The organism is Bacillus salacetis, assembly GCF_003581585.1.
Taxonomy (GTDB): Bacteria; Bacillota; Bacilli; order Bacillales; family Bacillaceae_B; genus Rossellomorea; species Rossellomorea salacetis.
Genome location: NZ_QXIR01000032.1, coordinates 1 through 57,647 on the forward strand (window position 1 = coordinate 1; position 57,647 = coordinate 57,647).

The 57,647-nt window shown below is 42.2% G+C and carries 56 protein-coding genes; 18 read left to right on the forward strand and 38 right to left on the reverse strand.

Annotated features, from left to right (window positions below):
• Positions 1–67 precede the first annotated feature (67 nt).
• The 3 genes from pyc to D3H55_RS18670 all read right to left on the reverse strand — a co-directional run bounded on the left by pyc (position 68) and on the right by D3H55_RS18670 (position 5,304).
• Positions 68–3,508 carry a pyruvate carboxylase gene (pyc, locus tag D3H55_RS18660; RefSeq protein WP_119548814.1) on the reverse strand — a complete coding sequence of 1,147 codons (3,441 nt, stop codon included), beginning with the start codon at positions 3,506–3,508 and terminating at the stop codon, positions 68–70.
• A gap of 153 nt (positions 3,509–3,661) precedes the next feature.
• Positions 3,662–4,879: an FtsW/RodA/SpoVE family cell cycle protein gene (locus D3H55_RS18665; protein ID WP_119548815.1), complete on the reverse strand. Its 1,218-nt coding sequence runs from the start codon at positions 4,877–4,879 to the stop codon at positions 3,662–3,664.
• 143 nt (positions 4,880–5,022) lie between these two features.
• Positions 5,023–5,304, reverse strand: coding sequence for an Fpa/YlaN family protein (locus D3H55_RS18670; RefSeq protein ID WP_119548816.1), 282 nt, complete (start codon positions 5,302–5,304; stop codon positions 5,023–5,025).
• Positions 5,305–5,540: 236 nt separating this feature from the next.
• Here D3H55_RS18670 and D3H55_RS25310 point away from each other — a divergent pair, with 236 nt between their 5' ends.
• The gene (locus D3H55_RS25310) at positions 5,541–5,669 is read left to right on the forward strand and encodes a hypothetical protein (protein WP_276310253.1); all 129 of its coding nucleotides are present in this window, start codon (positions 5,541–5,543) and stop codon (positions 5,667–5,669) included.
• A gap of 117 nt (positions 5,670–5,786) precedes the next feature.
• Here D3H55_RS25310 and glsA read toward each other — a convergent pair whose 3' ends face one another.
• A complete protein-coding gene (gene glsA / locus D3H55_RS18680) occupies positions 5,787–6,713 on the reverse strand; it encodes a glutaminase A (RefSeq protein ID WP_119548818.1) in 927 nt (308 codons plus the stop codon).
• A 141-nt stretch (positions 6,714–6,854) separates the two neighbouring features.
• Here glsA and D3H55_RS18685 point away from each other — a divergent pair, with 141 nt between their 5' ends.
• Positions 6,855–7,361 (forward strand): peptidyl-prolyl cis-trans isomerase, encoded by a 507-nt coding sequence (locus D3H55_RS18685; protein ID WP_119548819.1) that lies wholly within the window; start codon positions 6,855–6,857, stop codon positions 7,359–7,361.
• A gap of 161 nt (positions 7,362–7,522) precedes the next feature.
• Here the strand turns inward: D3H55_RS18685 and D3H55_RS18690 are convergent, their stop codons facing one another.
• On the reverse strand, positions 7,523–8,851 hold the full coding sequence (locus D3H55_RS18690; RefSeq protein ID WP_119548820.1) for a PhoH family protein: 1,329 nt from the start codon (positions 8,849–8,851) through the stop codon (positions 7,523–7,525).
• 178 nt (positions 8,852–9,029) lie between these two features.
• On the opposite strand from D3H55_RS18690, the gene D3H55_RS18695 reads away from it, so the two are divergent.
• Positions 9,030–9,674: a YhcN/YlaJ family sporulation lipoprotein gene (locus D3H55_RS18695; RefSeq protein WP_119548821.1), complete on the forward strand. Its 645-nt coding sequence runs from the start codon at positions 9,030–9,032 to the stop codon at positions 9,672–9,674.
• A 32-nt stretch (positions 9,675–9,706) separates the two neighbouring features.
• On the opposite strand, the gene D3H55_RS18700 is transcribed toward D3H55_RS18695, so the two are convergent.
• Positions 9,707–10,165 carry a pyridoxamine 5'-phosphate oxidase family protein gene (locus D3H55_RS18700; RefSeq protein ID WP_119548822.1) on the reverse strand — a complete coding sequence of 153 codons (459 nt, stop codon included), beginning with the start codon at positions 10,163–10,165 and terminating at the stop codon, positions 9,707–9,709.
• 220 nt (positions 10,166–10,385) lie between these two features.
• Between D3H55_RS18700 and D3H55_RS18705 the strand changes: the two genes are divergently transcribed.
• Both D3H55_RS18705 and D3H55_RS18710 read left to right on the forward strand, forming a co-directional pair.
• A complete protein-coding gene (locus D3H55_RS18705; protein ID WP_119548823.1) occupies positions 10,386–10,586 on the forward strand; it encodes a YlaI family protein in 201 nt (66 codons plus the stop codon).
• Positions 10,576–11,019: a hypothetical protein gene (locus D3H55_RS18710; protein WP_119548824.1), complete on the forward strand. Its 444-nt coding sequence runs from the start codon at positions 10,576–10,578 to the stop codon at positions 11,017–11,019. The genes D3H55_RS18705 and D3H55_RS18710 overlap by 11 nt, the downstream gene beginning before the upstream one ends.
• A 40-nt stretch (positions 11,020–11,059) precedes the next feature.
• On the opposite strand, the gene D3H55_RS18715 is transcribed toward D3H55_RS18710, so the two are convergent.
• Entirely contained in the window at positions 11,060–11,371 is a 312-nt protein-coding gene (locus tag D3H55_RS18715) for a YlaH-like family protein (protein WP_119548825.1), read from the reverse strand.
• Positions 11,372–11,393: 22 nt separating this feature from the next.
• A complete protein-coding gene (gene typA, locus D3H55_RS18720) occupies positions 11,394–13,238 on the reverse strand; it encodes a translational GTPase TypA (protein WP_119548826.1) in 1,845 nt (614 codons plus the stop codon).
• A 359-nt stretch (positions 13,239–13,597) separates the two neighbouring features.
• On the opposite strand from typA, the gene D3H55_RS18725 reads away from it, so the two are divergent.
• Positions 13,598–13,783, forward strand: coding sequence for a YlaF family protein (locus D3H55_RS18725; protein WP_119548827.1), 186 nt, complete (start codon positions 13,598–13,600; stop codon positions 13,781–13,783).
• A gap of 227 nt (positions 13,784–14,010) precedes the next feature.
• Here the strand turns inward: D3H55_RS18725 and D3H55_RS18730 are convergent, their stop codons facing one another.
• Both D3H55_RS18730 and D3H55_RS18735 read right to left on the reverse strand, forming a co-directional pair.
• Positions 14,011–14,817, reverse strand: a complete 807-nt coding sequence (locus D3H55_RS18730) for an inositol monophosphatase family protein (protein ID WP_119548828.1) — start codon at positions 14,815–14,817, stop codon at positions 14,011–14,013.
• A gap of 249 nt (positions 14,818–15,066) precedes the next feature.
• Positions 15,067–15,249, reverse strand: coding sequence for a YkzI domain-containing protein (locus tag D3H55_RS18735; protein ID WP_338067962.1), 183 nt, complete (start codon positions 15,247–15,249; stop codon positions 15,067–15,069).
• Between the two features lie 193 nt (positions 15,250–15,442).
• Between D3H55_RS18735 and D3H55_RS18740 the strand changes: the two genes are divergently transcribed.
• Positions 15,443–16,063, forward strand: coding sequence for a YktB family protein (locus tag D3H55_RS18740; RefSeq protein ID WP_119548830.1), 621 nt, complete (start codon positions 15,443–15,445; stop codon positions 16,061–16,063).
• Positions 16,064–16,113: 50 nt separating this feature from the next.
• On the opposite strand, the gene D3H55_RS18745 is transcribed toward D3H55_RS18740, so the two are convergent.
• On the reverse strand, positions 16,114–16,389 hold the full coding sequence (locus tag D3H55_RS18745) for a UPF0223 family protein (protein WP_119548831.1): 276 nt from the start codon (positions 16,387–16,389) through the stop codon (positions 16,114–16,116).
• 216 nt (positions 16,390–16,605) lie between these two features.
• On the reverse strand, positions 16,606–17,559 hold the full coding sequence (locus tag D3H55_RS18750) for an NAD(P)H-dependent flavin oxidoreductase (protein ID WP_119548832.1): 954 nt from the start codon (positions 17,557–17,559) through the stop codon (positions 16,606–16,608).
• Positions 17,560–17,799: 240 nt separating this feature from the next.
• Here D3H55_RS18750 and D3H55_RS18755 point away from each other — a divergent pair, with 240 nt between their 5' ends.
• Positions 17,800–19,272 (forward strand): aminotransferase class I/II-fold pyridoxal phosphate-dependent enzyme, encoded by a 1,473-nt coding sequence (locus tag D3H55_RS18755; protein ID WP_119548833.1) that lies wholly within the window; start codon positions 17,800–17,802, stop codon positions 19,270–19,272.
• Between the two features lie 118 nt (positions 19,273–19,390).
• Here D3H55_RS18755 and D3H55_RS18760 read toward each other — a convergent pair whose 3' ends face one another.
• Together D3H55_RS18760 and D3H55_RS18765 are read right to left on the reverse strand one after the other, a co-directional pair.
• Positions 19,391–19,510, reverse strand: a complete 120-nt coding sequence (locus tag D3H55_RS18760) for a GapA-binding peptide SR1P (protein WP_119548834.1) — start codon at positions 19,508–19,510, stop codon at positions 19,391–19,393.
• A gap of 286 nt (positions 19,511–19,796) precedes the next feature.
• A complete protein-coding gene (locus D3H55_RS18765; protein WP_119548835.1) occupies positions 19,797–20,684 on the reverse strand; it encodes a polysaccharide deacetylase family protein in 888 nt (295 codons plus the stop codon).
• 543 nt (positions 20,685–21,227) lie between these two features.
• Here D3H55_RS18765 and D3H55_RS18775 point away from each other — a divergent pair.
• Entirely contained in the window at positions 21,228–21,608 is a 381-nt protein-coding gene (locus tag D3H55_RS18775) for a hypothetical protein (protein WP_119548837.1), read from the forward strand.
• A gap of 51 nt (positions 21,609–21,659) precedes the next feature.
• On the opposite strand, the gene lpdA is transcribed toward D3H55_RS18775, so the two are convergent.
• The 5 genes from lpdA to D3H55_RS18800 all read right to left on the reverse strand — a co-directional run bounded on the left by lpdA (position 21,660) and on the right by D3H55_RS18800 (position 27,783).
• Positions 21,660–23,069, reverse strand: a complete 1,410-nt coding sequence (gene lpdA, locus D3H55_RS18780) for a dihydrolipoyl dehydrogenase (protein ID WP_119548838.1) — start codon at positions 23,067–23,069, stop codon at positions 21,660–21,662.
• Positions 23,070–23,073: 4 nt separating this feature from the next.
• Positions 23,074–24,438 carry a dihydrolipoamide acetyltransferase family protein gene (locus tag D3H55_RS18785; protein WP_119548839.1) on the reverse strand — a complete coding sequence of 455 codons (1,365 nt, stop codon included), beginning with the start codon at positions 24,436–24,438 and terminating at the stop codon, positions 23,074–23,076.
• A gap of 97 nt (positions 24,439–24,535) precedes the next feature.
• Positions 24,536–25,513, reverse strand: coding sequence for an alpha-ketoacid dehydrogenase subunit beta (locus D3H55_RS18790; RefSeq protein WP_119548840.1), 978 nt, complete (start codon positions 25,511–25,513; stop codon positions 24,536–24,538).
• 3 nt (positions 25,514–25,516) lie between these two features.
• Positions 25,517–26,632, reverse strand: coding sequence for a pyruvate dehydrogenase (acetyl-transferring) E1 component subunit alpha (pdhA, locus tag D3H55_RS18795; RefSeq protein ID WP_119548841.1), 1,116 nt, complete (start codon positions 26,630–26,632; stop codon positions 25,517–25,519).
• A 491-nt stretch (positions 26,633–27,123) separates the two neighbouring features.
• The gene (locus D3H55_RS18800) at positions 27,124–27,783 is read right to left on the reverse strand and encodes a YkyA family protein (RefSeq protein WP_119548842.1); all 660 of its coding nucleotides are present in this window, start codon (positions 27,781–27,783) and stop codon (positions 27,124–27,126) included.
• A 442-nt stretch (positions 27,784–28,225) separates the two neighbouring features.
• Between D3H55_RS18800 and def the strand changes: the two genes are divergently transcribed.
• Positions 28,226–28,780, forward strand: a complete 555-nt coding sequence (gene def / locus D3H55_RS18805) for a peptide deformylase (RefSeq protein WP_119548843.1) — start codon at positions 28,226–28,228, stop codon at positions 28,778–28,780.
• A 54-nt stretch (positions 28,781–28,834) separates the two neighbouring features.
• Here the strand turns inward: def and D3H55_RS18810 are convergent, their stop codons facing one another.
• A complete protein-coding gene (locus tag D3H55_RS18810; protein WP_119548844.1) occupies positions 28,835–29,605 on the reverse strand; it encodes a Cof-type HAD-IIB family hydrolase in 771 nt (256 codons plus the stop codon).
• A gap of 613 nt (positions 29,606–30,218) precedes the next feature.
• On the opposite strand from D3H55_RS18810, the gene D3H55_RS18815 reads away from it, so the two are divergent.
• Both D3H55_RS18815 and rnjA read left to right on the forward strand, forming a co-directional pair.
• Positions 30,219–30,425, forward strand: coding sequence for a DNA-dependent RNA polymerase subunit epsilon (locus D3H55_RS18815; protein WP_119548845.1), 207 nt, complete (start codon positions 30,219–30,221; stop codon positions 30,423–30,425).
• Between the two features lie 7 nt (positions 30,426–30,432).
• Complete coding sequence (rnjA, locus tag D3H55_RS18820; RefSeq protein WP_119548846.1) at positions 30,433–32,100, forward strand: ribonuclease J1; 1,668 nt, start codon at positions 30,433–30,435, stop codon at positions 32,098–32,100.
• Between the two features lie 324 nt (positions 32,101–32,424).
• Here the strand turns inward: rnjA and D3H55_RS18825 are convergent, their stop codons facing one another.
• The 5 genes from D3H55_RS18825 to D3H55_RS18845 all read right to left on the reverse strand — a co-directional run bounded on the left by D3H55_RS18825 (position 32,425) and on the right by D3H55_RS18845 (position 39,319).
• Entirely contained in the window at positions 32,425–33,084 is a 660-nt protein-coding gene (locus D3H55_RS18825; RefSeq protein WP_119548847.1) for a potassium channel family protein, read from the reverse strand.
• A gap of 65 nt (positions 33,085–33,149) precedes the next feature.
• Positions 33,150–34,163: a cytochrome d ubiquinol oxidase subunit II gene (locus D3H55_RS18830; RefSeq protein WP_119548848.1), complete on the reverse strand. Its 1,014-nt coding sequence runs from the start codon at positions 34,161–34,163 to the stop codon at positions 33,150–33,152.
• 58 nt (positions 34,164–34,221) lie between these two features.
• Complete coding sequence (locus tag D3H55_RS18835) at positions 34,222–35,562, reverse strand: cytochrome ubiquinol oxidase subunit I (protein ID WP_119548849.1); 1,341 nt, start codon at positions 35,560–35,562, stop codon at positions 34,222–34,224.
• A gap of 170 nt (positions 35,563–35,732) precedes the next feature.
• Complete coding sequence (locus D3H55_RS18840) at positions 35,733–37,556, reverse strand: ABC transporter ATP-binding protein (RefSeq protein ID WP_420808774.1); 1,824 nt, start codon at positions 37,554–37,556, stop codon at positions 35,733–35,735.
• A gap of 8 nt (positions 37,557–37,564) precedes the next feature.
• Positions 37,565–39,319, reverse strand: a complete 1,755-nt coding sequence (locus tag D3H55_RS18845; RefSeq protein WP_119548851.1) for an ABC transporter ATP-binding protein — start codon at positions 39,317–39,319, stop codon at positions 37,565–37,567.
• 341 nt (positions 39,320–39,660) lie between these two features.
• Between D3H55_RS18845 and D3H55_RS18850 the strand changes: the two genes are divergently transcribed.
• Positions 39,661–40,509, forward strand: a complete 849-nt coding sequence (locus D3H55_RS18850) for a mechanosensitive ion channel family protein (RefSeq protein WP_119548869.1) — start codon at positions 39,661–39,663, stop codon at positions 40,507–40,509.
• A gap of 87 nt (positions 40,510–40,596) precedes the next feature.
• Here the strand turns inward: D3H55_RS18850 and D3H55_RS18855 are convergent, their stop codons facing one another.
• From D3H55_RS18855 to ccpC, 3 genes are all read right to left on the reverse strand, one after another.
• Positions 40,597–41,718 (reverse strand): N-acetyldiaminopimelate deacetylase, encoded by a 1,122-nt coding sequence (locus tag D3H55_RS18855; RefSeq protein ID WP_119548852.1) that lies wholly within the window; start codon positions 41,716–41,718, stop codon positions 40,597–40,599.
• An 89-nt stretch (positions 41,719–41,807) separates the two neighbouring features.
• Positions 41,808–42,518, reverse strand: coding sequence for a 2,3,4,5-tetrahydropyridine-2,6-dicarboxylate N-acetyltransferase (gene dapD / locus D3H55_RS18860; RefSeq protein WP_119548853.1), 711 nt, complete (start codon positions 42,516–42,518; stop codon positions 41,808–41,810).
• A gap of 84 nt (positions 42,519–42,602) precedes the next feature.
• On the reverse strand, positions 42,603–43,493 hold the full coding sequence (gene ccpC, locus D3H55_RS18865; RefSeq protein WP_119548854.1) for a transcriptional regulator CcpC: 891 nt from the start codon (positions 43,491–43,493) through the stop codon (positions 42,603–42,605).
• 138 nt (positions 43,494–43,631) lie between these two features.
• On the opposite strand from ccpC, the gene D3H55_RS18870 reads away from it, so the two are divergent.
• Entirely contained in the window at positions 43,632–44,363 is a 732-nt protein-coding gene (locus tag D3H55_RS18870) for a sulfite exporter TauE/SafE family protein (RefSeq protein WP_119548855.1), read from the forward strand.
• A gap of 26 nt (positions 44,364–44,389) precedes the next feature.
• On the opposite strand, the gene D3H55_RS18875 is transcribed toward D3H55_RS18870, so the two are convergent.
• The 3 genes from D3H55_RS18875 to D3H55_RS18890 all read right to left on the reverse strand — a co-directional run bounded on the left by D3H55_RS18875 (position 44,390) and on the right by D3H55_RS18890 (position 47,207).
• Complete coding sequence (locus D3H55_RS18875; RefSeq protein ID WP_119548856.1) at positions 44,390–45,886, reverse strand: MDR family MFS transporter; 1,497 nt, start codon at positions 45,884–45,886, stop codon at positions 44,390–44,392.
• A 68-nt stretch (positions 45,887–45,954) separates the two neighbouring features.
• A complete protein-coding gene (gene cbpB / locus D3H55_RS18880; protein WP_119548857.1) occupies positions 45,955–46,395 on the reverse strand; it encodes a cyclic-di-AMP-binding protein CbpB in 441 nt (146 codons plus the stop codon).
• Positions 46,396–46,949: 554 nt separating this feature from the next.
• Positions 46,950–47,207, reverse strand: a complete 258-nt coding sequence (locus D3H55_RS18890; protein ID WP_006836370.1) for a YkuJ family protein — start codon at positions 47,205–47,207, stop codon at positions 46,950–46,952.
• 289 nt (positions 47,208–47,496) lie between these two features.
• Between D3H55_RS18890 and D3H55_RS18895 the strand changes: the two genes are divergently transcribed.
• The gene (locus tag D3H55_RS18895) at positions 47,497–48,444 is read left to right on the forward strand and encodes an MBL fold metallo-hydrolase (protein WP_119548859.1); all 948 of its coding nucleotides are present in this window, start codon (positions 47,497–47,499) and stop codon (positions 48,442–48,444) included.
• Between the two features lie 2 nt (positions 48,445–48,446).
• Complete coding sequence (locus D3H55_RS18900; protein ID WP_119548860.1) at positions 48,447–48,707, forward strand: glutaredoxin family protein; 261 nt, start codon at positions 48,447–48,449, stop codon at positions 48,705–48,707.
• Between the two features lie 10 nt (positions 48,708–48,717).
• Here the strand turns inward: D3H55_RS18900 and D3H55_RS18905 are convergent, their stop codons facing one another.
• Positions 48,718–49,359 carry a DUF3993 domain-containing protein gene (locus D3H55_RS18905; RefSeq protein ID WP_119548861.1) on the reverse strand — a complete coding sequence of 214 codons (642 nt, stop codon included), beginning with the start codon at positions 49,357–49,359 and terminating at the stop codon, positions 48,718–48,720.
• Between the two features lie 205 nt (positions 49,360–49,564).
• Here D3H55_RS18905 and D3H55_RS24500 point away from each other — a divergent pair, with 205 nt between their 5' ends.
• Positions 49,565–49,747: a hypothetical protein gene (locus D3H55_RS24500; protein WP_119548862.1), complete on the forward strand. Its 183-nt coding sequence runs from the start codon at positions 49,565–49,567 to the stop codon at positions 49,745–49,747.
• Positions 49,748–49,776: 29 nt separating this feature from the next.
• Here D3H55_RS24500 and D3H55_RS18915 read toward each other — a convergent pair whose 3' ends face one another.
• The 6 genes from D3H55_RS18915 to D3H55_RS18940 form a co-directional block, all read right to left on the reverse strand.
• Positions 49,777–50,019 carry a hypothetical protein gene (locus D3H55_RS18915; RefSeq protein ID WP_168413173.1) on the reverse strand — a complete coding sequence of 81 codons (243 nt, stop codon included), beginning with the start codon at positions 50,017–50,019 and terminating at the stop codon, positions 49,777–49,779.
• Between the two features lie 61 nt (positions 50,020–50,080).
• On the reverse strand, positions 50,081–51,301 hold the full coding sequence (locus D3H55_RS18920) for an EAL domain-containing protein (RefSeq protein WP_119548863.1): 1,221 nt from the start codon (positions 51,299–51,301) through the stop codon (positions 50,081–50,083).
• A gap of 293 nt (positions 51,302–51,594) precedes the next feature.
• Positions 51,595–52,353: a 2,4-dienoyl-CoA reductase gene (gene fadH, locus D3H55_RS18925; protein ID WP_119548864.1), complete on the reverse strand. Its 759-nt coding sequence runs from the start codon at positions 52,351–52,353 to the stop codon at positions 51,595–51,597.
• A 257-nt stretch (positions 52,354–52,610) separates the two neighbouring features.
• Entirely contained in the window at positions 52,611–52,832 is a 222-nt protein-coding gene (locus D3H55_RS18930; RefSeq protein WP_119548865.1) for a hypothetical protein, read from the reverse strand.
• A gap of 143 nt (positions 52,833–52,975) precedes the next feature.
• Complete coding sequence (locus D3H55_RS18935) at positions 52,976–55,075, reverse strand: RNA degradosome polyphosphate kinase (protein WP_119548866.1); 2,100 nt, start codon at positions 55,073–55,075, stop codon at positions 52,976–52,978.
• A 97-nt stretch (positions 55,076–55,172) separates the two neighbouring features.
• Complete coding sequence (locus tag D3H55_RS18940; protein ID WP_119548867.1) at positions 55,173–56,705, reverse strand: Ppx/GppA phosphatase family protein; 1,533 nt, start codon at positions 56,703–56,705, stop codon at positions 55,173–55,175.
• A 249-nt stretch (positions 56,706–56,954) separates the two neighbouring features.
• Between D3H55_RS18940 and D3H55_RS18945 the strand changes: the two genes are divergently transcribed.
• Complete coding sequence (locus D3H55_RS18945; RefSeq protein ID WP_119548868.1) at positions 56,955–57,419, forward strand: YkyB family protein; 465 nt, start codon at positions 56,955–56,957, stop codon at positions 57,417–57,419.
• Positions 57,420–57,647 lie beyond the last annotated feature (228 nt).

A 57,647-nucleotide genomic window follows, 5' to 3' on the forward strand; every position in this document is an offset into this window, starting at 1 on the left:
GGATGGGAATTATATCCCATCCTTTTTTTTTTAACTTTTACCTTTTAAAAGAAACTGGCTGGCTTATTTAATTCCTGTCTATTTCAATCAGGAGGTCACCTGGTGCAATGGCATCCCCGCTTTTCACAAAAATATCCTTGATTGTTCCGCTGAAGGGTGCCTGTACGGTTGTTTCCATTTTCATGGCTTCATTGATCAGCAGGTGATCACCCTGGTTAACTTTTTCACCTTTTTCCACAATCACTTTTAAAACTGTCCCGGGCATGGTTGCCCCTATATGGGTCTCATTCTTAGGATTCGCTTTCTGCTTTACTGCAACTGCAGCCTTGATGCTCTCATCTTTGACCACGACTTCACGGGCCTGCCCATTCAGTTCAAAGTAAACGATTCTTGTACCATCCGCCTGCGGCTGGCCAAGTGAGATCAATTTCACAATCAATGTCTTGCCTGTCTCGATTTCCACCTCAACTTCTTCGCCGAGCCTCATTCCATATAAGAAGGTCGGTGTATCAAGCACTGAGATATCCCCAAAGGTATCTACCATCTGATTGTATTCCATGAAGACTTTCGGATACAGTGCATATGCTATGGCATCAAAGCTTGTCACCTGCCGGTCAAGATCGTTAAACAGTTTCTCTTTCAGCTTGCCAAAGTCCACATCATCCAGGAGCTCACCGGGCCTCACTGTAATAGGTTCCCTTCCTTTTAAGATGACTTTCTGCAGATTCCCGGGGAAACCGCCATAAGGCTGTCCCAAGTATCCCTCAAATAATTCTATGACTGAATCCGGGAAGTCGATCTTATCCCCTCGCTCCAGCACATCTGTCTCCGTTAAATCGTTTTGAACCATGAATAACGCCATATCACCAACCACTTTTGAAGAAGGGGTGACCTTTACGATATCACCAAACAGGTGGTTGACCCTGGAATACATTTCCTTAACTTCGTCCCAGCGGTCACCAAGTCCCACTGCTTTCGCCTGCTGCTGCAGATTACTGTATTGCCCGCCAGGCATTTCATGCTGGTAAACTTCAGTATGGGAAGACATCATACCGCTTTCGAAGTCTTGATAATATTTCCTGACATCCTCCCAGTAATGTGAAAGTTTTTCTAATGAATTCACTTCCACTTTCGGCTCCTTTTCCATCCCTTTCACTGCATAATAGAGTGAATTGGCACTTGGCTGAGAGGTCAGTCCTGACATGGATCCCAGGGCAGTATCGACGATATCCACTCCAGCTTCGATCGCTTTTGCATACATGAAAATCCCATTTCCGCTTGTATCATGGCTGTGCAGGTGAATAGGCAGGGCAACTGTATCTTTCAGTTCAGAAATCAGGCGGTAGGCTGCCTCGGGTTTCAACAATCCGGCCATATCTTTTATGGCAAGAATATGCGCACCTTGGGCTTCAAGTTCTTTTGCAAGGTCTTTATAGTATTGGACATTATACTTCTGTCTGGAATGATCAAGTATATCGCCAGTGTAGCAAATGGCCGCTTCAGCAATCTTTCCATTCTGCCTTACTGCGTCAATCGCCGTCTCCATCCCCTGAACCCAGTTCAGACTGTCGAATATACGGAATACATCAATCCCGGAAAAGGAAGATTTCTCCACAAACTCACGGATGACGTTATCAGGATAATTTTTATAACCAACAGCATTCGAAGCACGCAAGAGCATTTGGAACAGGACATTCGGAACCTTTTCGCGCAGGGAAATCAACCTGTCCCATGGGTCTTCTTTTAAGAAGCGGTAAGCGACATCAAATGTTGCACCGCCCCACATTTCCAAAGAGAAGAGATCCGGGAGCAAGCGTGCCGTAGGTTCCGCAATCGCTTTTAAATCATTTGTCCTGACTCTTGTGGCAAGCAAGGATTGATGGGCATCCCGGAATGTTGTATCCGTCAGAAGCACGTTATCCTGGTTCTTGACCCAGTTCACCAAACCCTCGGGACCATGCTCATCAAGAATCTGCTTTGTTCCATTTTTCATCACAGGAAGATCATTCAACCTTGGGATTCTTGGTTTTTCAAACACCGGTTTCTTTTTCTTTTCAATCCCCGGAAAGCCATTGACCGTCACATTGCCTATATAAGAGAGCATCTTGGTCCCCCGGTCCTTCCGTTTAGGGAAGATGAATAACTGCGGGGTCGTATCGATGAAAGAGGTGTCATACTGGCCGGTCAAAAATTGCTCATGTTTGATGACATTTTCCAAGAAAGGAATATTCGTCTTGATGCCCCTGATGCGGAATTCCTGGAGGTTCCTGACCATTTTGGATGCAGCCTGGTCGAAGGACAGCGCCCACGTGGACACTTTTACCAGTAAAGAATCGTAAAATGGCGTAATAACTGCACCTTGATAGCCGTTTCCTGCATCCAGCCTTACACCAAAGCCTCCCCCGGAACGATAGGCCATGATCTTGCCTGTATCAGGCATAAAGTTATTAAGCGGATCCTCTGTGGTCACCCTGGATTGGATGGCAAAACCATGAGTCCAGATTTCTTCCTGAGCAGGAATGCCGATTTTGGTACTGTGTAAATCATGTCCTTCGGCAATCATGATCTGTGACTGAACAATGTCTATACCCGTAATCATTTCGGTAATGGTATGTTCAACCTGAACCCGTGGATTGACTTCTATAAAATAAAAACGATTATCTGCTACAAGGAACTCGACAGTCCCTGCATTTACATAATCCACGTTTTTCATCAGCTTAACTGCAGCCTGGCAAATCTCATCCCTCAGCTGTTCATCAAGTGATACGCATGGCGCCACTTCCACAACCTTCTGATGCCTTCTTTGGACAGAGCAGTCCCTTTCATAAAGGTGTACGATATTGCCGTTCTCGTCTCCCAGGATCTGCACTTCGATGTGCTTGGGATTTTGAACGAATTTTTCCACATATACTTCATCGTTCCCAAATGCGGCTTTCGCCTCTGACTTTGCCCTCTCATATGACTCCTTTACCTGGTCGGGGCCGTGGACGATCCTCATCCCCCTTCCGCCGCCTCCAAGCGATGCCTTGATGATAATCGGGTAGCCGTGTGCCTTTCCGAACTGCACCACTTCTTCCAAGCCGGAAACAGGGCCATCGCTTCCAGGAATGACAGGGATATCTGCCAGCTGGGCCTGGTGCCTTGCTTTCACTTTATCCCCGAACATATCCAAATGCCCGGAATGTGGACCAATGAAAGTGATTCCTTCTTCTTCACACCTTCTTGCAAAGTTAATATTTTCAGACAGGAAGCCGTATCCTGGATGGATCGCATCGACATCGGCTCTCTTCGCTATTTCTATGATCCCCTCGATGTCAAGATATGCATCGATCGGTTTCTTTCCTTCCCCCACGAGGTAGGCTTCATCGGCTTTATAACGGTGATAGGAACCCGAATCTTCCTTTGAGTACACCGCTACCGTCCTCAAGTTAAGTTCTGTACAGGCACGGAAAACCCGAATGGCAATCTCTCCGCGGTTAGCTACTAACACTTTATTGAATTTTTTCAATGTCTCTCTCTCCTTTAAGCTGTTATCATGTCTGTTATGTATAGAATTTAAGCAGCGGATAAAAAATCAAATCTTTTAATTTTTCAAACAAATCCACTTAAATAGAAGGGCTGATTTCTAAGAATCGCTCCTAAAGACCAGCCCGTATTCGTTTTACTGATTAATGCTGTATACATTTTTCACTTCGCTGCTGTTCACAGCATTCTTTTCTTTTTGCGTCTTATACTTTTCGTCATACTTCACAAACATCGATACATTGACGAGCACACCCATGGACAGGGACAGCACCAGTAAGGACGAGCCCCCATAACTGACAAAAGGCAGCGGTACTCCTGTGATCGGAATCACCCCGGATACCCCGCCGAGGTTAATGAAGGCCTGAAGTCCAATCATGCTGGATATGCCGACTGCCAGCATGGTGCCGAATGGGTCGCGGCTCTTGACTCCGGTATAGATACCCCTCAGCACGATATAAGCAAGGCCGATAATGACAAAAGCCACTCCCAGAAGGCCAAGTTCTTCAACGATAATCGCCATGATAAAGTCTGTATGTGATTCAGGAAGATACCCGAGCTTCTGTATGCCTTGTCCAAGGCCAAGCCCTTTAATGCCCCCCGCACCTATTGCTAAATAAGAATTGACCAGCTGATACCCCTCACCCTGGGCATACTGAAAGGGATCAAGATATGCATGGATCCGCCCGACTCTTTCCTCTGTAAAGATAAACCTTCGGCCGAGATAGATGAATGGGGAAAGTACTGCCAGTAATGCTGCCCCCACTGCTCCCAGCTTGAAGAACATCTTAAAGCTTATACCCGAGCAGAGGATGACAAAACAGCCGATCACAAAAATGATTCCGGCAGTTCCGTAATCCGGTTCCAGGAAAACCAGGAAACAGATAAAACCAAAAAGCAATAACGGCGGCATGACGCCAACATTCAATTGATCTATGTAATTCTGCTTTTTGGCATAAACGGCAGCAAGATAAATGATCACCGATAACTTGGCAAATTCAGATGGCTGTATCTGCATGAAACCGACGTTCAGCCAGCTCTGTGCCCCGTTAACTTCCACCCCGATGAAGTGCACAGCCAGCAAGAGCCCGATCGTACCGAACAGCAGTATCTTCAACGGAAGCTTAAATTTAGTAAAAGCTTTATACGGGAAGGCAGCTGCAAATAAAAAAGCCCCGAAACCGATCAATATATTAAATAGCTGTTTTTTGTAAAAATGATCGCTGCTGGTTTCGTAGAATTCCACTGCCGTTACCATACTCGCGCTATAAATCATAATCAACCCGAAGAAAACCAGGAACAAATAAACAGCTACCAATGAGTAATCGTACGATTTTAATATTTTTTTTATTAGCATAATCTCTTCCTATCCCTTTTTTATAAATATTCTATTTTAAAGTTGAAATCCCTTCTATCAGTCTATAAATAGAATCCCGTTTCACGGGTGCGTAGTAAAAAACCCAAACAATCATAGGCTTTTGTTTGAGTTTTCATGAATATTTATTTTTTAGTGGAAGCTTCATGCAAAGCAGAAAGCTCTCTCTCTAAAGAATCCATCAGGGTCTTTCCATCTGTTTCATCCACAAGGCCAAGGCGCACTGCGAACTCTATTTCACGGGATAATCCGAACATTTGAGTATCCAACACTTCCTCATATAAAGGACATTGGGGCATCGTTAAATTATCCATCTGTACTTTGATAAGCTTTAAAATTTTCTCTGCGTCAGCCTTCAGCAGCTGATAGGCTTTTTCACGATGGTCGATTTTCATCTCAGACGCCATAATGATCCCCCCATTCCGTACAAATAGCGACTCTCTTATCTTAAAATTTTATCGCTAAACCGAAGAAAATGCAAGGGGAAAACAATAGCAGAATCGGCTATTCAGCGACTTGCGGATCGGGGGACTCACGGAATGAGGGAAAGGAACCACAACGAACGGAGTGAGTTGATGAAGACTTATCCCTATAAGGCGGCGCAATGGGATGATCAGCGGCACAATGACTGGATTAGCTCCGCATGCGAGATAAACGAGTCACAGCCAGCGCATTCCGGCAGATGTTGGCTTACCTCAGGAGGGACCTTGAAGTTCGCTTGCAGCCGGGCGATGGAGCTGGATTGGCCGGGCGAAAGGACAGCGGGTACTGAACAGTACTACACCGGGTCGTTCAGCCGCTAACGACTAGTCGGACTTATTTCTCCCTGACAACTATTACCGTTTATTACACTCATTCTTCATTTTAACCTTATATTTTCTGTCTGCCTTTAAAAGATACTCCATTTATACTCATTCCCCATCAGCTCCAAAAGCCTCAGGCCGGCAATGCTGTTTCCTGTTTCATCCAAAGAGGGACCAAAAATACCTATGCCGCATTTACGGGGCACCGAGCCCATGATGCCGCCTGAAACTCCGCTTTTTGCAGGTATCCCGACTTTTATCGCGAATTCACCGGAGGAGTTATACATCCCGCATGTTACCATGAACGTTTTACAGATCCGTGCCACATCCCTGGTTATCAGCTGCCTGCCTGTCACCGGGTCCATACCGTCATTGGCAAAAACAGCGCCGATCTTTGCAAGGTCCTGACAATTCATCTCTAACGCGCATTGCTTTGTATAGAGGTAAATTAAGTGCTCCACATCACCTTTTATGATTCCATGCTGCTTCATAAAATAGCCAAGTGAGCGGTTCAGAAAGGCTGTATTGAATTCTGAATCTGCTACTTCTTTGTTATAAGTAACTTCCTCTTCCCCGGTCAGTACATTTACAAATGCCAATAATCGCTCCCACTTCTCTTCATTGGTTGCACCTTTGATCATATCTGTTACAGCAAGCGCCCCGGCATTGATCATCGGGTTTAACGGCTTGGAAACCCTGTTGGTTTCAAGCTTGACGATGGAATTGAAAGGATCTCCCGTTGGTTCCATTCCCACCTTCGAAAAGACCTCTTCTTCCCCATTATCCATTAATACCAGAGCCAGTGTTATGACTTTCGAGATACTTTGCAGTGTGAATTTCTCCAGATAGTCACCTGCATAGAAAAATTCCCCATTCAAAAAGCAAACAGATACAGCGAGGTTATCTTTGTTCTCCTTTTTCAGGGCAGGGATATAGTCAACCAGCCTTCCTTCCGAGGAAATGGGACGGGCTTCATCCACCATGTTTGCAAGCAATTGATTATCTATATACATTCCACACCTCCTTACAGGACCATATTCCCTATATCTTTTCCCTACTTTTCAACCCATTACTCCTTTAAGGAATCCCGAAAGATGTGAAAGCGGTATAAAGTTTGATATACTTAGGGTATTACATAAATGGAGGGAATCAAGATGGATGCAACAATTGTACCTTTGACTGGAAAGGTTAAATATAAAATCACCCTGGATCCCGGCGTCTGGATTTTTGATGACCGTAAAGTCGATTTGGATACATATTTCCAGGATGAAGTGAAAGCAGTCAATGAACTTGATGAATATACAAAGAACATGTCCAAAAACTGGACGAGGGAAATTCAGGAAGGAGCAACTTCCCCGCCTACCTTGAAGACCGAAAAAAAATACCAGAAGGAAAAGATCCTCAATGGCACGTTCGGTATCCCGCTCGCGCCTTTCCTGAAAAACGCCGAGCCTCATGCCGATGCCGATACACTTGTCATTACCACCGGCGATCAGAGCGGGGAGATCTCACTTCCGTTATCAAAAGGCGATGATATCCTAATGGGTTTTTCAAAAGCCGGAAAACCCCTTAAGGAAGATGGACCTGTACATATTTACTTCAAAGACGGCTCAAATGCAGATGAACCGATTAAAAACGTCAGGGGGCTCATCATAAAATAAGACTTTCTACTCTAAGGATATTATTTTGGACTCCCTTATAAAGCCGGTTCTTCATAAATAAGGAACGGGGAAAGCACCTGTTTTTTCTTTCTGCTAGGAATCCTTCAACATTGCAAACAAAAAAAACGATTCAGGAGGCAGCTGCTGAATCGTTTTTTTTATTATAAAATATCGGCTGCAAGCTGCGCCAATCCCGACCGTTCCCCTTTCATCAGCTTGATATGGCCAGCCACAGGATGGTCCTTGAACTTCTCCACAACATAAGTTAAACCGTTATTATATTCATCCAGATAAGGATGATCGATTTGTCCCGGGTCTCCCATGAGGACAATTTTACTCTTTTCTCCCACCCTTGTAAGAATTGTTTTGACTTCATGCTTTGTAAGGTTCTGCGCTTCATCGATAATGATGAATTGTTCGGGTATGCTCCTTCCCCTTATATAGGTCAAAGCTTCCACTTCAATAGAGCCCATCCCGGCAAGAATATCATCCAGTTCTCCGGGTTTCTTCGTATTAAACAGATATTCTAGATTATCGAATATCGGCTGCATCCATGGCCTTAGCTTTTCCTGTTTTTCCCCAGGAAGAAATCCAATATCCTTTCCGACGGGAACTATCGGCCTTGCCACCAGGAGTTTCTTAAAAGCCTGAAGATCTTCTGTTTGCAGGAGCCCCGCTGCAAGAGTCAGCAGTGTCTTTCCTGTCCCTGCTTTTCCAATCATCGTAACCAGTGGGATATCATCCCTTAGCAGCAGTTCCATTGCCATGGTCTGCTGGACATTTCTTGGCTTGATTCCCCAAATATGATCTTGGTCATAGATGAATTTCCTTACAAACTTTCCTGTTATATCAACGATTCCCAATGCAGAAGCAGAGCTGCCCATTGAATCTTTCATCAGCAGGAACTGATGTGAGTAGAATGGATGCTGAGTAATATCGGCAAGTGGTATTTCACCTTTTTCGTAAAATTTGTCCAGCAGCTCTTTCTGTATATATATTTCAATGAAGCCGCTGTAAATGTCGCTGACATCGACTACTCTGTCACTAAGGAAATCTTCTGCCTGCAGTCCAAGTGCGTCCGCTTTAACCCGTACAAGTGTATCCTTGCTGACGAGTATGACTTGATGTCCTTCTTCTTTAGTCTCCTCTTCAAGTGACAGGTTCTTGGCAACAGCAAGGATACGATTATCATTAGTCTTCTCTACAAATATTTCCTGAAGTTCATGGAAAGATCGATGATTCAATTCAATGCGGAGCGACCCGCCGTTGTACAGTGGAATACCTTCATGCAGCTTTCCTTGCTGTCTTAAGCTGTCAATCAATTTTGATACATGCCTTGCATTTCTCCCAATTTCGTCCATGTACCGTTTCTTGCCATCAACTTCCTCCAAAACCACTGCCGGGATGACAACTTCATTATCTTGAAAGGAAAAAATCGCTTGCGGATCCTGCAATAAGACGTTGGTATCCAGTACGTAAATTTTTTTCAAATCGATGCCTCCTGCTCCTCTATTCTTATACTATTGTATGTAGACCCTCTTCATCCGGTTATTACATAAGAGTCCACAAAATAGGACGGCCCGTTGCTAAAATATATGAACCAAGGAATAAATATAGAAGAAGATTACACAATAAGAACTACACATTTAAAAATCCGGAGGTTTCATAATGAAAAAAATGATTTTTTTGCTCGTGTTCGCCGCCCTGATATCGGGTTGTAATCAGCAAAATAACCAAACCGCTTTCGATAATGAAAGGAATGGAGACAGCGCCAGGCCCATTAACGTGGAAAACAGCAGTATTCAGCATAAGCAGAATGAATCAAGCCAGGAAGTATCAAGGAATCTGGTAAGGATTGCCGGCTCGGTTCCCAACGTGAAGGATGCAACGGCTGTCGTCTTAGGAAGATACGCTTTTGTCGGTATTGATATTGACGCAGAAGTGGAAAGGTCAGAAGTCGGCACAATCAAGTATTCCGTTGCAGAAGCCCTTAAAGATGATCCCCATGGCGCAAAGGCAATGATCATAGCAGACCCAGATCTATATGCCCGCCTGAAAGAAGTCGGCCATGATATCGAAAATGGAAGGCCTGTCCAGGGAATCCTGAACGAGCTGTCAGATATAGCAGGACGCCTCATGCCTGAAGTCCCTAAGGACACACAGCAGATGAATCCGGATCAAGCACCGGATAAATCCAACAATAGTGCCGGGAATTCAGAGGAAAATGAGCTGGAAAAAGAACAGCAGGATCAATCGAATAATTATAAGAACCGGAACACGACAAACCAGCAAAACCAGGACAAGAATCAATAATATCACTAAGAAAGAAGCCGTGACAAAGCTGGTCAAACAGCGTTTTTCATGGCTTCTTTCACTTGCCGGTCAAGACGATCGGCGGCTTCTTTATCATATGTTTTTTCGTATTGAGGTTCGGCAGAGATTTTTGCGCCATAAAACATGACATCCCTCACTTCATTAACCTTACATGATAATAAGGATAGCTGAAGAGGGACACCTTTCAGTTTTTCAGCTTTTAATTCTGCGCTGGCGCAGATCGAATAGGAGGATTCATTCGCAATGATATTCAATACAACTAGGGGATTTGCCAGGATATTCTTAACGATTTTGGAACGGCTGTCCACTGCAATGAGAATCTTTCCTTCACTTTCTGCAAAGACCCAGGAAATGGCACTAACATTTGGGCCACCTGTTTCATAGTCAACGGTAGAAACAGTTATGAACCTTTCCTTTTGAAGTTCTTCAAATAAGACAGGAACCAATTCGTGCTCAATTCGATTCGCCAATGAAACCCCTCCTTTATTATTCCTATTATATATCAGCCGGCTTCAGAATAGAAAATAATTCATTAAAGAATGACACAGGAAAAAGACTGCATCAAACTCCCCATTTAATGGAGCATATTAAGGAAGTGTTCAAAAACAACTCAAAAAGAAGAAATCCATATTGCTGCATGGTATACTAAAAACAAAATACATACGCATCAAGGACATGGAGGTGTCTAATATGAGAGTCAAATGCACTCTGTGTGATGTGATTGAGTCCATCGATGATGAATCATTAACAGCAAAACGCTTAAGGAACAGGCCTATCCATACATATATGTGTGAAAAATGCCAGGACAGGATCACCAAGCGAACAAAAGAGCGGGCAGACACTGGAAACTTCAGGCTCTACCGTTCAGTGAAATCCAAAAATGACTTCTGAGACGTTTCCTAAAGGAAGCGTATTGGGTACCGTTTCCGGAATCTTTCTCGGTATTCTTCTTAAGGCAGTTGAAAATTTTACGAATCAAAAAGTCTATACACTCCTGCTTAATGTTGATTTCATCCCCTTTATGGGAAATGTTCACTGGCCGGAATTGATTGAGTTCTGCTTTCACTTGATAGTATCAATGATTTTAGGGCTGATTTTTTATCACCTCTCTGAAAAATGGAGTGCCGGGTATAAGCTGCGATGGCTGCTGGCTGCCTCCTTGACACTCCCTGCCCTGTTACTTTATTTCCCGTTATCACTTCTGGCGGTTAAAGAGGTGCCTTCCATAACCAACTGGGAAGCTGTAGCATATTGGGGCGGGGGACATCTTCTCTTTGCGCTGTCGCTTGTTCAGTTGTATCCCATTATCAAATACTGGAAATAAGAAACACAAAAAAGCAGGGGATCCTCCCCCTGCTTTTTTTTCACGAGCTGACTTCTTCTTTTTTATGATTCCGCAGCCTGACTTTATAGATGATTAGAATCAAGGCAGCGACGACAAGGCCTTCTGCTACAGGCAGGAAGATCCCCAAAAAAGTTAATACCGTCGAACCAGCCGCAAGGAAAAAGTAAATCACAGCTGATTTCAATGGCGGCAATTTTTTTGCAAATCCCAATTTATACACCAAGATTGACAACGCAATAATGGTAAAGTATAAAAGCCACATGCCAAGCGTTGGGTTTTCATCCACTCGGTAGAGGGATGCAAAGAAGGATAAACGTTCAGTTACATCCATTCCTGATCACTCCCAATGTTTATTAGTTCGTTTCAGCTACTTTTTTCTTTTTTGTAACTCTTTCACGCTCATTTTTATCAAGAATCTTTTTACGAAGGCGGATGGATTCAGGAGTTACTTCACAGTACTCATCGTCGTTCAAGTATTCTAATGATTCTTCAAGAGTCATGATACGTGCTTTCTTGATTGTTACTGTTTGATCTTTATTTGCAGAGCGGACATTTGTCGCTTGCTTTGTTTTTGTGATATTCACCGTAATATCGTTCTCGCGGGTATGTTCCCCAACAATCATGCCGGCATAGATTTCTGTGCCCGGCTCGACAAAGATCGTTCCTCGATCTTCCACACCCATGATACCATATTGAGAAGATTTCCCTGTTTCCATAGAAACGATTACACCTTGTCTACGGCCGCCGACTTGGCCTTTTTGCATAGGCTGGTAGCTGTCGAACGTATGGTTGATGATTCCGTATCCACGAGTCAATGTCATGAATTCAGTTGAATAGCCGATCAATCCGCGGGCAGGCACCATGAAAATCAACCTTACTTGTCCGCTTCCATTGTTGATCATGTCTAGCATCTCGCCTTTACGGGTTCCCATCGATTCAATGATGCTTCCCGTGTATTCTTCAGGAACATCAATTTGAACACGTTCTACCGGCTCACATTTGACTCCGTCAATTTCACGCACGATTACTTCAGGTTTGGATACTTGAAGTTCAAATCCTTCACGGCGCATATTTTCTATCAGGATAGAAAGGTGCAGCTCCCCACGGCCGGATACTGTCCATGCGTCAGGAGAGTCAGTGTTCTCAACACGCAGACTCACATCTGTTTGCAGCTGTGCAAGCAGCCTTTCTTCAATCTTCCTGGACGTAACATATTTACCTTCGCGGCCTGCAAATGGACTGTTATTTACAAGGAAAGTCATTTGAAGAGTAGGCTCGTCGATCCGCAAAATAGGAAGCTGGTCCTGGTGGTCGATCGGGCATACTGTTTCACCAACGTTGATATCTTCCATACCTGATACCGCGATTAAATCCCCTGCGTTAGCTTCTTGGATTTCAACGCGTTTCAAGCCCATGAAACCGAAGATCTTTGTTACACGGAAGTTTTTGACACTTCCATCTATTTTCATCAGTGCGACTTGCTGGCCGACTTTCATAGTCCCCCTGAAGACACGGCCGATCCCGATACGTCCGACATAGTCATTGTAATCCAGAAGTGCTACCTGGAATTGAAGCGGTTCTTCACGATTGTCGATTGGGGCAGGGATGTGCTCGATAATGGACTCATATAGACACTGCATGTTTTCATCCTGGTTTGCCGGATCCGGGTCTACGCTGGCAGTACCGTTGATCGCTGAAGCATATACAACAGGAAACTCAAGTTGATCTTCATTAGCATCGAGTTCGATGAAAAGTTCAAGGACTTCATCAATTACTTCCTCAGGACGCGCTGAATCCTTGTCGATTTTATTCACAACAACGATCGGTGTTAAGTTTTGCTCAAGAGCTTTCTTCAACACGAAGCGTGTCTGGGGCATACAGCCTTCATAAGCGTCAACAACAAGCAAAACACCGTCAACCATTTTCATGATACGCTCAACTTCACCACCGAAGTCTGCGTGTCCTGGTGTATCCAGAATGTTGATTCTTGTTTCTTTATATTGGATGGCAGTATTTTTGGCGAGGATCGTAATTCCTCTTTCTCTTTCAAGATCGTTGGAATCCATCGCACGTTCTTCTACATGTTCATTCGTACGGAAAATTCCGGATTGTTTTAACAACTCATCGACCAGGGTTGTTTTACCATGGTCAACGTGGGCAATAATAGCTATATTTCTTAAATCATTTCTTTTATTCAATGTACTCACTCCTGATTGTAGTCATCTTTATTTATGATAACAGACATTATGAACTGTCTTCATGCACACCTTCAGAAAACCAAGCCATAAGAGGCCTTTTTCTTGCAACTAAGACATTATATCACAGCATTCGTGAAAGCAGAAACTTATTCTGATAATTATTGCTTCTGGAAACCATATAAAGAAAGTTTTTCTGCCCCAATGCGCATGATTACTGTATTACGTAAAAGCCCAATGATATTTATTACAATAAATTACCATCCGCTGCCCCTATAGGAATAAAGCTTGTTATCCAGTCCTTTCATTGTTAGAATTTTAGATGAAGTTTCTTTAAACCTTCATTAAAGGAGAAATGAATCGTGAAGAATATAAAGTGGATTTTTGTAATGTACGCCGTTCTGGCTGCTGTTTGTATAATGGGAATCGGGATCGCGATCAGTGAGAAAAGTGTTTTGCTCGCGGTGCTGGCAGTCTGTGCCTGGGTGTTTGTTATGGGGTATGGATTCAAGACTAAGAAGAAGTATAGAGAAGAGGGCAAATTGTAAAGCCTGCCATTATGAGTATTTGCAGAAGGCTGTTTTCGAACTAGCGGTGCATTAGGAAACCTCCCCAGATCCGGACATTTCAATGTATTCCAAGGTTTCTGCTTAACGGATTTTTGCCGAGCAATAACAGAAAACCATTGAGAAATTTTATTAAGTGTCAACACAGGTTACGAAAAGAGCCTAACAGAAAGGGCCGGCCGTTTATATGGCCGGCCCTTTCTGTTTTTTCAGGAGTTTAACGAAATACCTTTTAAATAGGAAGCTTGAATATTTTCATGAAGTCCGGGTTTGCAGGAAAAGACCGAGCTCTTTTGAAGGATGTTCAATTCCTTGCCGTCAAGGCTGGTCACCACACCGCCTACTTCTTCGATAAGTATCTTCCCGGCTGCAAAGTCCCAAGGGGCGAGCCTCATCGTCATATAGCCATCAATTCTGCCAGACGCTACATATGCCATTTCCAACGCTGCAGAACCGTAAGATCTTGTTCCCCTTACATCCCTTACCAATGGACCAAGAACTTCTCTGTCAATACGGTTATTTTCTGTTACCCAAAGGGCATTCACTCCTATTATTGAGTCCCTTATATCCACTTCTTCAAGAGGTTTCAGCTGCATATCATCCATAAATGCCCCATGTCCTTTCCGGGCATGATACAGTTCATCATGGACCACATCATAAATGTATCCCAACATCCCCTCACCATCATGGTAAATACCGATGGAGATGGCAAAGTTTCTTTGTTGATGTACAAAATTCATGGTGCCGTCAATGGGATCAATGATCCAGATGGTTCCCTCAGTATCTTTCAGGTCATCTCCGAATCCTTCTTCCCCAAGAATGTAATGATCAGGAAAAGTATTCCTGATTCTTTCAATGAAATATTGTTCCGTTTCCTGATCAACATTGGTAACGAGATCATTACGGTTTGATTTTGTTTGTATATTCAGCTGCGATTTAAATGACTTCCTGATTCTGTCACCGGCTTCTTTTATCCAGTGCTTAACATATGTATCGACTTCCTGCCAGTTCGACATTAAAATCCTCCATTCCTGATTTATATATATATTTATCCATCAAACACAATCCAGCCCGCTTCCGCGAACCCTGAACGTCTAAAGAACACCCTATGTAGTATCTGCAATTAACGTGTATAGATGTACTAACTTTTATATAGCTTAAATTAGATGGACTGTCCATTCAAGTAACAAGCATCGTCACACAAAAATACGAACTCTTCTAAATTTATATCAGAGTCCGCATAAAGCCTATTCTTTTTTATGAAGCTACAATGCTTTCAATTTGATTAATTCTTCCCTGATTTTCATCAGCTTTTCTTTTGATTTTACCTGGATTGCAGTGTTTTTATCTTCCATGGCTTCAAACAGTACGGCTAGTTCATAATCCATTTCCAGTTTCAGCACCGCAGTACGCTGCTGCTGGACGTTTTTCTTTCGTGTTGAGCTCATTACTTGTTTCATGGACAATACACCCCTTCCGGATAATATTATTCTTAATATTCTGATTTTATCTAGTACATTCTATGTGGAGAAGAAGAAACAGGTAACTAAAATGTGCGGAAACCTATTTCCGGGTTTAACATTTTTTTCTTCCCTTATTGCTTATGGTAAAATAATGTCCACAAGCCTAAGGAGGAACAAAATGAAATTTAATGGTTTTACAGAAAAAGATTTTGATGTTTTCACAATCGACGGCCTGGACGACCGCATGGAAGCTTTGATCAAGACTGTCAGGCCAAAGCTGGAAGCGCTGGGCGAACATTTCGCTCCAAGCCTGAGTTCCATGACCGGCGATGAAATGTTTCCCCATGTAGCAAAACATGCAAGGCGGTCTGTCAATCCCCCGGACGATACCTGGGTTGCATATGCCAATAACAAGCGCGGCTATAAGAAACATCCGCATTTTCAGATAGGCCTGTGGGAAACTCATGTTTTTGTGTGGTTTGCCATGATCTATGAGGCTCCAAATAAAGAAGAGTATGGCTGTAAATTAGAGAAGAACATAGATCGTATCCTTGAAATCATTCCGAAAAACTTTGTCTGGTCCGGCGATCATACAAAACCCGGTGTCCACATTTTCTCTGAGATGAAAAAAGAGGATCTGCTGTCATTGTTCGAACGATTGCAAACCGTCAAGAAAGCTGAAATCCTTTGTGGAATCCAAATTCCCAGAGACCAGGCAGTCAAGCTTTCAGGGGATGAAACATTTGAAATAATCAGTGATGCGTTTGTAAAATTAATACCCCTTTACAAACTTCAATAAACATACTAAAGAAGAGGAGGGACCCCACCAGACCTGGTCCCTCCTCTTCTTTATCTGCTTTGCATTTTAACGATTTTGCTGTCCGATTCCTTTAATCGCTTGACAGCCCTGTAAGACGAATACCCGCTTGATTCTTCAAATTCATTGCATATTCGTTTCTCATCAGCCTTGCCGGGAACAATTTCCTTAAAGCGCCTGTACGCAGACATCAGCTTTTCCCGTTCAATTCCTTTTTCATAAGCAGCTTCTATACTTTGAAAAAACGCCACTACATCGATGACTTCATCAGTGGACCAGTCCAAAGAAAAGGAATACTGATATTCCATATGATTCACCCAGCTTTCTATACAGCTCTTTTGTTACAAAATGCTGCCATTGATCCCTAAAAATACCCAGTATAATTCCTGGTTATAAGAAGAAAAAGAACTGCTCTGCCATTACAGTGGAAGAAACTCCAGTTCCACAGTAGGAAAAACGCTTATGGGATTTCTCCAAACAACAAACTGAACAGTTTCAATACTTCAGTAAAAGAGAATGAGTGATTAATTATACCACCTATTACCCGATTCTTCAGCTTGTTTAACGATCCTGTCAATCAGGACCTTCACTGAAGGGATATCATTTATCATTCCCATTACCTGTCCTGCCCATCCGAAACCTGCTTCTCCTTCATAGATGAACTTCTTATTCGCTTCACCGCTTATGAAATCTTTTAAACCCTCATATCCGGCACTTTCTTTCTCCAGTCGGAGTATTTGTTCGGTCCAGCTGTTCGAGATGGCACGTGCAGGGGCTCCGATTGATCTTTTAATGACCACTGTATCACTTTCTGTCCCCGTGATCAATGCTCGTTTGTACTCTTCAGAAGCATGGACACATTCTTCAGTAGCTATGAACCTTGTCCCCATTTCTATACCCTCCGCTCCAAGACATAAGGCTGCCGAGAGTCCTCTCCCATCTCCTATGCCGCCTGATGCAATGACGGGGATGGATACTGCATCAACCACCTGAGGAATCAACACGAATGTCCCTACGTCTGCTTTTCCCAGATGCCCCCCTCCTTCTGCACCTACTACCATCACCGCATCAGCACCGAGCTCCTCAGCCTTTACTGCCTGCCTTTTGGCTGCCACCAGCACAAGTTTCTTAATATCAGTCCCTTCAAGCATTTCAAACATAGGTGAAGGATTTCCACCAGTCATGGATACTACAGGCACTTCCTCTTCAATCGCTGTTTGCAAAAACTCTTTATAGGGACGGCCATGCTGCCCTATGGCAAAATTCACACCGAATGGACGGCTGGTATATTCACGCACTTTATGTATTTCCTCTCTTAACTTTTCCGGGGAATCCAGGGACATTGCAGTAATCTGTCCCAGCCCGCCTGCATTGCTTACTGCTGCTGCCAGTTCTGCATATGCCAGATAGGCAAGCCCTCCTTGTATGATTGGATATTGAATCCCCAACAATTCTGTAACCCTGGTTTTCCAATTCATGAACATCACCCTTTCACACAAGTTATTCGTGATTACTTCAAAAAATCCTGTTTAATTCGACAAAATGTGGTGAGAACGGGCGAATAACACTATGCAAAGAAATATGGAAATGCTATAATTTTTTATCGATATGAACGAGCATGTTTCATAACCATACTCTTCAAAAAATCGTAATGACTAATTCCTTTCATTTAAGGGAAAGGCTTAGATATAACAGACTTTAAAGAGGTGTCGAATGAATTGTCACAATACAAAACTCCATTATTTACAGGCCTAGTAGAACACAGCAAAAAAAATCCCGTACAATTTCATATCCCGGGGCATAAAAAGGGGACAGGGATGGATCCTGAATTCCGAAGTTTCATAGGGGATAACGCCTTTTCGATTGATTTAATCAATATCGGTCCGCTGGATGATCTGCACCAGCCTAAAGGAATGATTAAAGAAGCCCAGGATCTGGCTGCAGAAGCATTTGGTGCAGATTATACCTTCTTCTCTGTCCAGGGAACGAGCGGCGCCATCATGACCATGGTTATGTCTGTGTGCGGACCTGGTGAAAAAATCATTGTCCCGCGGAACGTTCATAAATCTGTTATGAGTGCAATCGTCTTTTCTGGGGCGACTCCTATTTTCATTCACCCTGAAGTTGACGAAGACTTGGGTATCTCACACGGCATCACAAACGATTCGGTTGCAAAGGCACTTGAACAGCATCCCGACGCAAAGGGCGTCCTGGTGATTAATCCCACTTATTTCGGAATATCGGCTGACTTAAAAAAAATTGTTGAAATTGCCCACTCTTATAATGTTCCCGTACTTGTCGATGAAGCTCACGGAGTCCATATCCATTTCCATGAAGGCCTTCCGATATCAGCCATGCAGGCAGGAGCAGACATGGCGGCGACAAGTGTGCACAAACTCGGCGGGTCGATGACCCAAAGCTCAGTGTTGAATATGAAAACCGGCCTAGTCTCCCCTAAGCGGGTTCAAACAATCCTTAGCATGCTTACTACAACATCGACCTCTTATCTGCTGCTTGCATCACTGGATGTTGCCAGGAAAAGGCTGGCGACAGAAGGAAGAGAGCTGATTGATAAAACCATACAGCTGTCAGAAACGATAAGGGAACAAGTCAACCGCATTGAAGGTCTATATTGCGTCGGCAGAGAGATACTCGGTACGAAAGCTACATTCGACTTTGATCCTACCAAGCTGATTATCTCAGTGAAAAAACTCGGAATAAGCGGTTTTGATGCAGAGAAATGGTTAAGGGAAGTTTATAATATCGAGGTTGAAATGTCAGACATGTATAACATCCTATGCATAATCACTCCTGGAGATACGATGGCTGAAGGGGAAAAGCTGATAGAGGCTTTAACAGAGATGTCTTATCAATTCTCACATAAAGAAGGATTGACTGAAACAGTGGAAGTGCTTCTTCCTGATATACCGGTATTGTCCATGACTCCTCGAGATGCCTTTTATGCCGATACGGAAGTGATACCGATCGAGCAATCTGCGGGACGTATTATCGCTGAGTTCATTATGGTATATCCTCCGGGAATTCCAATTTTCATTCCTGGTGAAATCATTACAGACGAAAACATCACTTATATACAGAAAAACATGGAAGCCGGCTTGCCTGTTCAGGGACCTGAAGATTTTGATCTGACCCATCTTCGCGTTATTAAAGAGCATAAAGCAATCAGGTGAATCGAAATGCCAAGAGCGCTCCTCTCTGATACAAGAGGGGCGTTTTCTTATACCCTGGAACTCCGGCAAATAAAAAAAGCCCCAATAACAACAAGGGCTTTCATTCTATACATACGTTTTAGTCATCCAAATCCGTTTCTTTTTCACAGTTACAGCTGCTGGAGAATAAAACCGATACCTTTTCATCTTCAAAGTGTTCAATAGTATTCAGGCATGACTGACAAACAATTGTACCCATCTTAAAACTCCTTTCGAATTTTCATTATTTGTTTTGAAAGCGCTTTAAACTTCTATAAACCTATAATAATATAACATAATTAAAATATCAAGCCTAAATTGTATGACATAATTATTTTTATTGTGTCATTGTGTTATCAAAACCTTATTAATTAAATTTATATAATTAATATGAATGCAGACTGCTATATATCCCTTCTGCATTCCTTTTTGTAGTTTTTGGCATACTAAAAGTCCAGGGAAATAAAAAGCTGCCAACAGTCTTCTGTTGACAGCTCTTGATACCTTTATGGTGTTTTGATTAAACCGGGATCAAGGATTTCATATCCTTTTTCCCTTAAGCCTTTTACAATGTCCCCAAGCGCTTCGTTGGTCCATTCCCTGTCATGCATTAAGAGGTTGGCTCCTGATTTCAATAAGGAATATGGTACATCCACTTCAGGGCCTTCACCAGTAATCATAGCTGTTTTCAGCTTCTCAGCATCCATGTAAGGCTTGAAATAGTCATAACCATAGGTCCAGTTCATTAATGTCATGCCTTCTTCCTTAACCAGGTTCTTAACAAAATCTGTATTGGCTCCATGTGGTGCCCGGAAGAATTTAGGCTTTTCACCTATAATATCTGTAATGAGATCGTTAAGCTTGAGGATTTCTTCCCTTTGCTTTTCCTCGCTCACATCATCAAGCTTCTGATGGTTGTAGGTGTGGTTGCCAATCGCAAAGCCCATATCATGAATTTCCTTCAATTTTTGCCGCTCTTCCTCTGTGTCGAGGAAATGTCCATTCACAAAGAATATCGCATCGGCATCATGGCTCTTCAATGTTTTAGCCATATCAACTGCATGTTTATCAGGTGCATCATCAATCGTCAGCAGTACCACTTTTTCATTGGCATCGGAAATAGGCTGAACAGACCAGTTTTCTTCATTTATAGTATAAAGAGGCTCTTTGATTTCCTCTTCCTGAATGGCTTCCTCATCTTCTTTTTCATTATCGTCAGTAGCTTCTTCATCACTGACGGATTCCTTTTCCTTATTTTCCTTTTCTGCTGCAGAAACTTCATTCACGGCTTCCTCTTCCTGGTCTGCAGTATTTCCAACTGGTTCAGATGACTGGTTATCGGAACATCCAGCCGCCAGAAGGAACAAACAACTGCAGAAAATTAGCTTTTTCATGTTTTTCCCCTTCCTCTATTAAATCTCTTTTCCAATTATAACACTAATTTTTGAATTAAATGGATATAATCACTTGTTCAAAGAAAACTTTTAGCGAAAAAAATGTACTAAGGCTGATAAGCGTAATAACAAAGGTGCGTTTGGGAGATTGCAGAATTTTTTTGGCGATGATAAATCCAAAATAGAAAAAAATAATGAACATGATCCACTTGTACTCTATATGATCTTTATTGGATAACCATTGAGCGATTGAAAAAGCACTCCAGACGATAAGCTGGACTAAGAAAGCAATATAATTTTTCATCATCTCACCCTTAATTAAGGATTTTATATCATTATATTCTCTCTAATATAAGATTTAAAACTACATTTTCTAAGGGATTTTTCATTTATGTAACAATTTGATGAAATTAAACATTATTAACATACCGTATGGTAGAATGATTTCAACTAAGGAATTAGTAATATTTTTACATTTAAATTGATGAATCAGCCATAGAAGCCAGAAGATTTTTTATTACAATATTGAAAAGAGGCCATTAGATGAAATATTCTTTTCTGATTATTCTTTTGCTGGGAAACATCATCTTTCTTTCATCCTGCAGCCTGCAAAGTGATCGGACTGCAGCCGGACTCAATATTGAAAAAGGCATACTATTTTATTCTGACGAAAGCAACTTTCAGGAAGAAGATGCTTATTATGAAGCATTGGTAGAGTTAAAGCACCTTTACCCCGGACAATTCGAAAATTATCAAATCATACCCAAAAACAAGGAGTACGATTCTACTTTTTCCTCTTTGAACAGTACTTATCCTGCTTTATTGGTAATAGAAAACAACAAGATTGTGTGTAAGGTCATTGGTACATCAGGAAAGGAAGAGATAATGAAACCGGTAAGCAATGCACTGGATAAATGGAAATGAGTAAATACAAAGAAAACCTCCCGGGAATCCAGGAGGTTTTCTATTTTTGGCTTATTTAATGATATGAATCGGGCTGCCCATAGCAACTTCAGCTGCTTCCATGGAGATTTCTCCAAGTGTTGGATGCGCGTGAATTGTCATCGCTACATCTTCTGCAGTCATTCCTGATTCGATGGCCAAACCAAGTTCAGCAATCATGTCAGATGCCCCGGCGCCTACGATTTGCGCACCGATGATAAGACCATCCTCTTTGCGAGTGATAAGCTTCAGGAATCCATCAGTCGCATTCAATGCAAGTGCGCGTCCGTTAGCTGCAAACGGGAATTTAGCTGCAGTGATTGCAAGACCCTCTTCTTTTGCTTGTGCTTCAGTATAACCGACAGTAGCCAGCTCAGGATCAGTGAAACATACAGCAGGAATACCCATATAATCTATCTCAGCCGGCTCACCGGAAATAGCTTCTGCTGCAATCTTTCCTTCATAAGAAGCTTTATGAGCAAGGGGCGGTCCGTCAACGATGTCACCAATTGCATAGATATTAGAAATGTTTGTACGGCACTGCTTGTCAATCTTCACAAGTCCACGGTCAGTCATTTCAATGCCCGCTTCTTCAAGACCGATTTCATCAGTGTTAGGACGGCGTCCTACAGTAACAAGTACATATTCTGCATCTACAGTTTTTTCTTCACCGCTTGCTTCATACTTAACTGTTACTCCGCTGTCAGTTTCATCAACGCCTTTTGCCATTGCTTTGGTTACGATGTCTACACCCTTGCTCTTTAGGCCTTTTTTGACGATTTGTGTCATTTGCTTTTCAAAGCCGCTGAGGATGTCATCCGCACCTTCAAGAATCGTTACTTTAGTACCGAGGTTCGCATATGCGGAACCAAGCTCTGTTCCAATGTATCCTCCACCGATTACAACCATGCTCTCGGGGATATCAGAAAGATTTAAAGCTCCAGTGGAATCAAGTACCCGCTTGGAGAACTTGAAGCTTGGGATTTCAATCGGACGGGAACCAGTTGCAAGGATCAGGTTGTTGAACTTGTAAGTTTGTGCTGAATTTTCATCCATTACACGTAGAGTGTTGTTATCTACAAGGTAAGCTTCACCACGAACGATTTCAGCCTTATTGCCTTTTAGAAGACCTTCAACACCGCCAGTAAGCTTCTTGACTACTCCGGACTTCCACTCCTGGACTTTATCAAAGTTCACTTTAACGTTCTCGGCAACAATACCCATATCATCAGAATGCTGCGCATTATGAAAGCGGTGTCCAGCAGTGATCAATGCTTTAGAAGGAATACATCCAACATTCAAGCAAACACCGCCAAGATTTTCTTTTTCAATGATTGTAACTTTTTGACCCAGTTGGGCTGCACGGATTGCTGCAACATATCCTCCTGGACCTGAACCGACTACTATAGTATCTGTTTCAATTGGGAAATCTCCTACTACCATCGCATTACGCCTCCATTAATAAAAGTTCTGGATCGTTCAACAAACGCTTAATATGGTTAAGTGCGTGTTGAGCAGTAGCTCCGTCGATCATACGGTGATCGAAGCTCAATGATAATGCTAACACAGGTGCCGCTACAATTTCACCATTTTTAACCACAGGTTTTTCAGCAATGCGTCCAACACCAAGAATCGCTACCTCTGGATGGTTAATGACAGGTGTGAACCATTGGCCGCCTGCTGAGCCGATATTGGTGATTGTGCATGAAGCACCTTTCATTTCATCGCCGGAAAGTTTGCCGTCACGGGCTTTTCCTGCAAGTTCATTGATCTCATCAGAAATTGAGAACATTGATTTGCGATCAGCATTTTTAACAACAGGAACAAGAAGTCCTTTGTCAGTGTCAGCTGCAATACCGATATTGTAGTAATGTTTGTGAACGATCTCGCTCGTGCTGTCATCAAGAGAAGTGTTAAGTGCCGGGTATTCTCTAAGTGCACTTGTTAATGCCTTTACCACATAAGGAAGGAATGTAAGCTTGATTCCTTTTTCCGCAGCCACTTCCTTGAACTTTTTGCGGTGTGCCCAAAGCTTTGTAACATCCACTTCGTCCATAAGCGTAACGTGCGGTGCAGTGTGCTTGGAATTGACCATCGCTTTTGCAATTGCTTTACGGATTCCGCTCATTGGTTCACGAGTCTCAGGTAATTCACCCTCTGGAATCTTTTGAGCAGCTGCTGCTTTAGGTGCTGCCTCTTCTTTTGCAGCCGGTGCTGTTTCCTGCTGGTCTGCAGCAGAAGTCTTGGCTCCGCCGGAAAGGAATGATTCCACATCTTCTTTGGTTATGCGGCCATTTTTACCTGAACCGGAAACCTTGCGGATGTCGACATTTTTTTCCCTGGCAAATTTACGAACTGAAGGCATTGCAATGATGCGGCGGTCAGGATCAACTTCTTCGCCTTGCTCGCCGGCACTTGTTGTTTGATCATCTGTATTTTCCTGTGAAGGATCTTTGGCAACTGCCTGCCCTTGTTCTGCCACACCCTGGACTTGTCCTTCAGTTACTTCATTGGCTTTAGGCTCTTCCTTCTTCCCGTCGCCATGTTCACCTTTGAATTGCAGATCTTCATAACCTGGTGCGTCGAATTTGATAAGAACATCTCCAACTACCGCAACAGTTCCCTCTTCAACCAGAAGCTCTTCAACTGTTCCTGCAACAGGCGATGGGATTTCCACTACCGCTTTATCATTTTGGACTTCACATAGCACATCGTCTTCTTCAACTTTATCTCCGGGTTTGATGAACCACTTTACAATTTCACCTTCATGAATACCTTCACCGATATCCGGTAACCTGAATTCGAATGACATAGGTTCTACCTCCTGTTATTGTTTTGCTTATTGGTTTATACAGGATTGGAAAAGAGAAGGGAGAATCCCCCTTCTTCTTTTGTTCAGCCTGTTATTCTTAGAAGTTAAGTACTTTCTTCGCTGTTTCAATAACATCCTTGAAATTTGGAAGCCATACCGGTTCTGCTTGAGAGAAAGGATATACAGTATCCGGTGCTGTTACACGCAATACTGGTGCTTCAAGGCTCAGGATGGCACGGTCATTGATTTCAGCTACAACATTTGCAGCGATACCCGCTTGCTTTTGAGCTTCCTGAACAACAATTACGCGGTTCGTTTTTTCAACGGAAGCAATAATTGTTTCTACATCCAGAGGGCTTACAGTTCTTAGGTCGACAACCTCAACAGAGTGTCCTTCTTTTTCAAGCTCCTCGGCAGCCTTCAGTGATTCATGCACCATCGCACCGTAAGTGATGATGGAAAGGTCTGTACCTTCACGCTTCACATCCGCTTTACCGATTTCAATCGTATATTCCTCTTCAGGAACTTCTTCACGGAACGAACGGTACAGCTTCATGTGCTCAAGGAAGATGACCGGGTCGTTGTCCCTGATGGCAGAAATCAGAAGGCCTTTAGCGTCATAAGGAGTTGAAGGAATCACAACTTTAAGACCAGGCTGCTGCGCGACAAGACCTTCCAGACTGTCTGCATGAAGTTCAGGTGTATGTACCCCGCCCCCGAATGGTGAACGAATCGTTACAGGAGCATTGTAAGTACCGCCTGAACGATAACGCATGCGAGCCAGCTGACCGCTGACAGAATCCATTACTTCATAGACGAAACCAAAAAATTGGATTTCAGGTACAGGACGGAAGCCTTCCAAAGCGAGACCAACCGTCAAACCGCCGATACCGGATTCCGCAAGCGGCGTATCAAATACACGGTCTTCTCCAAATTCTTTTTGAAGGCCTTCCGTTGCACGGAATACACCGCCATTCAATCCTACGTCTTCACCGAAAACAAGCACATTTTCATCATTACGCAGTTCAGTGCGCATAGCATCAGTGATAGCTTGAATCATTGTCATTTGCGCCATGGCTTATTTCGACTCCTTCTCTTTGTAAATTTCTAATTGCTCTTCCAGGTTTTGAGGAAGGTTCTCATACATGATGTTGATGAAATCCGTCACCTTCTGTTTAGGTGTTCCATCTGCTTTCTTGATTGCTGCTTTAATATCTTCTTTCGCTTGTTCGATCACTTCATTTTCTTTGTCCTCGCTCCACAGTCCTTTACCTTCAAGGAACTTACGGAAACGCACCAACGGATCTTTTCTTTCCCACTCTGTGTCCATTTCAGATGAACGGTAACGAGTAGGATCATCCCCGGCCATTGTATGAGGACCGTAACGGTAGCAATGAGTCTCGATCAATGTCGGCCCCTCGCCATTTACAGCACGTTCACGAGCTTCACGTGTCACTGCATAAACAGCTAATGCATCCATTCCGTCCACAAGAACCCCTGGGATACCTGCAGCAACAGCTTTTTGAGCAATTGTTTGTCCAGCTGTCTGCTTATCACGAGGAGTTGAAATAGCAAATTGGTTATTCTGCACTACGAAGATCGCAGGTGCACTGAATGCGCCGGCAAAGTTGATTCCTTCATAGAAGTCCCCCTGGGAGGAACCGCCATCACCAGTATAAGTGATTGCAACCGACTGCTTGCCGCGCTTTTTAAGGCCAAGTGCAACTCCTGCAGTCTGAATGTATTGAGCACCGATGATGATTTGCGGCGATAATACATTAACTCCTTCAGGAGGCTGATTTCCTTTGAAATGTCCGCGGGAGAACAGGAATGCCTGATACAACGGAAGACCATGCCACACGATTTGAGGTACATCACGGTAACCCGGAAGAATCCAGTCATTCTTTTCCAATGCATAATGTGAAGCAATTTGAGATGCTTCCTGCCCGGCAGTGGGAGCGTAGAAGCCAAGTCTTCCCTGACGGTTAAGAGAAATTGATCTTTGATCAAGAATACGAGTGTACACCATGCGGCGCATAAGCTCCTGCATCTGCTCATCGCTTAAATCAGGCATTGCGTCCTGATTCACCACTTCGCCTTCTTCATTTAAAATTTGAACCATTTCGAATTGCGCTTCAATACTTTCGAGCGCTTTTTTCGCATCAAATTGTGCCTTCTTAGATTTAGAAGCCATCGAAGTCACCTCTTCCTTTCTTTTTCCACTTATTTTTAGAGTCTTTTACACAGTGATTATGGTGTCCAGAAACACTTCTGAAAACCGCAATTTTGGCAAATACACGTCTTTAAACATATGTTTCCACAAATCAGGTAAAAGAAAACTCTTTAAACAGCACTTTTTAAAATTAAACTGTATCAGTCATTTTCTGCAAAATACTAATACAATATGTAATTCACGATTTCTAGTTTACACCCGGTTTTTATAGAAGTCAACGAGAAAAACTTATGACTTCAACACTTGTCATGACTTCGTTTTTTGAAAACAATTCACTGATACTGAAAACTGTATTAATCATATTTTGATAACTGTATTATAAAACAGATATACTTTTCAATAACTGTTATACATTAAAATTCACATGTATCCTGCCTCATTCTTTTTTCACCATCAATGACCTTATGGAGTCCAATAAAAAAATGCCTGGTCCGCTGAACCAGGCATTGATTTTAAGCTTCTGTATTCACTTCAATTTCTGCATTTTCATAAAACGAAAGCTTGGATGAGTTAACTTCTTCCGTCAATTGATTGTAAGTCTTATTGAAATCCATTGTGGACTTATAATTTTCATTGATTTTTCCAATTTGAGCTTGAAGATCTTCCATTGTTAGATCTTCCTTTTTCAACATTTCATAAAGCTCCTTGTCGCTGGAAAGTGATTTCAGATACGAATCGGCCATGGAAGCATGGGCTTCGAACCTTTTATTCATCAGGGCAGAAAGTTCTTCCGCTTCTTTTCTAAGCTTTTCATCCTCGATTTCTTCAATAGAGGCTTCAGCTTCTTTAAATGCCTCTTTCGCTTCCTCCATTGCATCTGTTTCTGCCTTAATAAGGGCTTCCCTTTCACTTACATTTTCCAGGGCCTTGTCTGCAAGTTTCCTCACTTCATCGATTTCCTTCATACTTAGACCGATTGCCTGGTCAAACAACTTCTGCTCTTCCTGCTCGAGCTTTGTCAAAGGTTCCTGTGTTTCCTTTAGTTTTTCTTCTTTTTTGACTGTATCTTCCAAAGTGTCGTATACCATCTCTTGAGGTGTGCTTCCTCCCATACATCCCGTCAACAGAAATGTGACACCTGCAGCAGCCAATACTCCGCGAAGTTTATACACTTTTAAATCCCCCTTATAATAATGACATTTACTACTATATCGGCACTTTCAAATTTTGACAATGAAAAAACACTTTAAAATGAAAGGTTTATTTTTTCAAGGGCCTTTACCTAAATTTTGCTGCTATTCAATATAGATTTCAAATAATAATTGCCGTACAACCCCTGTGAACAGTAAAGAATAGAGCTGCCCGTTCTTTTCCGAGAATAAAACCTTTTAATACAGGGAAATGGCACCTGGGATTTATCCGAAAACAACTATATATATGAAAACAGCCTATTTCAATGAGCGCATTCCGCATAACACCTTGTCCTAGTTTATTACTATGAGTAAACCCCAAAAGTATGTCAAGGGATTTCCCTTTTAAAAACAGTTAACTTTTCACAAGGGGTCTGTTAGACTAAAATCATAAAAATGACGGATTTACCAGGAGGAATATGCAATGATTACTACGAATGATATTATACGCGAAGGACACCCCTCTTTAAGAAAAGCTGCTGAAGAAGTCGCAATGCCGCCTTCTATAGAAGATAAAGAGACGCTGAACAGCCTGCTTGAATATGTAAAGAACAGCCAGGACCCTGAAACAGCAGCCGAATACGGCTTAAGATCCGGAATCGGTTTGGCTGCACCTCAAATCAATGTTTTGAAAAGGATGATTGCTGTCCATGTTACAGATACTAAAGGTGAACTCTACAGCTATGCATTATTCAATCCTAAAATCATCAGCCATTCTGTTGAAAAAGCATACCTAACAAGCGGTGAAGGCTGTTTGTCAGTAGACCGTCCTGTTCCGGGATATGTACCCCGGTATGCAAGAGTGACCATCAAGGGTATGGATATTGACGGAAATCCTGTCAAAATACGGTTGAAAGACTTGCCGGCAATTGTATTTCAACATGAAATCGATCACTTGAACGGCATCATGTTTTATGACCATATCGATCAGGATAAACCGCTTCAGCCGATTGCCGAGGCGAAACCGATTGAAAGATAACATAAAAAAAGGAAGCCCCTTTGGGAGTTTCCTTTTTTTATCCTTTTTCAAACCTCATATTAATGATAATTCCTTAAGGCCCAGATAGATTCCGTCTTCATCCACAGGCTTGGTAATAAAGTCTGCATGCTCCTTTACTTCCTTGACGGCATTGCCCATCGCAATGCCGGTACCAACAGCATCTATCATCTCAATATCGTTCAATCCATCTCCGAAGGCGTATACCTCACTGATATCAAAATCAAGTTTCTCGATCATTTTTTTGATTCCTTCTGCTTTTGAACCTCCGCTTGGAAGAATATCCATGGAGTATTGATGCCACCTGATAAAATTGAACTTCGCAAATTTCTCCCTGTATACGGCTTCATCGCCCTCACGGCAGAACAGCAAGGACTGATAGATTTCCTTGTCGCTGTAGAAATCAGGCTGAAAGTCGGGATGAGGGAACTTCAGGCTTGCCATACTTTCTTCTATAAATGGGTGGTGATGGATGTTTGCTTTCATTGTTTTTTCATTTAAATGGACGACTGGATGGCTGTTCTCATTTGCCGTCCCCAACAAATCGACCAGTTCTTTCCGGTCGAGTGGATTCTTATAAATCACTTCATTTTCAAATACGACATACTGTCCGTTAAATGAAACAAAAGATTCAACTCCAAGTTCCTTCCTCAAACTTTCATACATGAACGGGGCACGCCCTGTCGCAATCGCTACATATGTTCCATTTTCCTGAAGCATCCTTATCCCCTTTTTCGTAGCATCAGGCAATTTCTTTTCATGGTCAAGCAACGTTCCATCTATATCAAAAAAAACGATCTTGGACATTTTCACTGACTCCTTTCTTTATGTCTATTCGAAATGTTCAGTATGTATTTCCCCATAAACTTACCCCTCTGCATTTTAAAAGTCAATCCTTCCTATCCAGGTTATCACCAGATCGATAGGGAAATCCCGCTTTACCGCTTTAAAGCATCGGGGGACAGTCCCTCACTGCTTTAAAGCATTAAAATATTGGTCCGTAAATCAGTTTCCAGACATAACCAAGTGAAAACTGACAATAATTCCATATACTAAAATTAGAAAAAAGAGAAACGGGATTTCGGGTAAACTTTACTTTATGGCCAAATCTAGGTAAACTACTAATAAGGAGTGATCCAAATGTTTAAGAAGCTCAGAAAGAAGCTTTTGAAACAATGGAAGGATGTACTCAGAAAAAAAACAATCGCTTAAATGTGTCAGGCCCTCACGTTTAGGAGGGCTGTTCTTTGTTTATTATCTGCATTGAAACCGGTAATTTGAAATAACCGGATTTCCCTTAAGATATTAATAAGCATTTCTCCATACATAAACTTTGCTATGTTGAATGCATGAAAACTTTTAAAACTTTTTATATAATAGAAAAAGTTACATTTTGAAAACGGATAAGGAGAGAGAAAAAATGATTTACAAAGTTTACTATCAGGAAAGCAAACAGGAAGTCCCTGTGCGTGAATGCACAATGACCCTGTATGTGGAAGCTGATTCAGAACGTGATGTCCGCCTGAAGTTGAAAGATAAACCGTACAATATTGAATTCGTCCAATTACTTGATGACTCCCATCTTGATTACGAGAAACAGTCCGAAAATTTCCAGGTGGAGAGTTGATCGGCATATGAAATTTGTAAAGAATGATCAGACAGCTGTTTTCGCACTTGGCGGTTTGGGCGAAATCGGCAAAAATACTTACGGTGTACAATTTCAGGACGAAATTATTTTGATTGATGCTGGAATCAAGTTTCCAGAAGATGAACTCTTAGGGATTGATTATGTCATTCCTGACTACACGTATTTAGTGAAAAATGCTGATAAAATCAAAGGCCTGTTCATCACACACGGGCATGAAGATCATATCGGCGGAATCCCATACCTTTTAAGGCAGATCAATATCCCGATATACGGGGGAAAACTTGCAATAGGTTTGTTGAAAAACAAACTTGAAGAGCATGGATTGCTGAGATCGGCGAAATTGAACATCATCCAGGAGGACGATGTAATAAAGTTCAGGAAAACGGCTGTAAGCTTCTTCCGGACAACCCACAGTATCCCTGACTCTTACGGGATCGTCGTCAAGACGCCTCCAGGCAATGTTGTTCATACCGGTGACTTCAAATTTGATTTCACTCCTGTAGGGGAACCAGCCAACTTAACCAAAATGGCTGAAATCGGTAAAGAAGGCGTGCTTTGCCTCCTATCTGACAGCACCAACAGTGAGATACCTAATTTCACGATGTCGGAAAGAAAAGTAGGAGAAAGCATAGATGACATCTTCCGAAAAGTTGAAGGAAGAGTAATATTCGCTACTTTCGCCTCCAACATTTATCGATTACAGCAAGTGATTGATGCTGCAGTTGCCCACGGAAGAAAAGTAGCTGTTTTCGGGCGGAGCATGGAAAACAATATCGGAATCGGCCAGGACCTGGGTTATATCCAGGCCCCTAAAGATACCTTCATCGAGGCCAGCCAGATAAATAGACTGCCTGCCAATGAAGTGACCATTCTTTGTACAGGGAGCCAAGGTGAACCTATGGCTGCTCTGTCCAGGATTGCCAATGGAACTCACAGGCAAATCCAGATCCACCCAGGAGATACGGTCATCTTCTCTTCTTCCCCGATTCCAGGGAATACGATCAGTGTGAACCGTACCATTAACATGCTTTTCCGTGCAGGTGCCGATGTCATCCACGGCTCATTGAGCGATATCCATACTTCCGGCCACGGTAGCCAGGAAGAACAGAAGCTTATGCTAAGGCTCATTAAACCAAAGTACTTCATGCCAATCCATGGAGAGTACCGCATGCAGAAAATGCATAACCAGCTGGCTGTGGACTGTGGAGTAGAACCGGATAATTGCTTCATCATGGATAATGGTGAAGTCCTAGCCCTCGGCAATGATACTGCACAGGTCGCCGGCAAGATACCTTCCGGATCTGTTTATATTGACGGAAGCGGAATTGGTGATATTGGAAATATTGTACTTCGTGATAGAAGGATCCTTTCGGAAGAAGGACTCGTTGTGGTGGTAGTCAGCATAAATATGAGTGACTTCAAGATTGCATCCGGCCCTGACATCATCTCCAGAGGTTTTGTCTACATGAGAGAATCAGGCGACCTGATTAACGAAGCACAGAATATTATAAGCAAACACTTAGATAAACTACTTGAGCGCCGGACAAGCCAATGGTCTGAGATCAAAAATGAGATCACCGATACATTAGCTCCGTTCCTGTATGAAAAAACAAAGCGCCGTCCTATGATCTTACCGATTATCATGGAAGTTTGATATTAAGCATAAAAAAGCAGGCTGAACTCAATCAGCCTGCTTTTTTTGTGCTGGTTAAATAGCGCTGGTGGGCGCAATTATAGCTTCTTATTTATTTCTTGATGCCTGAGTACTATTGGATTGGATACCAAGAGGACCCTACAGCTGTTCTACATGTCTTTTCCCTTTGGAATTTCAGGCAGACTGGACTCTAGGATGCCTTCTAAGCGCCTTCCCTTCGAGTTTTCATCTAAAATGGACTCTGCAGCATTCAGAACCTTTTTCTCATTGAGTTTCCAGCCAAACTGGACCCTAAAGAACTATACCGGCCGCTTCCACATTCATTCAGTACAATAATTTCTTTTCGAATCGGGTTATATCTGTATCTGCCCCTATTACTATAAGGACATCTCCTGTTGCGATTTTCTCGTCGGCTTGCGGTGAGACGAGGATGTCTTTTCCGCGTTTGATGGCAACGATGTTGATACCATACTTAGCCCGGATATCCAGGTCTATCAATGAGTTGCCATCCAGCCTATCGTTGGCTGCAATCTCAACGATTGAATGCTCCTCGGATAGTTCCAGATAATCCAGAACATTATTGGAGACGATATTGTGGGCTATCCTCCTGCCCATGTCCCTTTCAGGATGGACCACATGATTGGCCCCTATTTTCCGCAGTACTTTTTCATGATAGTCATTCTGTGCTTTGACGGTGATTTTGTTTACTCCAATTTCTTTAAGCATCAGTGTGGTCAGGATACTTGATTGAATATCATCGCCGATCGCCACTATAACATGGTCAAAATTCCGGATGCCCAGACTTTTCAGCACTGATTCATCAGTGGTATCCGCTACTACTGCATGTGAGGCAATCGAGGCAAACTCATTGACCCTGTCTTCCTCTTTATCAATGGCCATGACCTCTAAATCCTGATCCGCCAGGGAACGGACAATGCTTCCCCCGAAACGCCCTAAGCCTATAACGACAAACTCTTTATTCACTCTAACTCCCCCAACACAAGAGAATATTTATGCTTCAATTTTAACACAAATTTGAGAATATCAGGTTATTTCTTTCCTTTGACATAATCCGCGTCAAATAGAAACAGCCTCATGAGAAGGATCAGAGATGGTATCAGAAGGAGCAGGCCGGCAATAAAGACCACAACCAGCGCAGTTCCCATTACCGGGCTTGTCACACTGCTCTCTATCGTAATGAAGGGCTTTAAGATATATGGCAGATGGGAGGCCCCATATCCAAAGAAAGCGAAAAAGAATTGAAGCATGACCATAATGAATGCTGTTCCGAATTTTTTTCGGCTGTATATCAGCCAGCTGGCTATCAGGAAGAATAAAAGGGATAAACCGAACATCCACCAAATACCCAGTGCATTCTGAAAGTGTTCAGGATTGTGGCTTCTTAAGCCTATAAAAACCAGGAGACTTGCCAAGATTGTCGGCGGGCTCCAGAACAAAGCAAATTTCCGTACGATTTCCCTTGCTCCTGTATCATTTGCCCTATCGGCATAATAAGTCAAAAATGATGCGGAAATGAACAGGACTGAAACGATTGCCAGGATTACAACACTCCACGAATAAAGACTTGTAAAGAGCTCCTCTGCTAAAAAGACTACCCTGTCTTCGGTTTCCTCCAAGAAGCCCCCTTCAGAAATCGTCAGAGCCGTAGATAATGAAGCAGGGATCAGTAATCCTGTAGCTCCGTAAAGAAACAGGAAAAACACATTATCTTTCGAACCATAATTCCCAAAAGCATAAAAAGCTCCCCTGACCGCTAAAAGGATCAGGGCAACACTCCCGGGCAAAAGCAGAGCTGTTCCATAGTAGTAAGCAGTATCTGGAAAAAATCCGACAAGCCCTACAAAGAAAAATACAAAGAATACATTCGTGACCTCCCAAACTGGAGATAAATATCTGCTGATCAAGTCATTTACTGTATGCTTTTTGTTTGTGATCTTGGCATAGAATGCAAAGAAGCCAGCCCCAAAATCGATTGATGCGACAATCAGGTATCCATAAAGAAATACCCACAGTACCGTAATCCCCAATACCTCTAAACTCACTTGTCTCCCCTCCTATTCATACAAAATCCCATACTCGGTTTAATTCTGATTTTCAATTCTATTGCAATTTTCCGCTTTTGAATCTTTGTTCGTATTCAAGCTCCGGCGGCTTGTTTTTGAACATTTTAATTAAGACTGTCACACAGAATACAGCCAGTATGATGTAAAGGACAACGAATAGAACAAAGGTCAGCCCTACTCCGTCTGCTTTAGTGGCAGCATCTGCGACCTTCATATATCCCCTTAGAATCCAAGGCTGCCTGCCTATCTCGGCATAGATCCAGCCAAACTCAATAGCCAGCATGGCCAGCGGGCCGCTTGCAACAACCCCCCATAATAGGGGTCTGTTCCACTCATTCCTCTTCTTCCATTTCCAGAAAAGAACGAAAAGCGAGGTAATGAACAAAGTGAACATCCCGATTGAGACCATGGAATCAAATAGGTAGTGAACAAATAATGGAGGCAGTTCATCTTCAGGGAACTCTTCAAGCCCAATGACTTCTGTATCAAATGAATTTCCGGCTAGGAAACTCAAAAAGCCTGGAAGCCGAATCTCATTGTGTATTTCATTATTTTCATCCAGCGTTCCAAAGACAACCAAATCCGCATTGCTTTCTGTTTCAAAGTGCCACTCTGCCGCCGCCAGTTTTTCCGGCTGATACTCTGCTAGGAATTTTGCTGAAACATCTCCAGCCACCGCGGTCCCTACAGCAAAAATCAATCCACAGACCATAGTCATCCGAAGTGCCTTTCGGTGGTATGCACTTCCTTTGTTTTTTAAAATAGCAAACGCCGTAATGGCCGCCAATATCAAAGCTGATGTCAAATAAGCTGATGTCAGTACATGGAATACCTTTGGAGGGGTGGCGGGATTGAACATGGCAGCGATCGGATCGATATTCACTGCTTTCCCCCCCTCCAAATCAAACCCTTGAGGAGTGTTCATGAAAGCATTGACCATCGTGATGAATAATGCGGATGCCGAAGATCCAATCATGATTGGGATCGTCAATAACCAGTGAACCATCCTGTTCTTGAACCGATCCCAAGTATACAGGTAGATTCCCAGGAAGATCGCTTCAAAGAAGAAAGCGAATGTTTCCATGAACAACGGGAGTGCAATGACCTGTCCTGCCACCTGCATAAAGGACGGCCACAATAAGGACAATTGCAGCCCTATGGCGGTACCTGTCACCACTCCGACAGCCACCGTTATGGTAAACCCCCTCGCCCATCTTCTTGCCAACAATATGTAATGCCCGTCGTTCCTTTTTATCCCAATAAATTCTGCGATTGAAATCATTACTGGTATTCCTACACCTATGGTCGCGAAAATAATATGAAATGCCAGCGTTACCGATGTGAGCATCCTGCTCAACATGACACTATCCAGCTCCATATGGTTCCCCCCTATCAATCTACTATACTTATAAGTATCACTATTCCATCATTATAAAACCTATGTTTGAGTTTGTGAAGTAATGAGCATTCATTTCTCTAATACAATTCTCCTTTAATAATAAAAAAATATAAAAAACCGCCTCTTCATTAAAAAGGCGGTTCTTGACTTTATATAACTTCGAGCATTTTAAATTGAGCTTTTACCAGGTGATAATATTCTCCCTGCTGATCCATCAGTTCATCATGGTTCCCGTGTTCAATGATGCGTCCATGGTCGAGCACGAATATATTATCGGCTTCCCTGATTGTAGACAGCCTGTGGGCAATCATAATGGCTGTACGGCCCTTCAGGAGGGTCCTCAGTGCCTCCTGGATTTGCACTTCCGTTTCTGTGTCTATTGAAGCGGTGGCCTCATCCAGGATTATGATTCTTGGATCCGCAAGCAGTGCCCTTGTAAAGGAGATCAGCTGGCGTTCACCAACAGACAAAATATTCCCTCTCTCTTCGACTTCCGTTTCATAGACTTTAGGAAGCTTTTCAATGAATTTATGGGCACCGACTGCTTTGGCAGCTTCCAGCACATCTTCATCAGAGGCATCCGGCCTTCCAAAAAGTATGTTCTCCTTTATTGTCCCGGAGAATATGAATGTGTCCTGCAAAACGATACTGATCTGACTTCTTAGGCTGGCCAGGGAGACGTCCCTTAAATCGTGTCCGTCAATTTTGACCTTTCCTCCTGTAGGATCATAAAAACGGCTGACAAGGTTGGCTATGGTTGTTTTACCTGATCCTGTATGACCGACCAGGGCAACCGTTTCCCCTGCTTTCATTTCTAGGGAAATATTATCAAGGGCCTTGCGTTTGCTATCATAAGCGAAATCCACATTTTCGAATTCAATACGCCCATTGATGTCCTTTAAATCAGTGGCATTTGGTCTTTCGCCAACATTCGGCCTTTCATCAAGGAATTCAAAAATTCGTTCAGATGAGGCCATTCCAACCAGCAGTTGATTGTATACCATCCCTAAACGTGAAATCGGCTCCCAGAACATTCCTAAATAAAATGCAAAGGTAACGAATTCACCAAGCGTAAGGGAATCGCTTTGTATAAGGCTGGCACCAAACCATATAAGGACAGCGGTTCCCACTGCATTAGTCAACTCGACAAGCGGCCTGAACATAGCACTCTTTCTAGTCGCATTCCTCCAGCTGTCAAAGCTCTCCGTATTAACGCCGTCGAAGTATGCCATGTTTTCTTTTTCTTGAGTGAACGACTGCGTTACCCTGATGCCCTGAATGCTTTCATTCAGGTGGGAATTGAGTTTGGATTGCTTCAATCGGACCATTTGCCACGATCTTCTGATTTTCTTTCGCAAACTGGTTGAAATGAAGAACATCAGAGGCAGTATAACCAATACCGCCAGTGTCAATGGAGGACTCAAGGTGAACAGGAACACGATGATCCCGATTAGAAGGAGCATATCCATGAGCAGGTTGATGACTCCGTTAGTGAACAGCTCCTGCAGTGAATTAATGTCATTCATGATCCGGACTAGTATTGATCCGGCTGAGCGCTGGTCGAAGAATCGATGGGAAAGCCGCTGTACATGCGAGAAAAGGTGCTTTCTAAGATCATATATGACCCCTTGGCCAAGCATGTTCATCCATCGGATCCGGAGCACATTAGCTATATAACTAAGTATATAGAGTCCGGATATTGTAATGATCAGTGTCGTCAGCATTGTACTGTCACGTTCAATGATCGCTTTATCGAGAGTGTATACACCGATCAATGTAGGAATGACAAGCCTTACCCCGGTTGTTATCAATACCATTATTACGGAAAGCGGCAGCAGTTTCTTTGAATAGGGCTTTAAATAGGTCAGAAGCCTCCAAAGCTGCTTCCAGTTAAAGGGTTTATCAATCACTTGGTCTGTTGAATAATAGAACCTCTCTAATATATTCTTTTGTGCCTTTTGCTTGTTTTTCATCATCTCACCTACCCTTGCTGTGATTGAAGGATTTTCTTCTGGTCTTTATATTGAATGTCATAAATGCGTTGATAAGGTCCGTTATTTTTGAGCAGGAAGTCATGAACCCCGCGCTCTACAATCTTTCCATTTTCGAGTACAAGTATTTCATCTGCATGTTTCAAAGAAGATATACGATGGGCAATGATAAAGGTTGTTCGATCTGCCATGACTTCTTTGAAGCCTTTTTGGATTTTGAACTCTGTTTCCATATCCACAGCACTTGTTGCATCATCAAGAATGAGGATGCTCGGATCCGTGCAGATTGCACGGGCGATGGCAATACGCTGTTTCTGTCCACCGGAAAGGCCGAGACCCCTTTCCCCCAGTTTGGTATCGTACCCGTCTTCAAGCTCTTCAATGAAGTCATGAGCCTGTGCTCTTTTTGCAGCATCAATGATTTCTTCCATTGTGGCATCAGGCCTGCCATAAGAAATATTCGTTTTGATTGTTGAAGAAAACAAGAAGGATTCCTGCAGAACAAATCCGATATTTTTTCTCAATGATTTAATGGCATAATCCTGAACTGGTTTTCCATCAATCAGCACTTCTCCGCTGCTTGGTTCATAGAATCGCGTAATGAGGTTCGTTATGCTCGTTTTCCCTGAACCCGTCCCGCCTATCAGGCCGATGACTTTTCCAGGTTCCGCCTTGAACGTAATACCTTCAAGTGCCGCTTCATCGTCCTCTGTATACTTTAAAGTGACATTCTTGAATTCGACATCGCCTTTCATCCTGTCAACTTTGACAGCGTCCTCTTTCTCTGTGATATCTTCCTCCGCTTCGAGAATTTCAAGCAGCCGTTCACCGGATGCCTTTGATTGTGAAAATTGGTTGATGGTGAATCCGAGGTTCATGATCGGCCAGATGATGTACCAAAGCAAGCTGTAGAATGCCACAAGCTCTCCAGGCGATAAGCTGTTGTCCATGACAAGGTAGCCTCCATATGACAGAAGCAGGACTACGCTGACATTCCCAAGGAACTCCATCAGCGGGAAGTACTTCGCCCACACATCGGACGTCAATAGATACTTATCTTTATAATCGGCATTCGATGTATTGAATTTATTGATTTGAAAGTCTTCCCTTGATAATGATTTCACTGTGTTGATTCCGCTGATATTTTCCTGGACATTTGTGTTCAGCTTCCCGAAAGACTTTCTGATTCCCCTGAAAGCCGGATGTACAGCTTTATCAAATTTATAAACAGATACAGCCAGGAACGGCAAAGTCGAAAGAGTAACAAATGTCAGGGAAGGAGAATAGTAGAACATGACCCCGAAGCTGATTGTCACCAGCAGGAAAAAACGGATCAATTCAGAAATCCCGAAAGACAGGAAAAATCTGAATGCTTCCACATCCGCTGTCAGCCTCGACATTAAATCTCCTGTTTTCGCGTTATCATAATAACGGAAAGGAAGGTATTGAAGTTTCTCGTACAGTTCATTGCGCAGTCTGTACACACTCGTGATCCCAAACATATCTCCATTATATTGATGAATGAAAGTGGCTACACCCTTTACAGCCATGATTAAAATGAAGCCGAACGCCAGATACGGCACCCAGCCGAACTCTCTCTGCAAGATGACATCATCAATGGTTTTCTGCAAAATGACCGGATAGACCACTGTAATTCCTGTTACTGCAATAAGGAAAATAATTGAAGTAATAAAGAATTTTTTGTAAGGCCAGTAAAATTGTTTCAGTTTTTTAAATGTCTCCATTTATATCCCCCTCTCTTTGGTGCGAAAAATTCACGTACTATTAAATATATCGGGTTTCGAAATATATTTCCACCTTTTTATTTGAATTTTTTACTTTTTTGAGAATCCTTTTGCAATTCGGATAACACGTTATATATTTTATATATTAATAAATAAAAACAATCAGTCTTTTGACGGACCCTTCATCAATAATAAGTCTAGGCCAATCAACAGACCATGCCTGAATAAAGCATCGTCCTTTTTGACAATACTTATGAAGTTATGTTTATACTTATAAGGTCTTTTTTGCTGATACATAGAAAAAATAGAAAGGATGACAATAAGTGAAGTTTATATTAGGGATGAATGGCTTTACAGAAAGAATCACTGACTTCGACTGGACCGGCCTGCTGATTACGATAGGAATTTCCGTGCTGCAGATTATTGCTATTTACATTGCTTTCTTAATAGTGAGAGGGTTTGGAAACAAAATACTTGAAAGGGCGTTCAGCCGCTATGGCGAAAAAAACAGCATTTCTGCCGGAAGAGCCCAGACATTGGAAAGCCTTGCAAAAAACATATTCTCATATGTTTTGATCTTCATTTTCTTTGTGACCATTCTGCAAATATTCGGTATAGAGGTTACAGCCATCCTAGCAGGAGCCGGTATCATCGGACTTGCTGTCGGTTTCGGAGCCCAAGGTTTGGTGAGTGACGTAGTGACAGGGTTTTTCATTCTTTTGGAAAAACAAGTCGATGTAGGTGATTTTGTAACAACCGGAAGTTTCTCTGGAATTGTCGAAGCTGTAGGATTAAGGACTACTCAGATCAGAAGCTTTGATGGTACATTGAACTTTGTTCCCAACAGGGAAATCACCAGCTTGAGCAACCACTCCAGAGGAAATATGAGAGCATTGGTCGATATCGGCATCTCCTATGATGATGATATTGATAAGGCAATCGCTGTACTCCAGCAGGTGTGTGACAAAGCGGCTGCAGAGAATGAAAACATCGTAGATGGCCCGAATGTGATCGGGGTACAATCCCTTGGTGCTTCGGATGTAGTCATCCGCATCATCGGCAAGACCAGGAATATGGAACAGTGGGGAGTTGAACGCAAACTGCGTAAAGCCATTAAGGAAGCATTGGACCAAAATGGCATTGAAATCCCTTATCCGCATCAAGTCTTTATAGAAAAGAAAGATCAATAGAATAAGCTGTTGTTCCCATACAAATAGCTGCAACAAAAAGAGAGCCTAAAAAACACCGCTTGGAATTCCCAGCGGTGTTTTTTCTTTTCAGAGGGTTTTAATATAGTCCGTTACAGTTGAAATAGCAAAATCGATTGCCTTTTCGTCAGGGTTCAGCTTGGCATGGTGAAGGCCGTGATCGGAATCAACCCCAAGCCAGAACATAAAGCCCGGGATTTCTTCAAGCATATAACCAAAATCTTCCCCTGTCATTGCTTCATCACAAATCACAAGGTTTACATCTTGCTTATCCTTAAGGTATCTGATGAACCTCCTGGTTGCTTCTTCATCGTTGTAGACCTGATGGTACATACTTCCGTAATCGACCACCGCTTCACAGCCATACCCTATTTCTATACCTTTAACGAGCGATTCGATTCTTTCCTTCACTCTTACCATTGATTCTTGGGACAGTGTTCTGATCGTCCCTTCCAGCCTTGCCGTTTCGGCAATAATATTCTGGACGGTCCCTCCGGAAATTTTACCGACTGTCACCACTGCACTATCCAATGGGTCAACATTCCTTGCCACTACTGTTTGCAGCTGTGTAACCAGCATAGCTGACGCCACCACCATATCCCTGGTGTTGTGAGGATATGCGGCGTGTCCTCCCTTTCCTATCAGATCTATGAAAAGCTCGGAAGTATTGGCAAACAGCAAACCTTCTTTAATCGCAATCGTACCCGCTTCATATTCAGGAGCGACATGGAGACCTATGATGAAGTCAGGCTTCCATTGTTTCATGATTGCACTTTCAAGCATAGGCTTTGCGCCGCCCGGGCCCTCTTCCGCCGGTTGAAAAATAATGAGAAGATCATCCTCAATTGGATTCTCAACGAAGTGTGTAAGAATTCCCAAAGCTATGCTCATATGGAGATCGTGGCCACAGGCATGCATTCTGCCTTCATGCTCAGACCTGAATGGCAGTCCCGTATTCTCCTCGATCGGCAGTCCATCGATATCTGTCCGGTAGCCGATTACCTTTCCGGGATTGGTCCCTTTCACCTTTACAAATATACCCGTTTTCCATTTTTTAACTTCCAGCCTCTCCTGTGGAAGTTTCATTATATAAGTAAGAAGATAGTTTTGTGTCTTATACTCCTGGAAGCCCAGCTCAGGAATTCTATGAAGGTCTCTCCTGATCTCTATATACTTACTCGTTGACTGCATTCCTTATTGCTCCTTTCTGCAAGGTAACACCCTATATTGAAAAAGGACTGAGACCTGCCTGGCCATCAATCCTTTTTCCACTGGTGCTATTACAGTTGTCTAAGTTCTTGTTTGATTTCTGTCTTGGACTTTGTTTTTTCATCAATCTCTTTGATGACTTTTGCAGGTGTTCCTGCGACTACAGTATAAGGAGGTACATCTTCGACTACAATCGCGCCTGCAGCAACAACTGCTCCTTTTCCGACTGTCACTCCCTCAAGTACCACAGCGTTGGCACCAACCACCACTTCGTCTTCAACCACAACGGGTTTAGCGGATGGAGGCTCGATAACTCCTGCAAGAACAGCCCCCGCTCCGATATGGCAGTTCTTTCCTACAGTGGCACGCCCGCCAAGTACGACATTCATATCAATCATCGTCCCTTCACCGATGACAGATCCGATGTTGATTGATGCACCCATCATGATGACGGCATTATCACCGATTTCCACTTGATCGCGGATTATCGCACCAGGTTCAATACGTGCTTTTATGCCTTTCGTATCAAGCAATGGAATTGCCGAATTACGCCTGTCATTTTCCACTACGAAATCTTCTATATTATCTTTGTTGACCTCAAGTGCCTGGGAAATTTCAGCCCATTCACCGAATACGACTCCGGATTCGCCATTTATGAAGCTTTTTGCATTTCCGCCAAAATCGATACCGGAGAGGTTTCCTTTTACATAAACCTTTACCGGAGTAGATTTCGTACTATTTTGAATAAAAGAGATAATCTCATTTGCATCCATTTGTTTCATTTGTTTAACCCCCTGAAAAATATGTATATATTCAGAAATCTAGTTAATACTTTAACAAATTAAAGGACAAAAGACAAGAATCCGCTACAAAATTGAAGTGCTGTTTTCTTCAAGGAATTCCTCTACAATCTCTACAAAGGCTTTTACCTGTTTCAATTGAAATGCAGAATCATATCCCAGCAGCCAGGTATCACGATGAATCGATCCTTTCTTTTCATCCATCAACGGAATTTTATAAAGGTTTTCCTCTACACTATTCAGTGTAATCGCAGGAAGGATTGCATAGCCAATACCATTGAATGTCATTTGTTTGCAAGTCTCGATTTGATCCACGACAATTGTCCTTTTGGGAACCGATTGAAACTGCCGGTGCCACCAGTCCTGAATTTCCTGATAATAGTTTGAATCACTCTTGAATTGAATGAATGGGCGGTCTGTCTTGAGGACTTCTTCGACATTCTGTATTTCTCTGTCCACTAAGTACAGGCGGTCCGTGAACAAATGGTATTTAGGGCCCTTCCAGTCAGCTGTTCCCCTGATGATCCCGATATGCACTTCATCTTCATATAGCGCCTCAAGAATTTCGCTGCTCCAGCCGGTAATCAATGATATCTTTGCGTGTGGATAAGTGTCCACGAACTTTTTCAACACCTGAGGAAGCCAATTCTGCCCTACTATTGAAGCACAGGCAATCTTAAGTGTCCCATGGACTTTAGACTGCATTGCTTGGATTTCTTCCTTCACTTTTTCTTCTTTCTGCAGCATTTCCTGAGAAAGCTTCACAACAAGCTCCCCCGCTGGAGTAAGAGATAACCCTTTCTGTGATCGAATGAACAGTTTGGTCCCCCATTCCTTTTCAATATTCTGAAGCCGCTGCGATAATGCGGGCTGGGACACAAACAGTCTTTCTGCGGCCTTTCGCATATTCATTTCCTGAGCAAGGACAGACATTAATTGATACTCTGAAAAAGCCATGACTTCTTACACATCCTTTCAATAAGTTTTTCTTATGGTATATATTCATTTTAATCTAATTTCATTATGACTTCAATTGCCATAAACTCTTGATGAGAGGCATTATGCAAGCTAAAAATAGGCATCGGGGTGATAGACGTGTTTTTTATACTTTTGATAACCGGTTTCTTTACATCAATGATTGGTACCATTGCCGGAAGCGGAGGACTCATCGGGATGCCAGTCATGCTGCTGGCAGGCCTTCCAGTACACTCAGCTATTGCTACAAGTAAATTCTCAAACACTTTGAGTTCCTTTTCCAGTTTTTTTTATCTATTAAGGAAAAGAAAGGTACATTGGCAGGAAGCATTGTCGATTCTGCCCTTCGCCTTTGGAGGAGGATTAGCAGGAGGACTTACAGCAGGTCTTCTTACCAAGACTGCAATGGAGATTATCGCAGTGTGTTTATTGATTGCAGCATTTTTTATTGGTTTCCTAAAAAAACCTGAAAGCACTAATGAACATCAATCTGCAAGCATGAAAAGAACTGGCCCTTTCTTGGCTGCCATCGGATTTTATGACGGGATGTTCGGTCCCGGTCAGGCAACGCTGTTGATGCATACGTTCATTAATAAAGGGGTTTCCTATATCAGGGCAATTGCTTTCACGAGGTTTCAAACGTTTGTTTCTTGTTCGGCTGCTTTTCTGGCATACCTTTTCAATGGCCATTTCATTTGGCAGGCAGGCATTGCGTTTTGTCTTGGGAGCATTGCAGGGGCACAAACAGCAGTAAGATTTGCTGACAAGGTTCCATTAAGGACGGCAAGGGCCATTTTGAATACAATGACCCTTATCCTCATCATTCAGATACTGCATACATTGATCATGTAAAGAATCCGCCTTTGATGGAGGATTCTTTACGTTTTTCTTGGAAGGAACAAGATTAATGCAAGGCTGAGAACAGCGAAAAAGAGGACTCCTGAATATACCCAATGAAGGGAAAATGTCAGGCCGGATTGAAGGGTTTCCCTTAATGGTGCACTCAGTGCCGACCTCTTCTCTTCATTGAGCAGCATATTGACAACATCAATTTCCGCTTTGGCATTATCTTTATTCTCCAAATACTGTTTTATTGAACTATTGAGGATGCCCCCAAGCAGCGCAGCCCCCAAAGTGCTGCCAAGGTTTCTCATGAACATATTTGCCGCGGTGGCAATCCCTCTCTGCTTCCACTCAACAGTACTCTGAATGGAAACGATGAACGATGTCGATGTCAGTCCCATCCCGGCACCAACGAAGAATGAACCTGCAGCAGCCCAAACAGGACCTGAATCAGCTCCCATGGTAACAAAAAAGACGCTTCCGATGATCAAAGATATCCCACCGATAAGAGATGTTTTATAATAACCTATCTTTAATAGCAATCTTCCAGCAATCGTTGCTGCAATAGGCCAGCCTATTGACATGGTAGTCAGTGTGAACCCTGCAACTGTTGGACTTCTCTCCATTACACCCTGAACAAACGCAGGAAGAAAACTCGAGATGCCAATCAGCATCACACCAGTGGTCAACGAAACGATATTCGCTATGAATATTGACCGTTCCTTCCAGATACCAAAAGGCATCATAGGTTCGGGAGCTTTTCTTTCCTGAAAAACAAACAGGGCAAAGAAAACGACAGCCGCTGCCATTAAACCAAGTGCCAAAGGAGAATTCCAAGGGATATGGACCCCTCCCTCCACTAAGATGAACATTAGGGTTGAAATGGAGATGGTAAGCAAAACAGCCCCGGGAAAATCAATCTTATGCTTCTCCTTCTTTACGTCTTCATGAAGGAATATCCAAAGGCCTGCGATGGATAATACACCGAGTGGGATATTGATCCAAAAAACATAGTGCCAGCTTACATATTCAACAAGAATACCTCCGATAGCCGGGCCGCTGATTGCCGATATCCCCCAGACTGATGACAGATATCCCTGTATTTTGGCCCTCTCTTCTTTGGTATAGATATCCCCAACAATCGTAGTTGCAATTGGCAGGACTGCGCCTGCACCAAATCCCTGGATCAGCCTGAATATTATCAATTGCTCCATAGAATCCGAAAACCCGCAAAGAATGGAACCGGCCATGAATACAATTATTCCAAATATAATGATCGGTTTTCTCCCAAAAAGATCTGAAAGTTTTCCATATATCAAGACCGTTACAGCATTCATTAGTAAATAAGCAGAAAACACCCAGCTGTATAATGAGAACCCTCCAAGATCCCCAACGATGGCGGGCATGGCTGTCGATACAATGGTCGCCTCGATAGCACCCATGAACATGGCCAGCATCACTGAAGCCAGCACGTACGCCCGCTTTGTCCTTTTCGGAGCTTGTCCAATCTGGCCGGCATCTGAATTTTTCATTTCGATTCTCCTCTTCAGATTATTTTACGCATTAAGAAACAAAAGCTCCCTTCAAGGGAGCCATTAAATCATTCAGCACTATGTAAATTTTGATTAAGTTGTTTAAGTATGACTCTTCTGGTCATGATCCCTTCGAAAAGTCCTTCATCGTCCACTACACATAAAAATGGATGATCGATCAAAAGCTTCAGGGCTTTCTTGAATTGGGTCTGAAGGGAAATTGTCGGGAATCCGGTATCCATGACTTCCTCGACCTTCTTTTTATCCAATTGATCAAATTCAATCTGCTCAAGCCCCAGGATTGAATCAGTAATCATGCTGGAACTGATCAATCCCTGCAGGCGAAACTGTGGATCCAGCACAGGGATGGATGAATATCCGCTTTTCGTTAAGACAAGGAGCGCATGCTCCAAAGTATTGGCTCTTTGCACATGTGCTACCTTTTCTGACGGGATGATAAAGTCTGCAATATTTGCTTCTAAAAAAGCCTTGCTATGTAAAGAAAACATTTTAAAACCCCTCACTCTAGAAAATAAAAGCCGTCCAGGACAGCTTAAATAATAATTGAGACCGACTATATTGTAACACACTTTCATCTAAGTAGTGGGAATATAGAAACCGCTTACCTTTTTTGTCCTATCAAAGATTGTAAGCAGGATCTGGTTTACAGGAGGCTGATTTTTCTAATAAGGTATGCCGATGATACCCCTTCATTTCCAAGTGAATCCTGTAACAGGGATAGAGAAATTATTGCTGAAGCATATTCAAGAGAGTAAATAAAAGGTTGTTTTCGCATATATTGTTGCTTTCGGAAAAATCCCAGGTGCCGAATTTTTCCCCTGTATATAAAGGGTTAACTCCCGAAAAAGAACGAGCAGCTCTTTTCTTTCCTTCTCACCGGGGGATTTTACGACGATATACCAGGATATTAGTTGAAATCTATATTGAATAGCAACAAAGTTTACAAAAAGAGCCAAATAAAAAGAGAAAGCAATTACATTGAAGTAATCACTTTCTCTTTTGCCTTTATATGGCTTGTCCTCCAATAGGCGGACAGACCTGGTTACTGTGAATTTTCTTTTTCTTCCTGAAGGAGTTCAAAGATTTCAATTGCCGTAATATCAATATCGTCAAACGGATATTTGTTGGCTTTCTTATCATCAGTGTATACTTCTAATTCAAATGTATCTGTATTAGAAAAATACTTAACCTGACATAATTTCTTTCCATTCACTTCAAAAAATCGCTGTTGAGTTTCACCTGTATCTGTACCATCCTGCAATGATTTTAAACGCTGAATGATCCCCAGAAGCTGAGACATTGACCGTCTCTCCTTTCATCACTTCATTCTTTCTTATCTTTCGCATTATGCTGTTTTTCTATCCTTTCAGATGAGACGAATACCTGTATTCATCTAAAGGAATTTAGCTGAAAACACATTCAACTCTATCACACCTTTAACCATAACACCACCACTTTCCCTTCTCAAGCAAAAAACAGAATTTTTTGGTTTTTATTTCATGTGGTATATAATGAATATTATTAATTACAGTGGAAGGCATCAGGAAAGCCAGGATGTATCCTGCCTTTCAGATAAAGGAGGCTAGCGGATGATTTTCAATCGTGCTGACAGAATATCCATAATTGATTTATTCGATATGAACGTCCCCTGCAGAACTGGGGCATATGTCATAAAAGAAGACGATCTCACCATTGTTGACACTTCGGCCAGCCCGTCCGTCCCTCATCTTTTAAAAGGACTGGAAGACCTGGACATTTCTTTGGAGCAGATAAAGAATATTGTCGTTACACATATTCACCTTGACCATGCAGGAGGAGCAGGCCTGCTTTTGGAAAAGTGCCCGAATGCTGCAATAATAGTACACGAGAAAGGGGCAGGGCACCTGGTCAATCCGGAGCGGCTTGAAGCAGGCGCCAGACAGGTGTATGGCAAGGATTTCGACAGGCTGTTCCACCCCATCGTCCCCGTCCCTCAAAACAGGATCATCATTAAGAAACATAATGCAAAGTTACAAATTGGAGCTGATTCCACTTTAACCTTTTACGATACACCAGGACATTCCCGGCACCACTTCAGTATCTATGACGAGAGGTCCAAAGGTGTCTTCTCAGGTGACACGGCAGGGGTCAATTACGGTTACACACTGGGTGGCCAATCGTTATATCTGCCTTCCACTTCACCAAATCAGTTCGACCCGGAAGCAATGATTCAGTCCCTTGACTTATTAGGCAGTTTATCCTTGGAAAGAATTTATTTTGGTCATTTCGGCATCTCCGAAGAGCCTGCAAAAGTTTTGACAGATGTAAGCAAATGGATCAAAATATTCATGGATACTGCTCTCGAGGTATCAAGGCAATGTGAACCCGAAAGCCAGCTCCCCGCACTGACCAGCTCATTAAAAAAAGCAGTGCTGCAATCAAATACACTGTTGAATGAAAATGAAGAATTTCTCCAGCTGCTGGATTTGGATATGAGAGTTTCGGCAATGGGATTGATCGATTATATGACGAGGAACAGAGCAAAAAAGGAAGTGTAAAAATGAAGGAACAAAGCATCATCGTATATTCTCAGCCTGGCTGCCCCCCATGTTCGTTTGTGAAGGAACTGCTGAGCAGCCAATCTTTATCTTTTATTGAGAAAGATATAAAGAAGGACCCTGCTGCCAGAAAAGAACTAATTGAGAAATATAAAGCCATGTCAACGCCTGTGGTACTTATCGGAGACCAGGTTTTATACAGCAGTGATATTGGAAAATTACTGGAAGTTATAGAATCAAGCAAAAAAAAAGACACCTATTAGTGTCAAAAATTTATATCAGATTTAAATCCACTTGTTCATTATCAAGAAAGTATCCGCTGAATATATGATACTGTTTATTCATATATTGAGCTGAAAGCGGAGCTGTCTTTTTCTCATCCGTCTCGGATTTCATATCCGAGACAGATGACGTATCCTCCACATTCAATTCATTCTTGAGCTCTTCAGGCATAGTATATAAAATATCCTCAATCTTCAAAACACCATCTACATTTGTTAATTTTACACCTTGATAGCCATCCTCAAAATATACTGGCCCTTCCTCGTACCTGAAGTATTCAATAAGAAATACTGAATCTCCCTTTTTGACTGCCTTGGTTTCGTCACTGTAAGAAAAGTTTGGAATGTAGAATGGCGCAAAATCAGATCCAAATGTTTGAAACCCTTCTTCCGTTTCGATGACATTTTCAAGAACAAATTTTTCTTTAAACTGGTCAGTAAAATGAGAATCTAAAATAGCATTAATCTCTTCCATTGTCCTGGGCTTTTCGCTCAAAGAAACCTGTTTATCAAATGCTGTCTGTACTCTGTCGAGCAATGACCCCTTGTCCAAGGCGCCAGCCGGTTGCATGTTTAGTACAAAAAAGACAGCTGCAATCATTAATACGGTTACCTTCTTCATCTTAGTCTTCATTCGAGTCTTCTCCCCTTTTTGGATTTCTTTTCCATTGTAGCAATCCTTGCTTGTCGATAGTATGTAAACCGTTCGTATTTAACCAACAAAAGCAGACATAATCATTTATTATTTTCATTAAATCTGTTCCCTTATATGGTTATTTGTAAAACATAAAATGATCAAAAGAATAAATTACCATTTTAAAAAGTCAAGCATTAACCCAATGTCATATTTTGACCTCCTGCAATACCGTGTTTCTGCTCTGCTGTTGGCAGCAAGAGATAATAGGGAAATACTTTTATACTATTTGCTGCATCATTCTGCCATAGACGGAATTCCTGAGGAACAACATAAAAAGGACGGAACCATTTTGATTCCGTCCTCGATCCAGATCATACTATTTTGAATTTCTTATCCAATACTATTGGACCTTCTTTATGACGCATATAAATCAATTGCTTTATAAATGATGAATAATATAACAAGGACGGCCGCGATTAAGTAGGTAAGGAAAATCGGATTCCTGGAATATGGGTGATCCTGCACCTTTTCTGGTATTTCAGTGTCCAACTCATTCTTCAAAGCTTTTTGCTGCCGTGCCACTTTGAAGGTATAAAGCAATGACGCTGCCAATACACCAGCGGCAATCAATAAAAGGATTAAAACAAAGCTGCTCATTACAACACCCCTTAAAGCTTTTAAGGTTAAGTTGCCCGATACAGATATTCCTATTCCTTCCTTAGTACAGAATCCCGTCCTGTTCGTACAGGAATTCATAGGATAAATCCATGAATAAATATTGATTTCCCCCCATTGGGTAGGAAAATGTCCTGATGGTCTCTCCTGTTTCGATATCACTGTATGAATCGGATAAAAGCCCTGAATTCTTATTCTGCATCCTTATGATATTCTCCAGGAAGTAGGGACGCCAGCTCCAGTTCTTCCCTTTAAAATCCGGAAATACTTCCCATTGATACTTTTTCCTGACAAGGTTATCCGTCAACTGGAACCCATTTTCGTCACAGATATACAGCCGGAAAAATTTTTCTTCTACATTCTTTGCAAGGCTGATAAGCAGGCTGTCTAAACTATCTGAGTGCTTCCTTAAATCATTTATCTGCTCATTGATTTCCCTTTGAAGCTGTTGTGTAAGAGTATACACCGCTTTTAAATGTCTTTTTTCATGTTCTATATAATTCCGGCATTTGGTCTTTAATTTTTCCTTGAGAATGTCTCTCCCCAAAAAATCACGTGAAGGCTTATGAAGATAGAATCCTTGATAATATCTTCCGCCATTTTTCCATGCAAAGTGAAGCTGGTAATCCACTTCAATATTTTCGAATAGGAGGGTGGAGCCAATTTTCCTCGCCAGCATTGAAAGGCTGTATAAAATGTTGTGGAAGGTTGTATTTCCTGCTTCTATACGCAGATGCTGCAGATCCACCTTTAAAATGTCAGGACTGACCTTAGCCAGCCTTTCCCATTGATCACTGTCACCGCCTATGTTATCGATGGCAATCTTGATGCCATAGGTCTTATAGTATTGGATAAGATGAAATAATTGTTCAAAGTCACCTTTAAAGTGCTTTTCAGAAATTTCGAGGACGACCTGATTCATCTTTAATCCTTTTTCACAGAAACGCAATAATAATTCAAGCAATGACTCTCCTTCGTCCATCATCAGAAGGTTTGCATCCCTATTGATAAAAAACCATGCAGTAATATTATGGTCCAGGGACATTTCTAGTGCTTTTGACAATATGTAATTGTCTACTTCAAGACGGAATTCATCTGGTATTTCCTCGTCCAGAAAGAATGGCCCCAAACTGATAACCCCGTTTTCACCCTCGTACCTTCCCAGTATTTCATAACCCATGATTGTATGTTCATCGGCGCTGAACACAGGTTGAAAATAAGGAAAAGCCCGTTCTACATTCGACATGATTTCCAATGGATCCATAATAACCACTTCCCAATGATTAAATATTACCTGAGTATATCATATCCCTGCGTAAATTAGAGGTGAATTTTCTGTAAAAGAAACAAAAAAAATCAGCCTGAGATTCCAGGCCGGAAAGGAGAATCCTTTTATTAAAAGGCTGTTTTCGCATATATAAGTGCTTTCGGGGTTTTACTTTCTAAAAAGAAATAGCAGCTCTTTTCTTTCCTGCTTAACGGGGTTTTAACGGCTATTAACCAGGATGTTAATTGAAATTTATATTAAATAGCAACAATGTCTACGAAAAGATTCTATTAAAACGGAAAACGATTCAGCCATTGGCCGCCGTCCATCGTTATGCACTCACCGTTGATATAGGCAGCTTGTTCTGATGCCAGGAAGCCGGCAAGGCCTGCAATTTCTTCAGGTGTACCCAGCCGTTTCAAGGGCACACTGTCGATTGTTCTTGTGGCAGCCTCTTCCGATTCCCACAGTTTCTCCGCTCCTCCTGTCCTTTCTATCGGTCCTGGAGCGATTGCATTTGTCCTGATGCCATATTTATGGCCCCATTCAACAGCTAATGTTCTTGTGAGTGACAGGACCCCAGCTTTCGCTGCTGCTGAATGGGCAACACCTGCACCGGCGTTCCACGCATATGTAGCCACCATGTTAATGATATTCCCTTTGGTTCCTGTCTTTATCCAGTGATTCACAGCTGCATGGGAACAAAAAAAAGTGCCATTCAATACAATATCTATAACCGACTTCCAGCCATTTGGAGAAAGTTTTTCGGCTGGGACAATGAAATTTCCTGCCGCATTATTGATTAAAGTGTCCACGCCTCCGAATTTCTCTGCTGTGAATGCAATCATTCTTTCTGCATGTTCCGGTTCACGCACATCCATTTGAAATATGTCCAGGTTCCCAGGAAGTGATGAAAACTCATCTTTCACCCCCTTCAGCCGTTCAAGATCTCGTCCAGTTACAACCACATTCCATTCTTTTCCTAAAAAATATTCAGCCATGTACTTTCCCATACCATTTGATCCACCAGTTACAATCACAGTTTTCAACTATTTCGCCTCCATTAAATGAATGAATAATCACTCATTATCTTTATGTCAGAATTATATAACAATTAACCAATAAAGAAAACACTTCTCTCAAAAAAAAGCCGATCGTGAACTGAATCACGGCCGGCTAGTTTATCTATATTCAACTTGAACTTTTCACGAACTAACTATGCTTCAATGCCATTTAAAGATGAGATATTCCCTCCTTGTTCAGGAAGAGAATCAACCGGCAGGGGCAAAAAGTAAACACTCTGCAATCAGGATTGATCTTGATTATTAACAAGCATCTGATGCAGCTGGGCCAATGTCCGGATGATGGTCTTTTTGCGATTATATCCTTTTGAATTGACTGTCAGGTCATTTAATTGTACAACTACTTGTCCCCAAGATCCCAATGGCTTAAAACCGTAAACGAAAACCTTGACTTCTCCTTGATCCGTTGGCAGGATGATCATTTCCATATGTCCATGTTTCGTCATAAAACATACTCCTTTGCTGTTAAACTCTGGGCAAGCAATGCTATGTACCATTACAATAAAAGTAAATTATTCCACTGCACTTTGTCAACCTATAGATTTCCAGACTGACAGTTAAGCATAGTACATGTTTAGAGTATGGAATTCTAATTTTCAAGTATCAAATGTTCATTGGCTTCTTTCTTGAGTTCCATCTGGCTGTTAATCGGCGGTTCTCCTTCCTGCCTTTTCACATAATGGTAGTTACCTTTGGAATCCTGCTTTCTTGCTTTCATATTGTCCTTCAATGTAAGATCAAGAATATCCAAAAGTCGTTTTTTGATGCTTCCTTTGTATATAGGAAACAGGATTTCAACCCGCTTCACCATATTTCTTGTCATCATATCAGCAGAAGACAGATACAGCTTCCCTTCTCCGTTATGATGAAAATAATAAATACGGCTGTTCTCCAAAAACCTTCCTACAATGCTGATCACCCGGATATTTTCACTGACACCCTTGATGCCTGGTCTGAGACAGCAAATCCCCCGGATGATAAGGTCGATTTTCACCCCTGCCGAGGATGCTTCATACATCTTCTTGATCAACTCCTTATCTGTCAAGGAGTTCATTTTAGCAATGATCCTTCCATTCCCGTAAACCTCATGTGATACAATTTCCTGATCAATCAACTTAATGAACTCATCCCTTATATCAAAAGGTGCAACGACCAAATGATGGAACTCCGGCTTTTCTGTATATCCGCTAAGGTAATTAAAGAAATTGGTTGCATCAATGCCAAACTTCCTCTTAGATGTTATGATTCCCATATCAGTATACAGCTTGGCAGTCTGGTCATTATAGTTTCCGGTTCCCAAATGTACGAAACGATCAATCCTGCCGTGTGTTTTTCTTACGACAAGAGTGATTTTGCTATGCGTTTTCAAGTTATTCATTCCATAAATGACATGGCAGCCTGCCTTTTCCAGTTCCTTTGCCCACTGGACGTTATTTTCTTCATCAAATCGTGCCTTCAGCTCAACAAGGACAGTTACCTGCTTACCATTTTCAGCTGCCCTCTTCAACGCTTCAATGACAGGGGAATCACCACTAACCCTGTATAATGTCTGTTTGATGGCCAGAACTTGCGGATCGTCCGCAGCAACGGAAACAAAGTCGACAATCGGCTCGAAGGATTCATAAGGATGATGAAAAAACAGATCCTCATGAAAAGCTTTTTCAAAAAGATCTTCATCCGATTGGAGATCCCGTGGAGGCTGAGGTATGAATACTTCAAACGCTAAGTTTTCCCGCTTCTTTTTTATATGGCTGATAAAACCAAATAAAAAGGTAAGGTCAAGCGGACCTTCTACTTTATAAACATCTTTGGCATGGATTTCAAGCTCTCTGAGGAGGTAATCAAGAACCTTTTCATTCATTCTCCCCTCTTGGACCTCCAAGCGGACAGCCGCTCCCCATTTTCTCTTCTTCAATTCCTTTTCAATCTCCAGGAGCAGATCCCTTGCACCTTCCTCATGTATGGTCATATCAGCATTCCTTGTAATTCGAAAAGCGCTGGCTGAACTGACATTATATCCTTTAAAGACTTTATCGATAAAATGGATGATGACATTTTCAAGGAGTATGAACATCTCTTTCCCTTCCCTGCAAGGCACGGGAATCACTCTGTCCAATACAGAAGGGACTTGAACAAGTGCTACTTTCTCTTTATCTTCATCTTCAACAGGATCTGGATTATCCATGATCACAACCAAATTCAGGCTTTTATTCAAGAGCATGGGGAATGGACGATACGCATCGACAGCCATTGGTGTCAACACTGGGAAAATCTGCTCCTCAAAAAAGATTTCCAGAAAGGTGTGCTGCTCCTCATTCAAATCTTTTACATCCAGCAGATGAATATTCTCTTTATTCAATTGAGGAATAATCATCTTATTGAACGTGTCATCCTGAAGTGCGACAAGTTCATGATTTTTGATGGAAATTTCCTCTAATTGCTGTATTGGCGTCAACCCTGCTTTGTTTTCGGGTTTGTTATAGTTTGCTTTCACCTGATCCTTCAGCCCCGCTACTCTGACCATGAAAAATTCATCAAGATTGGAACTGAAAATAGCCAGGAACTTCATCCGTTCAAGAAGAGGGTTTTGATAATCAAATGCTTCTTCCAATACTCTTTCATTGAAAGCAAGCCAGCTCAGCTCCCTGTTATTGTAATATTCATGGAAATCAAATTTCTCGGTTCTCATGTTACTCCTCCCTCCCTCTTTTGTGGACTCCTATATCTTCTCAATCCTATCAAAACCAAACCCATTCACTGTTTAGCCAAAGTAATTTTTTTGTAAATCAATCTATTCTAGAAAAATTAATATCCAGGTCTGTTTTGATTGCTTTTTCCAAATGACGTTTTTGTTTTTCTGTCTGGTACTGTTCGGCAAGGAAATCCCCTTTGCAATACACAGAAATATCAAGACGGTCTGCATTCCTCTCAATATCGATGCTTTGGACAATATTTCTTTTTGTTGCATTCAAACTATACGCCAATTTCAGTAAAGCACCCATTTCCCTCGCCTTTTGCATTTCCTCTTTTGTAAACCAGCCCAGAAAAGGCAGCATATACTGCTTCAAAGCCGTTTTGTTCTTGAATGATGAAATGCAGGCCAGCATTACTCTTTCTTTATGGAAGAAGCCATTGACCGGCCGGTTCGCCAAAATATAAAATGTATGCTGGCTGCTTGAATCGGAATCAATGTACTCACCAAGATAGTATAAGGCTGCACTGTATTGGAGCATTTTGAAATCTTCATGTGTAAGATCCAAATATCCTAAGTCGGAAAGACTGCCTGTCAATGTTGAAGCCAGGAATTTCATTTGTTTTGAGTGAAGGTCATTAATATCGAATTCATGGCATAGCTCTTCCAGACTCCTCCTAATAACAGAATCCCTGGACATTTCCACCCCGCTTTCTTCATTTGCCATTTCGATGACCAGCCCATCCCTTAAACCTTTTCGGCTGATCATGAAATAGCAAGCGTCTGTATAGCTGAACAACTGATTAAATACCTCTGCCGCAGGGAGGATGATATCCGCCCTGTCCTTTGACAGACCTTCAACCTTTTCAATCTCTTTATAGCTAAGTGGAAATAACTGCTCCAGTATTGATGATATGGCTGTTCCTGAAAGAACATACTGGTGGACGCCTGAGAGTTCATAATCTTTTTGCTGCTGGTCTATCTGGGCAATGTTCCTTGCACTCCCCCCGACACCAATTATTGGTACCCTCCTGTTCTTCAGCCAAGGCAGCCTGGAGAATTCACTCAAGAGGAAGTCTGTCAGGGTGCTCCTTTCTTCTTCTGTAATTGAATCACCCTGAATGAATCTTTGTTTCAGGGAAACCACCCCAAATGGATAACTGTGGGAATGTATCAGTTTTCTATTTTCAAAATAAGTTATTTCCGTACTTCCCCCTCCGATATCTATTGTCAAAGCTGTATCTGCAGGAGTGGTTGATATAACTGCCAGGAAACCATAATATGCCTCCTGTTCTTCAGATAATATTTCGATGTCCATACCGGTTTCCTTCTTGATTATAGTCAGCACTTCCTCCTTGTTTTCTGCCTGCCTTATAGTTGCCGTCGCAACACATCTGACATTTGGAATTTCATGAAAATCGAGGACTTCCATAAAGCCTTTCAAGATATTCATTAGTTTATCAATACCTTCTGCAGCCAGTTTCATGTCCCCGTCAAGGAATGTCCTCAGCCGGGCCACAGCCTTGACGTTTTCAATCTCTTTATAACGTCCTTTTTTGTAATGCTCATAAATGACAAGCCTTATAGTATTAGATCCTATATCGATTATTGCACTCTTATTAGACATTATTATCATCCTAATCAAAGTAATGGGTTAATCATCTTCCTTGGGTAGAGCTATTGTAAGCCAAGACCTTCCTTTATTATATTTACCTGCTTTATGGAGAATTTAATCTTAAAGTTTTTGTGGAATCGTGATAAGGTTAAATTAATGGTTACGCGGGAATAGCAATGTAATTTAGGAACTTTCCAAACCTAGAAAAAAAAGGTATAATAGAATCAAAGATATTCCGATAATAAGGAAGGAGTTAAAAATTTGAGAAATTCTCAAGATTCAGCCCCTCAAACTGCTACAATTAAAAACCTCTCTCAAGCTGTTTTCACGGTGAACCGCCACGCCAAAACGGCTACCAATCCAAAATATTTATATTCGTTGAAAAAACAAGCACTTCAAAAGATGATAAAAGAAGGAAAAGCTACAAAAGTCGGCTTGCATTTTTCCAACAATCCGCGCTTCAGCCAACAGCAGTCTGATGTCTTGGTTGATTGCGGAATGTATACTTTTCATATTCCTCCCGGCAGGGACGACTTTGAAAAGCTCCCGCATCTCGGCTCGCTCGATCAATCCGTAAGAAACCCGAAATGCAGAATGGGCCTTAATGAAGCCAAATTGATACTTGAGAAATATACGGGAATGAAAGAAAAGAAGGAACCTTCCCATCGGTCATATGGACGTAATTACCAAAAGCCTGTATTTAAAAAACTGGGGGACAGTTTTTAGACCTCGTTATTTTCGATTCGAAAGCTTTACTGTAATTTTCCAGTGTTCAGGAAAATTACAGTCTTTATGAAAGTCTCTTGACGTAAACATTGTTGCTATTCAATATTAAGCTGCTCCTTCTTTTTCGAGAGTAAGACCTTTGAATACAGCGGAAAAATCCAGCACCTGGGATTTTTCCGAAAGCAACAATATATGCAAAGACAGCCTTATGAAAACATCCTTAAAATA

Bases quoted from the DNA above. Each gene is read 5' to 3' on its own strand.
- D3H55_RS18665 (WP_119548815.1), bottom strand. From the start codon at position 4,879: ATGCTAATAAAAAAAATATTAAAATCGTACGATTACTCATTGGTAGCT.
- D3H55_RS18670 (WP_119548816.1), bottom strand. From the start codon at position 5,304: ATGGCGTCTGAGATGAAAATCGACCATCGTGAAAAAGCCTATCAGCTG.
- D3H55_RS25310 (WP_276310253.1), top strand. From the start codon at position 5,541: ATGCGAGATAAACGAGTCACAGCCAGCGCATTCCGGCAGATGTTGGCT.
- glsA (WP_119548818.1), bottom strand. From the start codon at position 6,713: ATGTATATAGATAATCAATTGCTTGCAAACATGGTGGATGAAGCCCGT.
- D3H55_RS18685 (WP_119548819.1), top strand. From the start codon at position 6,855: ATGGATGCAACAATTGTACCTTTGACTGGAAAGGTTAAATATAAAATC.
- D3H55_RS18695 (WP_119548821.1), top strand. From the start codon at position 9,030: ATGAAAAAAATGATTTTTTTGCTCGTGTTCGCCGCCCTGATATCGGGT.
- D3H55_RS18705 (WP_119548823.1), top strand. From the start codon at position 10,386: ATGAGAGTCAAATGCACTCTGTGTGATGTGATTGAGTCCATCGATGAT.
- D3H55_RS18710 (WP_119548824.1), top strand. From the start codon at position 10,576: ATGACTTCTGAGACGTTTCCTAAAGGAAGCGTATTGGGTACCGTTTCC.
- D3H55_RS18715 (WP_119548825.1), bottom strand. From the start codon at position 11,371: ATGGATGTAACTGAACGTTTATCCTTCTTTGCATCCCTCTACCGAGTG.
- D3H55_RS18730 (WP_119548828.1), bottom strand. From the start codon at position 14,817: ATGTCGAACTGGCAGGAAGTCGATACATATGTTAAGCACTGGATAAAA.
- D3H55_RS18735 (WP_338067962.1), bottom strand. From the start codon at position 15,249: ATGAGCTCAACACGAAAGAAAAACGTCCAGCAGCAGCGTACTGCGGTG.
- D3H55_RS18740 (WP_119548830.1), top strand. From the start codon at position 15,443: ATGAAATTTAATGGTTTTACAGAAAAAGATTTTGATGTTTTCACAATC.
- D3H55_RS18745 (WP_119548831.1), bottom strand. From the start codon at position 16,389: ATGGAATATCAGTATTCCTTTTCTTTGGACTGGTCCACTGATGAAGTC.
- D3H55_RS18750 (WP_119548832.1), bottom strand. From the start codon at position 17,559: ATGAATTGGAAAACCAGGGTTACAGAATTGTTGGGGATTCAATATCCA.
- D3H55_RS18760 (WP_119548834.1), bottom strand. From the start codon at position 19,510: ATGGGTACAATTGTTTGTCAGTCATGCCTGAATACTATTGAACACTTT.
- D3H55_RS18765 (WP_119548835.1), bottom strand. From the start codon at position 20,684: ATGAAAAAGCTAATTTTCTGCAGTTGTTTGTTCCTTCTGGCGGCTGGA.
- D3H55_RS18775 (WP_119548837.1), top strand. From the start codon at position 21,228: ATGAAATATTCTTTTCTGATTATTCTTTTGCTGGGAAACATCATCTTT.
- lpdA (WP_119548838.1), bottom strand. From the start codon at position 23,069: ATGGTAGTAGGAGATTTCCCAATTGAAACAGATACTATAGTAGTCGGT.
- D3H55_RS18785 (WP_119548839.1), bottom strand. From the start codon at position 24,438: ATGTCATTCGAATTCAGGTTACCGGATATCGGTGAAGGTATTCATGAA.
- D3H55_RS18790 (WP_119548840.1), bottom strand. From the start codon at position 25,513: ATGGCGCAAATGACAATGATTCAAGCTATCACTGATGCTATGCGCACT.
- pdhA (WP_119548841.1), bottom strand. From the start codon at position 26,632: ATGGCTTCTAAATCTAAGAAGGCACAATTTGATGCGAAAAAAGCGCTC.
- def (WP_119548843.1), top strand. From the start codon at position 28,226: ATGATTACTACGAATGATATTATACGCGAAGGACACCCCTCTTTAAGA.
- D3H55_RS18810 (WP_119548844.1), bottom strand. From the start codon at position 29,605: ATGTCCAAGATCGTTTTTTTTGATATAGATGGAACGTTGCTTGACCAT.
- D3H55_RS18815 (WP_119548845.1), top strand. From the start codon at position 30,219: ATGATTTACAAAGTTTACTATCAGGAAAGCAAACAGGAAGTCCCTGTG.
- rnjA (WP_119548846.1), top strand. From the start codon at position 30,433: ATGAAATTTGTAAAGAATGATCAGACAGCTGTTTTCGCACTTGGCGGT.
- D3H55_RS18835 (WP_119548849.1), bottom strand. From the start codon at position 35,562: ATGGAGCTGGATAGTGTCATGTTGAGCAGGATGCTCACATCGGTAACG.
- D3H55_RS18840 (WP_420808774.1), bottom strand. From the start codon at position 37,556: ATGAAAAACAAGCAAAAGGCACAAAAGAATATATTAGAGAGGTTCTAT.
- D3H55_RS18845 (WP_119548851.1), bottom strand. From the start codon at position 39,319: ATGGAGACATTTAAAAAACTGAAACAATTTTACTGGCCTTACAAAAAA.
- D3H55_RS18850 (WP_119548869.1), top strand. From the start codon at position 39,661: ATGAATGGCTTTACAGAAAGAATCACTGACTTCGACTGGACCGGCCTG.
- D3H55_RS18855 (WP_119548852.1), bottom strand. From the start codon at position 41,718: ATGCAGTCAACGAGTAAGTATATAGAGATCAGGAGAGACCTTCATAGA.
- dapD (WP_119548853.1), bottom strand. From the start codon at position 42,518: ATGAAACAAATGGATGCAAATGAGATTATCTCTTTTATTCAAAATAGT.
- ccpC (WP_119548854.1), bottom strand. From the start codon at position 43,493: ATGGCTTTTTCAGAGTATCAATTAATGTCTGTCCTTGCTCAGGAAATG.
- D3H55_RS18875 (WP_119548856.1), bottom strand. From the start codon at position 45,886: ATGAAAAATTCAGATGCCGGCCAGATTGGACAAGCTCCGAAAAGGACA.
- cbpB (WP_119548857.1), bottom strand. From the start codon at position 46,395: ATGTTTTCTTTACATAGCAAGGCTTTTTTAGAAGCAAATATTGCAGAC.
- D3H55_RS18890 (WP_006836370.1), bottom strand. From the start codon at position 47,207: ATGTCTCAGCTTCTGGGGATCATTCAGCGTTTAAAATCATTGCAGGAT.
- D3H55_RS18895 (WP_119548859.1), top strand. From the start codon at position 47,497: ATGATTTTCAATCGTGCTGACAGAATATCCATAATTGATTTATTCGAT.
- D3H55_RS18900 (WP_119548860.1), top strand. From the start codon at position 48,447: ATGAAGGAACAAAGCATCATCGTATATTCTCAGCCTGGCTGCCCCCCA.
- D3H55_RS18905 (WP_119548861.1), bottom strand. From the start codon at position 49,359: ATGAAGACTAAGATGAAGAAGGTAACCGTATTAATGATTGCAGCTGTC.
- D3H55_RS24500 (WP_119548862.1), top strand. From the start codon at position 49,565: ATGTCATATTTTGACCTCCTGCAATACCGTGTTTCTGCTCTGCTGTTG.
- D3H55_RS18915 (WP_168413173.1), bottom strand. From the start codon at position 50,019: ATGAGCAGCTTTGTTTTAATCCTTTTATTGATTGCCGCTGGTGTATTG.
- D3H55_RS18920 (WP_119548863.1), bottom strand. From the start codon at position 51,301: ATGGATCCATTGGAAATCATGTCGAATGTAGAACGGGCTTTTCCTTAT.
- D3H55_RS18930 (WP_119548865.1), bottom strand. From the start codon at position 52,832: ATGACGAAACATGGACATATGGAAATGATCATCCTGCCAACGGATCAA.
- D3H55_RS18935 (WP_119548866.1), bottom strand. From the start codon at position 55,075: ATGAGAACCGAGAAATTTGATTTCCATGAATATTACAATAACAGGGAG.
- D3H55_RS18940 (WP_119548867.1), bottom strand. From the start codon at position 56,705: ATGTCTAATAAGAGTGCAATAATCGATATAGGATCTAATACTATAAGG.